Below are 57,671 nucleotides of genomic sequence, written 5' to 3'. Positions count from 1 at the left end.
ATCATCTATCATTTCAGCACCGAGGATATGGGAATGACCAAAGCACACAATTTGTGCATCTAGCTCTTTAGCCCGATAGGATAATGAAAGAATGGAATTTTTCACATTGAACAAATGACCATGGGTGATAAAAATCCTTACGTCATTATTCATGAAAATTTCTTCTTCTGGATAAGCCTTCTCATGATCACAGTTCCCACGTACTTTTATCATTCCCGCTAATGACTCATGCGCGAAAGGAAGCTCACTATCTCCACAATGAATCACAGTGTCTATTTCTGGATAAAAACCCTTTACTCTTTCAATGACTTGGCTGTCACCATGTGTATCACTCATAACAAGTATTTTCATGGATATCACCTCTTATTTTATAAGATTCGGTAATTGCTCCTTTAACTTGCGAATGGCATTGCCACGATGAGAAATTGCTCCTTTTTCTTCTGGAGAAAGCTCTGCCATCATACGGTTTAAGCTTGGTACGAAAAAGATAGGATCATAACCAAACCCGTTCGTTCCACGTTTTTCATGTGCAATGACACCTTCACATGTACCAAAGACCGTTGTTGTTGCAAATTCGGGACCTGCTATAGCAATGCAGCAGCAAAAACGTGCTGTACGTTTATCATCTTCGACCCCTTGTAAATTTTCTAATAGTTTTATCATGTTTGCTTCATCATCATGATCGCCAGCATAGCGAGCAGAATACACGCCTGGTTCACCATTTAAAGCATCTACTGCTAAACCACTATCATCAGCAATCACAATCGTACCAAGCTCTTTTGCTAAGGCTTCTGCTTTTAAGATTGCATTTTCTTCAAACGTTGTCCCTGTTTCTTCTATTTCCATTTCTGGTGCCACTTCAAACATTGTTACTACTTCATAACCAAGTGGTCCAAATAATGCTTCGAAATCCTTTGCTTTTCCTTTATTTTTAGTTGCGATTACTACTTGTTTCATATTATTGATTCCCTCCAACCTTGTTTGCTAGTTCACCAAGTGTTGTTTTTTGGAGCTCTACTAATTGCTGAATGCCCTTTTCACCTAACGCTAACAATTCATTCAGTTCTTCACGGGAAAAGGTTGCTTCTTCGCCAGTTCCCTGTAATTCAACAAATCGCCCTGCACCTGTCATCACAATGTTCATATCAACAGCAGCAGCTACATCTTCAACATAATTTAAATCTAAAATGGCACCCTGCTCTTCTACGATACCTACACTAGTTGCTGCTAAAAAGTCTGTTACTGGGAATTTCTCGAATGGCTTTTCCTCAGCAAATTTAGCAATAGCTTGTGTCATGGCAACAAATGCACCTGTAATGGATGCTGTACGAGTGCCTCCATCTGCTTGAATGACATCACAGTCAATCCATACTGTACGTTCTCCCAATGCTTCTAAATCCACTACAGCACGCAATGAACGCCCAATTAAGCGCTGAATTTCCATCGTACGTCCATTGACTTTCCCACGAGAAGATTCACGAGGTGTACGTTGAGCTGTTGCACGAGGGAGCATTGAATACTCAGCAGTAATCCATCCTTTTCCTTGCCCACGTAAAAAGCCAGGTACTTTGTCTTCAATTGTAGCTGTGCAAATTACTTTTGTGTTTCCCACTTGAATCAATACGGAGCCTTCTGGATGTAAAAGATACTCACTATCCATTTTTATCGGTCGTAGCCCGTCTGCATTTCTTCCATCGAATCTTGTCATATATTTCGTTCCTCCTAAAAGCTTTCGCGCACTCATCTTATCATAATTTGTTTCATCAAAAAAGTACTCGTCGGCTTATGTATGATGCTGAAAACGGCAAAAATCAGCCTAGCCAGTTGCTAAGCTGATTTTTTATTTTAATGTCATACGTTTTATGTCAAGAGTACCTTGCCCTAGCCAATTCTCAGCAATCGAACGGAAAATTGGAACAGAACCGGTTGCAAAAAATTTATGAGCAGGCACCGTATTTGCGTTTGCTAAAGTGCCGTTATACGCTAACATTTCTTGAACATCCTTTGCTGTTTCTTCCGCAGAAGAGAGTACATTAACATCTTCTCCGACAACAGCTTCAATTTGTTTTTGTAGGATAGGATAATGTGTACATCCTAAAATAACCGTATCGAATTGTTGATTTTTCAACGGCTTTAAGCCTTCCGCTATCAGTTGATTAGCAAAGTCACCTTTGTATTCGCCACTTTCTACAAGTGGTACGAATGTTGGACAAGCTAGTGGAATAATATGTGTTGACGTATTAAGTGACAATAAGGCTTCTTCATACGCCCCACTTTTTATTGTTCCTTCTGTTGCAAGCACAACGACTTCATGTCGCTTCGTTTTCTTTACAGCTGCACGTGCGCCAGCATTTATAACACCTAGTACCGGAAAAGGCATATTTCTTTGTAAACTTTCGAGTGCTACTGCAGTCGCTGTATTACAAGCAATAACAAGCATCTTAATATTCATTTTTTCAAGTGCTTTTGCCATTTGCCATGTAAAATTCCGTACTTCCTGACGACTTCTTGGACCATACGGACATCTTGCTGTATCGCCAATATAATAGATCGTTTCATTTGGCAATCGCTTCATAATTTCTTTTGCTACGGTTAAACCGCCTACTCCTGAGTCAATAACGCCTATCGGGGCATTCATACTTTCCGCCTCAATCCTGTTTCATGTGTACATGTAGTTTTTCTAAATAGCTTGATAATTGCGCGACTTCTTGTTCATTAAAACCAACAAGCATCTCTTGCAAATATTGCTGTCTTTTTTCAATAACTTCTTGAATAATACGTTCGCCTTTTTCGAGAAGATGAACGACAACGACACGGCGATCATTTTCATCACGCACACGCTTGACTAATTCATTTTTCTCCATACGGTCCACTAAATCGGTTGTCGTACTAAAAGCTAAATATAAACGGTTTGATAATTCGCCAATTGTAATATCACCAAGCTCTTCTAACCACTGTAATGCAACAAATTGTGGCGGCGTGATCGCATAATCGGAAACAATCTCTCTTCCCTTTTGCTTCACGATGGCCGCTATATAGCGTAATTCCTTTTCAACCGTTGCAACGGTTTCAGGTGAGTGCTTTGTTACTTCATCCGACATATAACTATTTCACTCCTAAAAATACGTTGAATAGTTCTATTTTGTCGTTTTTTTCACGAAATAGCAAGTGTCCATTAGTCTAATTTAAATTCTTCCAAGCGTAACAGCTCAATTAACGCCTGAGATCGATTCGTTACACCTAGCTTTTGAATTGTATTGGAAATGTGATTCCGCACTGTTTTTTCACTAATACCAAGCTGCTCTGCAATATCTCTCGTTGTTTTTTCAGCTAATAAAAGCGCAAATATTTCACGTTCTCGGTTTGTTAAAAGAGAACGATGATGAGAGCCATTCATTCAGTTACACCCTCCTCCCCCGCACGTATTGTAACTTATGTTAAGGGGCTTGAAGCGGTGACGGCTATTTGCATGATTATTACATGTTTTCTTTAAAAATTTCGGAAATTGTTTCGACACATACGTTCGTTTTCTGTTCATTGGGTCCATATCTCACCACAATTAAGCGTCGAGATGATTGCCAATGTAGTTTGGTTAGCGGTTTACTCGCAAACAGCTATCACGAAATTGAACAAGATGGCTACACTCCTTTTTACTGAGAAATAATTGCTAGACTAATTAAATGAGCTCTCTCCTCCTCTGAAATCGGCACACTTTTGCCTGTTCGAGGATCCATTTGCACAATTGTTCCGCGACCTGTAAAGCATATTTCATTCTTCTGATTTTTTGCTAGATAATGAATGTCCATTGAAGAATTCCCGACATTCGCTATCTTTGTGTAAATTCGTAGAACATCATCAAAGAAAACTTGTTTTACATAATCACATTGTAAATCAGCTACTATCGGTATAGCTTTTACACCTTCATCCACTGCTGAAGGCATTAAAATACCTAAATGACGAAAATAATCAATTCTTGCTTGCTCAAAATATGTAAAGCTAACGGTATTGTTCATATGCCCGTACATATCCGTTTCCGAAAAACGTACACGTACCTCACTATAAAAGGAAAAATCCTTTTGCCACTCTTGTAAATTTTCAATATATTTCGCCTTCATGTTACACATCCCCTTTTCATTGTTTGCCACTCCTATTTTAAGTCGAGTAATGCATTTGCACTTTTATTAATCATGGCAAATAGTAAATGAATCAATATTCATTATAAAAGAAATTGCTTTATTAGCATAGAAAAATTCACTATTTACCTATTTTTATTGCAAATATTGCTACCCATTACATCATTAGATTGGTTTCTATAAATATAAAAAACTCCCTCACACAAAAGTGTAAGGGAGTTTGAAAGCCCGCTTATCCGATATTAGTCTACGTAGTGATCAGAACCGAAGAAGTTACGGAACATTTGCACTGTAGTTGCACGGTTAAGTGAAGCGATAGATGTTGTTAAAGGAATACCTTTTGGACATGCAGCAACACAGTTTTGAGAGTTACCACAGTTTGCAAGGCCGCCATCACCCATAATAGCATTTAAACGTTCATCTTTAATCATTGCACCTGTTGGGTGAGTATTGAAAAGACGTACTTGTGATAATGGAGCTGGTCCGATGAATGAAGCTTTTTCAGACACGTTTGGACATGCTTCCATACATACACCACAAGTCATACATTTAGATAATTCATAAGCCCATTGACGTTTACCTTCTGGCATACGTGGACCTTCACCTAAATCATAAGTACCATCGATTGGTACCCATGCTTTAACTTTTTTAAGTGCATTGAACATACGTTCACGGTCAACTTGTAAGTCACGAATAACAGGGAATGTTTTCATTGGCTCAAGTTTAATTGGCTCTGTCAATTGGTCAACAAGTGTTGAACATGATTGACGTGGACGTCCATTGATTACCATTGAACATGCACCACAAACTTCTTCTAAACAGTTCATATCCCAAGTTACTGGCGTTGTGCTTTCACCATTTTCAGTAACAGGGTTTTTTTGAATTTCCATTAAAATTGAAATTACGTTCATACCATGACGGTAAGGTACTTGGAATTTTTGCCAGTAGCTATTGCCGCCTTGTGTATCTTGACGTAAGATTTCCACTTTAACCATTCTTCCAGTATTAGCTGCGATTTGCATAACTTTTAGTCTCCTTTCGCAGAGTAGTCACGTTTACGTGGTGGGATTAAAGAAACGTCGACTTCTTGGTACGTGATAATTGGGTTACCAGTAGTTGGGTCAAACTTCGCCATTGTTGTCTTTAAGAAGTTCTCATCATCACGGTTAGGGAAATCAGGTTTATAGTGTGCTCCACGTGATTCGTTACGTAATAATGCACCTTTTGTCATTACTTTCGCAAGAACTATCATATTCTTAAGTTGACGTGTGAAGTGTGCACCTTGGTTACTCCATTTTTGCGTATCGTTAATGTTGATATTATTCCAACGCTCAGTTAGCTCATCAAGTTTTTTCAGTGTTTCTTCAAGCTGATCATTGTAACGTACTACAGTCATTGTAGCAGTCATCATTTCACCAAGCTCTTTGTGAAGTAAGTAAGCGTTTTCTGTGCCATCCATTTTCATGATAGCTTCCCATTTAGCTTGTTCTTCTTTTACGCGAGCATCATAAAGGTCTTGTGGAAGATCTTCAGCATGCTTTTTAAGATGTTTTACATAATCTACTGCGTTTGGTCCTGCAACCATACCACCGTAGATAGCAGATAGTAATGAGTTTGCGCCAAGACGGTTTGCACCGTGTTGTGAGTAATCACATTCACCTGCTGCAAATAGACCAGGAATTTCAGTCATTTGGTTATAGTCAACCCATAATCCACCCATTGAATAGTGAACAGCTGGGAAGATTTTCATTGGTAATTTACGTGGGTCATCCCCTACAAATTTTTCGTAGATTTCGATGATACCACCAAGTTTAACGTCCAATTCATGTGGATCTTTATGAGAAAGATCTAGATATACCATGTTTTCGCCGTTGATACCAAGTTTTTGGTTTACACAAACGTCGAAAATTTCACGTGTTGCAATATCACGTGGTACTAAGTTACCATAAGCTGGGTATTTTTCTTCTAAGAAGTACCAAGGTTTACCGTCTTTATAAGTCCAAATACGACCACCTTCACCACGAGCAGATTCTGACATTAGACGGTTTTTGTCATCTCCAGGAATCGCTGTTGGGTGAATTTGAATGAACTCACCATTCGCATAAGAAGCACCTTGTTGGTATACGATAGAAGCAGCAGAACCTGTATTAATAACAGAGTTTGTTGTTTTACCGAAGATAATACCAGGGCCACCAGTCGCCATAATAACAGCGTCTGCACGGAATGATTTAATTTCTTCTGTGCGCATATCTTGCGCTACGATACCACGGCAAACGCCGTCTTCGTCGATAATAACACCAAGGAATTCCCAGTGCTCATATTTATTTACTAAACCAGCTACTTCGTGTGAACGAACTTGCTCGTCAAGTGCGTATAGTAATTGTTGTCCAGTTGTAGCACCAGAGAAAGCTGTACGGTGGTGTAGTGTACCACCAAAACGACGGAAGTCTAAAAGTCCTTCTGGTGTACGGTTGAACATAACACCCATACGGTCCATTAAGTGAATAATGCCAGGTGCTGCATCACACATACCTTTAACTGGTGGTTGGTTCGCTAAGAAGTCCCCACCATATACTGTATCATCAAAGTGGATCCATGGAGAATCCCCTTCACCTTTTGTATTTACCGCACCATTAATTCCGCCTTGCGCACAAACAGAGTGTGAGCGTTTTACAGGAACTAATGAGAATAAATCAACTTCAGTACCAACTTCAGCTGCTTTAATCGTTGCCATCAGACCGGCAAGACCACCGCCGACAACAATTATTTTGCTTTTCGCCATGATTATTTCTCACTCCTCTTAAAAAATTGCAATGATTGCATGTGTCTATCCTAGCTTCTATGGAATTAAACGAAAGCTAAAATAGCAGCCACACCAACTACACTTAGAATTACGAAAATAATGTTTGTTACGTAAGTAGCAATCTTTTGAGACTGAGGAGATTGTGTAATACCCCAGCTTACTAGGAATGCCCATAAACCGTTAGATAAGTGGAAAGTTGCTGATAAAATACCAACAATGTAGAATCCAAGCATGAATGGATTATTCACGATATTTGCCATCATGTCGTAATCAACGTGTGTGCCAAGTGCTTTTTGAATACGAGTTTGGAAAATATGCCATGCAATGAAAATCACTAGGAATACACCAGTGAAACGTTGTAAAGAGAACATCCAGTTACGGTACGTGCTGAAACGTCCTGTGTTTGGTGTAGCAGTGAATGCAATGTAAACACCATAGAATGCGTGGAACATTAATGGAATATAGATGACAATCCATTCAACTAGGATAAGGAATGGAATCTTTTCCATTACTGCGGTAGCATCGTTGTAACTTTCTGCCCCGCCTGTTGCTGTAAAGTTAATGAACAGGTGCATCGTTAAAAACAGACCTACTGGAATGATCCCAAGTAGAGAATGTAAGCGACGCCATAAAAACTCTCGATCTTTCGACAAGACTGTTACCCCCCTTAGTACTTAAAATAGCACAACAAAAGAAGTCATCATTTTGTAAATGATACTTCATTGACTGTGTATTTCATCATGGTACAATATTATGACATGTTTATTGTACTCTCAAGAGCTACGAGCGTCAAGGCAACTCGGAGTTTTTCATAGAGCTTATTAAAGAACTAATATAGTACATGATGCGTCGTTTTTTCTCGAAAAATCTATCATTACTTTATTACCGCCAAATTTTAAGAATATTCTAAGAAAGAAGGATAACAATGTTAAACACTCCATCTCCTACAATCTCATCATTTGGTTATGAGATCATTCGCGATCATATTCTATCTTCTATACTTGGTAAACATGAAGATGATGTCCTTTATTGGGCAGGTAAAGAGCTTGCACGTAAGTTTCCATGTAAAAGTCAAGACGAACTTATCGCATTTTTCGCAGATGCCTGTTGGGGTACATTAGCGTTATTAAAAGAATCAAAGGATGGTCGCATTTTCGAATTGACTAATGACCCAGAAATATTACAAATCAAACAACGTAGCTTTAGACTTGAGGCGGGATTTATAGCTGAACAAATTCAATTAGCTAAAGGCTATCTTACAGAATGCTATGAAGAAAAACGAGAAAAGCAACACCATGTCATGTTTACAGTCAAATGGGATGTTAAGGAACGTATTATGAATACCATCCCTACAGAGTAATGAAAAGGATTGCCTCCCTTATATGGGATGACAATCCTTTTTTCTTCCTATCATTTCGAACAATTACATAAAATGCTGTTTCTTCTATTATTATATATAAAGTGCTTGCTCTAAATTAAATTCATCATGTAATGCATTTGCTGCACGGATCATATCATCCTGTGGTACGACAACTGATACTTTTATTTCAGATGTACTAACCATTTTTACGGGAATGTTTTCATGGCGTAATCGATCAAACATACGGGCAGCAACACCAGGATTAGACGCCATACCTGAACCAACAATGGAAACTTTTGCTAACCCTATTTCGAAGTCAGCAAAGCTAAAGCCAAGTGATACTTTGCTATCTTCTAGAACCCGCAATGCTTCCGCAAATTCCTCTTTTAAAATGGAAAAAGATACAGTCGGCTTTAATCCATCAATAATCGCTTGAACAATAATATCTACATTGATCCGATTTTCTGCTAGGATGGTAAACATATCGGCTAATGAACCTTCGCTATAGGCATCATACCCAACTGTTAACCGAATAATATCTGCTTCAAAAGCTACACCGCGAACTACTAAATTTTTCTCCATTTCCACTTCCTCCTTCAATAAAGTACCTACCGACTCTACTGAACTAGAGCGGATGATAACTGGTAATTGAAACTTCTTCGCTAACTCTACTGCCCGTGGATGTATAACATGTGAACCTAAATTGGATAGTTCCAACATTTCATCGTAAGAAATTTCCTGTAGCTTTTGGGCATTTGTAACATAGCGTGGATCGGCTGTATAAACACCATCCACATTGCTATATATATCAACTCTCTCTGCCTCTAAACCTATGGCAAGAGCTACAGCTGTTGTTTCCGCTCCACCCTTTCCAAGAGTTGTTATATTATAATCGTCGTCAACACCCTGTTCTCCAGCAATGACTACAATTTGGCCTTGTTCAAAATGTTCTTCAATACGATGGACATCTATATTGTCTATACGTGCATGTCGATACATACGATCCGTATGAATACCTGCCTGCCATCCAGTTAATGACACTGCCTTATAGCCTGCTTCTTGTAATGCAATAGCAAATAAAGAGCTAGATAATTGAGTACATGTGGACATCACTGCAGCTAATTCTCGCTTTGACACATCGTCAGTGAAACGCTTCACCATCATCTTTACGTCTTTTGCAGTTTGTCCCATTGCCGCTACTACCACTACTACATCAAACCCTTTATCCTTCTCAGCAATAGCTTTTCGAGCCATTTCTTGGATGTGGCCCGTTGATTCTAATGTAGCTCCTCCAAACTTCATCACAATTCTAGCCATTTTTTTGTTCCCCTTTCCAGTCTGCGTATTTCACTTAACTTCGAAGTGTAAAAACAGTCTCTAGAAAACTAAAAAAGCAACTTCCACATAACGTGAAAGCTGCTTATAACATGTACAATAATCGTAACTTGCGCATGTGTGATAGCTCTCCGAAACGTTTAGAATCGACAGTCTTACATTTCTTAAATGCAAAACCAGTACAACAAAGGAAACAACAATGCTGTACTTCGGCAAGCTCCCCTTTCACACAATGTCTCTGGACTTGTTCATCCTCCATTGTGCTATTCTTGAATCTTGCACCTCTATCATCACCTTAAAAGTGAAGTATTAAATTTATTAGCCCTGGCGTCCACTAACTAGCCGTCCAAAGGGCTGTTTAACATTGAACAACAATGTTATTTACAACCTTAGCACATGTCTATTCCTTTGACAACGATTCTTGCTGAAAATAGGAGTAAATTTGGCTTGCTAACTTAGCAGGCATCCCAGCCTCCTGTAAAGCTAGTTCGCTCGCCTCTCGAATTTTTTTGACTGACCCAAAATGTTTAAGCAACTGTTGCTTACGTTTAGGTCCTATCCCTTCGATTTGATCAAGGACAGATTGAATAGCATGCTTCTCATGCTGTTGACGCAAGAACGTAATAGCAAAGCGATGGACTTCATCTTGAATTCGTTGTAACAAATAAAAACCATCACTTGTACGCTTTAAGGCGATCACTTCTGGCGGATCACCAAACAATAGCTGCGATGTATTATGCTTGTCATCCTTTGCTAAACCCGCAATTGGTATAACAAGCCCTAGTTCATCTTCTAATACTTCACGAGCTACTTCCATTTGCCCTTTTCCTCCATCAATGAGGACTAAATCTGGTAATGGTAAACCCTCTTTTAAAACCCTCGTATAACGACGACGGATGACCTCCTGCATAGCGCCATAATCATCATGCTTGGCTGCTGAACGCGTTTTGTACTTACGATATTCCTTTCTTGCAGGCTTTCCATCAATGAAAACAACCATAGCAGAGACGGCATCCGTGCCATGCATATGACTATTATCAAAAGCTTCGATTCGTAATGGCGTCGTTATACCCATTGCCTCACCAAGAACCTCACAAGCACCAATTGTACGTTCTTCTTGTCGTTCAATCAGCTGGAATTTAGCTGCCACAGCTATTTCAGCATTTTTGGTTGCTAAATCTACCAATTCCTTTTTCTGTCCTCGTTTTGGTGTGAGTACTTTGATCTCTAATAATTCCGTTAAAATGGCTGCATCAATGGCTTGTGGAATAAAAACTTCTTTTGGCTTTATATGCTCTGGTTTCTCATAGAAACGCCCAACAAATGTTAAAAATTCTTCTTCAGCATCTTGATAGATCGGGAAAATGGAGACATCACGTTCTATTAATTTACCTTGTCGGACAAAAAATACTTGTACACACATCCATCCTTTTTCAACAGCATAGCCAAATACATCACGGTTTGTTGTATCACTTGATACAATTTTTTGTTTTTGCATAACTGTATCAATGTGTGCAATTTGGTCTCGAAACTCCTTCGCACGTTCAAATTCCAAATTTTCAGCAGCTGCAAGCATTTTAGTTTCCAGCTCCTTTTTAACTGCCTCAACACCACCATTTAAAAACTTTGTCATATCCTCAATCATTTCTTGATAAGTTTGACCATCAATTTCCTTTACACAGGGAGCCAAGCATTGACCCATATGATAGTACAAACAAACTTTTGAAGGTAATTGTACACATTTGCGTAGCGGATATAATCGATCTAATAGCTTTTTCGTTTCACTTGCCGCATATGCATTAGGATAGGGGCCAAAATATTTAGCCTTATCCTTTTTAACCTTTCGTGTTGTAATAAGACGCGGATGTTTTTCGTTGGTAATTTTTAAATATGGATATGTCTTATCATCCGTTAGCATGACATTGTATTTTGGATCATGTAATTTAATGAGATTCAGCTCTAAAATAAGTGCTTCAATATTGGATGATGTCACGATATACTCAAAATCTTCTATTTCACTTACAAGTCTTTGTGTTTTCCCCTCATGTGTACCTGTAAAGTAAGAACGCACACGATTTTTCAGTACTTTCGCTTTACCGACATAAATAATTGTCCCCTGTCGATCTTTCATCAAATAGCAGCCAGGCTGATCGGGTAAAATATCCAGTTTACGCTTAATTAAATCGTTCATTACCTACCTGCCCCCCTAAGTAAAATTTCCTCTCTATATTATATAACGAAAAAAAGCCGAACACATCAATTGATGGCTCGGCTTTTATAAACTTCATTTATTACGCATGTTTTGAGATAAATGCTTCTAAAGCTTCTTTAGGTTGGAAGCCTACAGTTTTGTCAACTAATTCTCCATCTTTAAATAATAGTAAAGATGGGATAGACATAATTTGATACTCAGCTGCAGTACCTTGGTTATTGTCTACGTCAACTTTTACAATTTTAGCTGCACTACCAGCAGCGTCCATTTCTTCAAGAACTGGCCCAATCATTTTACAAGGTCCACACCAAGCAGCCCAAAAGTCTACTAGTACTAACCCTTCTTTAATATCGTTTTGGAACGTAGCATCCGTTGCATGTACAATTGCCATTTGAAATCCTCCTTAAGCTTACTATGATTGTAGTATAGCATGGATAAATTCACTTGAGCGAACAATCTGCCTACAATGTATTTTTTATGAAAAACGATGTCGAAAAACGTAAGATTGACTATTCATTTTCTTGATAACGGCCTTTCAATACATAGGATAATGTAATAAAGAGATAAATGCCTAACGTAATGCCTGTGATGATGATGGAAGTTGTGAAAATAATCCCAATTAAAATGGCACTTAACGCAATTATAGCGATCCATGTTGTATAAGGGAACCATTTCACTTCATAGGCACTTGTATTTTCCGCTTGTTTTTTTCGTGATTTCAAATGGGCAATCGCAATAATTAACCAAATGAATAACACCGTATAACCAAGAGATCCCATTAAGAAATCAAAGGTCTTGCTCCCAGCATATAGAGATAAGATTACACCTAAATACATGGCCACTGTACACATTAAAATAGCATATACTGGCACTTTACGTTTAGATAAATAGCCAAAGATTTTAGGTACACGCCCGTCTACAGCTTGGGTATACAGCACACGAGATGAACCATAGAGTCCTGAATTCATGGAGGAAATAATGGCAAGTAAAACGACAGCGTTCATAATATGATCTGCACCAGGAATGCCGATCATTTTAAATACCATTACAAATGGACTTTCAGGTACCCCGTTTACATTATTCCAAGGTATTAAGCTGACAATAATAAAGAAAGGTAGCAGATAGAACGTAACAATACGTACTAGTGTACTGCGAACAGCTTTTGGTACAACTTTTTCTGGATTCTTCGTTTCTGCTAATGTAATCCCAATGATTTCGGTTCCCCCATAAGAATAAATAACCACCAACATGGCAGCAATTAAACCCATTGAACCATTAGGGAAAAACCCTCCGTGCTCCGTTAAATTAGAAAAACCTACAGCTGTATGATGTCCAAACGAAACTAGTAATAAGATAAGTCCCGCTATAATGAACACAATAATAACCGTTATTTTAATTAAGGCTAGCCAGTATTCGGTTTCAGCAAATATTTTTACGGACAATAAATTAATAGCTGTCACTAAAACTGAAACTGACAAGGCAAGTATCCAGATGGGGTATTCTGGCAACCAATATTGAATAAAAATTGCCGCAACGACAGACTCCGCTGCGATATTTAAAACCCACATTTTCCAATAGATCCAATCGAGGAAATAAGCTGGGTATTTTCCTAACACCGATTGAACTAAATCTCTAAACGTTCTGGCTTCTTTATTTCGAACGGCCATTTCTGCGAGGCCTTGCATAACAAATAATAAAATGATGCCCCCTAATAAATACGCAATGAGCACTGACGGCCCTGCCATATCGATAGCAGCACTACTACCTTTGAATAACCCTGCCCCAATTGCCCCACCTAGAGCCATCATTGTGATGTGACGTGAGGTCATTGTTCTTGTTAATTGTTGACTGTTTTTTTCCACTTTCTTACCTCCTAAAAATCAAAAAAGCATATCGTCTCTTCTTTCATAAAAGAAGAGACGATATGCCATTTAGCAAACCGCGGTACCACTCTAATTGGTTCTTTATAGAACCCAGCTTAAAACCTTGTAACGAAGGTTAATCGTCAAACAAATAGAATAATCAGATAATTCTATCTATCTTACCACTCCTAGGCAAGTTCAAAGCCTTATTGGACTGCGTTGCACCATCCCGCAGCTCTCTTCACCGAATAATGAGCTTTTACTACTCCTAATCTTTGCGTTTCAAATCATTAATGTATCAACCACTATAATAGCTATCGTTAATTATGTCAATATTTTATTTTGCAATAATTTTCAAACACTAATTATTTCTTTCGCCCATTATAAAAAGCAGGAAGGATCTTCCCTCCCTGCTTAACACTTTATGCGTTCACTTTTAATGCTTTAAATTCTTCAATTAAAAGCGGAATAACTTCAAACAAATCACCAACGATACCGTAATCCGCTACTTTGAAAATATTTGCTTCTGGATCTTTATTGATGGCAACAATTACTTTAGAATTTGACATTCCTGCTAAATGTTGAATGGCACCAGAAATACCCGCCGCAATATAAAGGTCAGGTGTAACTACCTTCCCTGTTTGACCGATTTGAAGTGAATAGTCACAGTACTCAGCGTCACATGCACCACGTGATGCCCCAACTGCACCGCCTAGTAAATCTGCTAGCTCTTTTAATGGCTCGAAACCTTCTTCAGACTTCACACCACGACCACCTGCAACAACAACTTTCGCTTCTGAAAGATCTACACCTTCTGAAGATTTACGAACTACTTCTTTGATTATTGTGCGTAGGTTTGTAATATCTACAGTGATAGCAGAAACATCGCCTGTTTTTCCTTCGACTTTTTCTAATGGTGTAATATTATTTGGACGAATGGAAGCTAAAACAACGCCCTCTTTAACTTTCACTTTTTCAAAAGCCTTACCAGAGTAAATTGGTCGGATGAATAGAACATCATCACCGGCACCCTCAATAGAAGTGACATCGGATACTAGACCTGCTTGTAATTTACTAGCGATTTTTGGAGATAAATCTTTACCATTTGCTGTATGCCCGAAGACAATGCCAGCTGGTTTTTCTTGCTCAATAACAGCTAATAATGCCTGACTATAACCATCAGATGTATATTGCTTTAAATGTGGGTGTTCCACTGTTACCACACGGTCAGCACCATATTCAAATAATGGACCTGTTAAACCTGCTACAGTATCCCCTAAAAGTACTCCAACAACCTCGCCACCATCTGCGATTTGTTTTGCAGCTGCAATTGCTTCAAAAGAAACATTACGTAAGCTTCCTTCACGAACTTCACTTAACACTAATACTTTTTTTGACATAGAATATTCCCTCCGTTACCCTTTAAGATTCGATTAACATCATCAAATAATTAAACAACTTTTGCTTCTGTGTGAAGTAGATTTACCAGTTCTTTTACTTGTGCAGAAAGGTCACCTTCAAGAACGCGGCCAGCTGCCTTTTGAGCTGGTAAGAAGATGTCTACTGTTTCAATCTTCACTTCTACATCATCTTCATCGATATCTAAATCATCTAACTCAAGTTCTGCAAGCGGTTTCTTTTTCGCTTTCATAATACCTGGTAATGATGGATAACGTGGCTCATTTAAACCTTGCTGAGCTGTTACTAATAATGGTAAAGAAGTTTCAATGACTTCTGAATCTCCTTCGATATCACGAACAATTTTCGCAGATGTTCCGTCAATTTCTAGTTTTGTAATCGTCGTTACATAATTAATATCCAGTAAATCTGCAACGCGTGGACCAACTTGACCAGAGCCACCATCAATTGCAACATTTCCAGTTAAAATTAAATCCGCATCTTTATCTTTTAAGTATTCAGCTAAGAGATAAGCAGCAGCATTTTGGTCTAATTCATCTAAATCATCTTCGGTATTAATTAATACGGCTTCGTCAGCTCCCATAGCAAGCGCTGTACGTAATTGCTTCTCTGCATCCTCGCCACCAATTGTGACAACTGTTACTTTGCCACCAGCAGCATCACGCACTTGAATTGCCTCTTCAATGGCATATTCATCATAAGGGTTGATAATGAATTCCGCGCCATCCTCTTGGATTTTGCCACCCGACACAACGATTTTTTCTTCTGTATCAAACGTACGTTTAATTAATGCAAAAATATTCATATATCCATACCTCCTGGAACGTTTTTATAATTCTAAGTAAACTTATAAATATTATATATTTTCAGTTTCGATAACGCCGATAACATCTTTGTGCTATCGACATTTGGAAAATTATTTACCAGTAAACACAGGCTCACGCTTTTCAATGAATGCTTGAATTCCTTCTTTTGCATCCTCTGTCACGAATACTGTTCCAAAGGATTTCGCTTCTGCTTCAATGCCTTCATAGAACGATGCATGCTTTGCAAATTGCAATGTTTGAATAGCTGCCTTTAAAGCTATTGGGCTTTTCTTAGCAATATTCTTAGCAATCTTTAACGTTTCATCTAGTAGCGTTTCGTCTGAGAATGCACGGTTTGCTAAGCCCCATTGAACAGCTTCTGTACCTGAAATTGGCTCGCTTGTAAACATCATCTCCGCGGCCTTTGCTACCCCCACATAGCGTGGCAAGCGTTGAGTACCGCCAAATCCAGGAATAAGACCTAATTGTAATTCAGGTAAACCTAGCTTTGCAGATTCAGTGACGAATCGCATATGACAGCTCATTGCTAACTCAAGTCCGCCACCTAATGCTGCACCATGGATGGCCGCAATCACAGGCTTAGAGAATGATTCAACACGCTCAAATACTTGCTGTCCATTGCTAGCTAACTTCGTAAATTCTTCCCCAGATTCTACCCCAGTAAATTCTTTAATGTCTGCTCCCGCAGAGAAGAAACGGCCTTCACCATGAAGTACAAGGACTCTTACAGCATCATCGTGTTCTAAAGCATCTAGAACAGCGTTAACTTCTGCAATAATACCGCGAGATAAAGCGTTTGCTGGTGGACGTGCAATTGTAATCATTGCTACCCCATCTTCTACTTTCCAACTTAGAAATTCCATTTCTCCACATCCTTTTAAGCTTTAATGCCGTTCAGGATTAATGCCTGAACCTTTGGAACCTGTTCCATTAAATCATATCGATAGTCATTCATAACCCACGACGTAATAGTTTCATCAATTGTTCCAAAAACCATTTGTCGTGCCAAGCGTACATCCATCGTTTGATTGAACTCACCTGAAAGCATACCTTCGATTAAAATCTGATCGAGTAAGTGTAAATACTCACGTAGTACCGAATTAATTTTTAATCGTAAGTCTTTGTTAGATTGGCGTAGCTCTAATTGTGTGACGGTTGCTAGGTATCGATCTGTCGCTAGAACATTAAAATGATTTTCAATCATTCGTGAAAGTTTGTCTTTTGACGTACTTCCATTTTCTATTATATCTTGTAATGACTCTACAAAAACAGCCATTTTTTCATTAAAGACAGAAATTAATATATCTTCTTTATTTTTAAAATATAAATAGATTGTTCCATCGGCCACCCCTGCCTGTTTGGCGATTTTCGATACTTGCGCTTGGTGATACCCATTTTCCGCAATAACGATGACAGCTGCATCAATAATTTGCTTATATTTCGGCTTATCTCGTTTCACTTTTATATCACCACCTAAAAAACATGCGCACGTCTACATGATCCATATGACGTGTGAACCTAAAAAAATATGAAAATATGAATGGTCATTCATTCATATTTTCATATTATATTTTACAGCATTGCTTGTCAATACTTTCACACGTATTTATTTCGCTTCTTTATTCGCTAATTTTGTTTTTTCTTCTTCTACCAAAGTGCGACGCAAAATTTTCCCTACGGCTGTTTTTGGAAGCTCATCTCTAAATTCATAATAACGCGGAACCTTAAATGCCGCTAGATGTTGACGGCAATATTTATTTAATTCGTCCTCTGAAATCGAATATCCTTCTTTTAATACAATATAAGCTTTAACTGTTTCTCCTCGATATGGGTCAGGTATGCCAGCGACTACACATTCTTGAATTTCTTCGCGTTCGTACAACACTTCTTCCACTTCACGCGGGTAAATATTAAAGCCACCTGCTATAATCATATCTTTTTTACGGTCTACTACATAGAAAAAGCCCTGTTCATCCATATATCCAAGATCACCTGTTAAAAACCAGCCATCTACAAATGTTGCTGCAGTATCCTCTGGGCGGTTCCAGTAACCCTTCATCACTTGTGGTCCTTTAACAGCGATTTCACCTACTTCACCAACTGGTAGCACCTCTGTATCGCCTGTACGTAAGATGACAGCGTCTGTATTTGGCCAAGGTAAACCAATTGAACCAATTACTCGCTTCCCCCAAATTGGTGTAGCATGTGTTACAGGTGACGTTTCTGTTAAACCATAGCCCTCTACCAGTTTGCCACCAGTTACAGCTTCAAACTTCTCTTGCACCTCAATAGGTAATGAAGCAGAACCACTTAAGCATGCTTTAATAGACGATAAATCATAATTTGCAATGTCTGGATGATTGAGTAAACCAATGTATAAGGTTGGGGCACCAGGGAACAGCGTTGGTTTTTGTTTATCGATTGTTTTTAATGCTGTTTCTGCATCAAATTTTGGTAGGAGCACCATTTTATTTTGAGTAAATACCGATAACAGCATAACAGTCGTCATCCCATAGACGTGGAAGAATGGTAGAATGCCCATAATGGTTTCTTCCCCATGCACACATTTATACATCCATGCATCACACATTGTCGTATTGGCAATTAAATTTTTGTGTGTTAGCATGACTCCTTTTGGAAAACCTGTTGTTCCACCTGTATATTGAAGCAGTGCTAGATCTTCTTCAAAATTAAATGAAATATTCTCAATCACCTTAATTGGTGCAGAGCGCATTATTTCTGAAAACAAGTGATTTTGCCCACTATGCTCAACCTTGACACTAAATCCATACTGCCTTTTTTGAATAAAAGGATAAACTAAATTTTTTGGAAACGGTAAATAATCTTTAATAGCTGTCACAATAACATTTTCGAGAGCCGTCTCCTTCATAATTTTCATCACGCGTGGATATAAAATATCCATGACTAAAATAACCTTTGCCCCAGAATCAGCCATTTGATATTGAAGCTCACGTTCAGTATAAAGTGGATTTGTTTGAACGACAACAGCACCTGCATACATGGCACCATAGTAAGCGATTACACTTTGTGGCGAATTAGGAAGCATAATAGCCACTCGATCACCTTTTTCCACACCAAGTGCTTGTAAATAGTTTGCAAATCTTAAAGCAGACTCATATAGCTCAGTGTACGTCAAATCCTTCCCCATAAAATGAATCGCAATTTTAGATGGATTCTTTTTATAGGCACGTGTCAAAAACTCTTGCACTGGAATTTCCTCAAACGTTAAAGACGATGGTACTTCTTCAGGATAATTTGCTAGCCATGGTTTTGCTGTCATACGTCCTCTCCCCTTTGTCCCAAACTTTGTCAATTCTTATATTTATTATAATGAAAAAGAAATACAGTTTCAAACAGAAAATAGAAAATAAATGCATTTTCGATTAATTATTATGCAATTTACAACATTAATATGACTGATATTTATTGGTATTTGTACGGATACACCTTATGAATACTCATTCATTCTTCATTATTTCTGCTAAAAAGCTACTCGCATATTCCTATATTATAAAAATAATCTTTTTCAATGTTCCGTTAGATGATTGAGAGAAAATTAATAGTTTTTAGTAGAAATTTATGTAGATTCATTCACAAAAAAACGCACCCTCCTAAGAGAATGCGTTGTTCTTTATACAGTCATCATATAGTAGACGCCCACTGCCAAAAATGCGATACAGACAATGATTAGTACCTTCGCTAATTTTTCCATGTCATGACACTCCTATGCAATACTTGCCCCAATAACAAACGATAGACCGACAGAAATGGTAAAGGAAATAAAACCTACTGAGCGATTATCATTGGCAATCTCTTGATCAACATTAAAACGAGGTGTCATAAATTCAAATAAGAAATACGCTACAATCAATAGTGTAAAGCCAAAAAGACCCCAGCCAATCATTTCACTCAATGTGCTATGGCGTGCAATGGAAAAGCGAAAGATATTGCAAATGCCAAGTATTTTACCACCAGTTGCAAGTGCCACAGCGACATTACCCTTTTTAATTTCTTCCCAATTCTTATATTTCGTAACGACTTCGAACAATGCCATCGAGACGACTAAACATAATACTACAACACTAAAATATCCTGCCGTTTCGATAATTGGATATCGCCAAAAGCCAGAATTCAGCATTTTTCTCCGTCCCCTTTTTAGCTTATTTCAATTCTACAACTGTGACGCCTAAGCCCCCCTCGCCGGCTTCACCAAAACGGAAGGATTTCACGCGTTTATGCTTTTTCAAATAGCTTTGAATACCTTGACGTAAAGCTCCTGTACCAACTCCATGAATAATAGAGACTCGACCATAATTAGCAAGCAACGCATCATCAATATACTTTTCCGTTCTCAAAATCGCGTCCTCATAGCGTTCACCACGTAAATCCAATTCTAATTTAACATGGCTATTTCGATTTTTCACACCAGCTGTTCGTAAAACAGGCTCTTTTTCAGGTTTAATATACTCCAAATCACTATCCGAGATTTTCATTTTTAAAATCCCCATTTGGACAACCCATTCGGTATCCGACACTTTTTCTAACAATGTACCTCGTTGTCCATAGCTTAACACCTTTACCTCGTCCCCGACAACTAAGTTTTGTGCACGGGCTTTAACTTGTGCAGCCTTTTTCAGCACTTTATTGTTATCAAGCGGTGTTGCTTCCTCCAAGCGTTTGCGGGCTTCAATCAATTCATGTTCCTTGACAACTTGGTCAGCATTTTTGCGCATTTCTCTCAGCTCAGCAATAATTGATTCTGCCTCTTTTTTCGCTTCATCAACAATTTTACGAGCTTTTTCCTTCGCTTTCTTATCTAGCGCCTCTTTACGCTCCTCATAGGCTTGTAATTTATCTTGAAGCTCTTTACGTAAAGTTTCAGATTCTACCAGCAATGCATGGGAACGCTCTGCATCATCTTCTGATTGGCGACGTGTTTCTTCTAATGAGGCAATCATCGATTCAACCTCATGTCGATCTGTCCCTGTAAAGCTCTTAGCTCGATCTATTATTGATTCTGGAAGACCAAGGCGACTGGATATTTCAAATGCATTAGAACGTCCAGGTACACCAATAAGTAGTCGATAGGTTGGGCTCAATGTTTCAATATCAAACTCTACACTAGCATTGGCAACACCTGGTCGATTATAGCCATATGCTTTTAGCTCTGGATAGTGGGTTGTTGCCATCACACGAGCTCCTCGTCCATGCACTTCATCTAAAATAGAGATAGCTAATGCTGCACCTTCCTGGGGATCAGTACCTGCTCCTAGCTCATCAAAAAGAACAAGTGATTCATGATCAAATTTCTTTAAAATATCTACAATATTGACCATATGAGAAGAGAACGTGGAAAGTGATTGCTCAATCGATTGCTCATCACCTATATCAGCAAACAGTTGCTTAAATACTGCAAGCTCCGACCCATCCAATGCTGGCACTGGTAATCCAGCCTGCGCCATTAATGTGCATAAGCCCACCGTTTTTAACGTCACCGTTTTACCGCCCGTATTAGGACCTGTAATAACAATGGCTGTAATCTCTTTGCCAAATTCGATATCATTTGGTACAGCCACATCGATTGGTAAAAGTGGATGGCGTGCACGCACTAATCGAATATAGCCATCCTGATTCATTTTAGGCATTGTACATTTATTGGCTTGTCCATATTTACCTTTTGCTAAAATGACATCGATATCACCTAAAACTTTCACTAGGTTAAATAAATCTGATGCTACTTCTTGTACCATTGCACTTAATGCTAGTAATATTCGCTCAATCTCTACCTGTTCCTTCATTTTTAAACGATGTATTTCATTATTCGCTTGTACGACAGAGTCAGGTTCAATAAATAATGTTTGACCGGAAGAAGATTGATCATGCACAATACCACCATAATGATGACGATATTCTTGTTTCACCGGAATAACAAAGCGATCATTACGAATGGTAACAAGTGTATCAGAAAGCATTTTCGCTGCATTACTTCCACGGATTAAACTTTCCAGCTTTGAACGGACTTTTCCTTCTTCAGCACGTAAAGATTGACGAATGGAGCGCAATGTTTGACTAGCTGAATCTACAACAGCCCCATTGTCATCAATACAATTGTTGATTTCATGCTGCAATCCTGTTAAGACAGGCATGGCTTCCTTCTTAGCGATGAAATGTGGAATCTCAATCACTTCATCAGCCTCTATATCTTCAATAAAATTACGTAAAATTCGACTTGCTCGAATCGTACTGGATATTTCCATTAGTTCTATTGCTGCAAGCATGCCTCCTATTTGTGCACGTCTTGCAGATGGGCGAACATCAAAAATCCCTCCCATTGGTACATTGCCCTTAACTCGTAAAATAGATAAACCTTCATCCATTTCTTCTAGTAATTGTACTACTTTATCAAAATCAGTTTGCGGCACAAGCTCTTCAATCGCAGATTTACCAATTGAAGAAGTACAGTATGAAGCCACTTGCTGACGTACTTTATCGTATTCTAGTGTTTTCAATGCGCGTTCTGCAATCACTGAGAACACCTCCTCAGTTTATTTATTTCGTCGTATGAACGCTTCAAACTGGTCACGCGTCCATGTATTCACAATCATATCTTTCGGTAGCCATGCTCTATTGGCATAGCGAACACCAATATCCATAAAACGTAAATGCGCAATATCATGGGCATCTGTATTAATGGCTATAGGAACACCTGCTGCTAAAGCCATTTCTAAATGTTCTACACATAAATCCAGACGGTACGGATTTGCATTTAACTCTAAAATTTTACCATATTCTTTCGCCCAAGCAATTAACTGTTTCATATCAGGATTATAACCATCACGATCTGCAATAATTCGACCAGTTGGGTGGGCAATCATATGGACATACGGATTTTGCATCGCTGTCAATAAACGTGCCATGATTTTATCCTGAGATTGAGTAAAACTAGAATGAATAGAGGCAATAACAAAATCCAGTTCTTTTAACACTTCATCATCGAAATCAAGGGATCCATCTGGCAATATATCCATCTCTGTCCCCTTAAACAAGTGAAAATCAGGATGGCACTCATTAAATGCCTCAATTTCGATACGTTGCTTCTCTAAGCGCTCTGGTGTTAAACCATTTGCTACTCTTAGAAATTGAGAATGATCTGTAATGACGCTATATTGATAGCCCCGTGCTCGTAGTGCCTCTCCCATTTCTGCCACAGAGTATGCACCATCAGACCATGTCGTATGCATGTGCAAGTCTGCTTGAATATCCTCTAGTCGAACTAATTGAGGAATCGTGTTGGGTTGATCAAATTCACCTTTTCCTGTACGAAGGCTCGGTGGAATCCAAGGTAGATCAAAATGGGCAAAAAATGCCTCTTCATCTTGAAACGTCAAGATAGTACCATCTTGCTGTTCAACCCCATATTCACTAATTTTTTCACCACGTGCTTTTGCAAGTTGGCGCATTCGCACATTATGATCCTTTGAACCTGTAAAATGATGCAGGGCAGTTGCATATTCATGATCCTTTACTAACCGGAAATCAACACTAACTGGCTCATCTAAATCTAAAATTACTGAAATTTTAGTATCGCCCGCTGCTACGACTTCCTGAATGGCCAATCCATTTAATAAATTGTCACGTACAGCCTCAACCGCTTCTGTCACAACAATAAAATCAATATCTTTACTTGTTTCTAGTGCTCGACGGAAGCTTCCAGCAACTGAAAAACGTTCCACTTCCTTCATACTACCTAGAAGCGCCTCAATTTGTAAAACCACAGGCTCAAGCTGCCATATTGGTAAGCGTTCAGAACGATTAGCAAAGTTGGCAAGTTCCTTTAAAATTTTCTCCTCGGTTTTTACAGCAAAGCCCGCTAATTCACGAACTTTTCCTTCTTCACACGCCTTTTTTAAGCTCTCTGCTGAATCAATACCAAGTTCTTGATGTAGTTTCGCAATCTTTTTGCCCCCTAAGCCAGGCAATTTTAACAATGGCAGTAACCCTTTTGGGACAATTTCTTCTAACTCTTTTAATAAACTTGATTCACCTGTTGCCATCAAGTCCTCAATAACAGCAGCCGTCCCCTTACCAATACCTTTAAGTTTTGTTACATCGTCCATTTCACTTAACGAACGCTCGTCCCCTTCAAGTGCTGCAGCTGCTTTTCGAAAGGCAGATACCTTGAATGGATTCTCTCCTTGTAATTCCATATATAAAGCAATTTTTTCGAGTGTACGAATAATTGTTTTTTTATTCATTGGTAATTCCTCCTATCGTAAAAACACTTCTCTCAAATCAGAGAGAAGTGCATAGTTTACTATTGCATATAAATATACCACCAGTTTTGGAACATCTTTGTAATAATCGGAGTATGCTCCAACATAAGACCACTTAACAATGATTTCGACATTAAATTTTGAATAACCTCAATCGGTAATAAGGCGCACACGTATAGCAAAATAAACATAATTAAATAGTTTTCAATCATGCCAAGTAACGCACCAAGCCAACGATTGACTGTATTGAGCACAGGTAAGTACGCAATAAAATCAAATATCGATGCCACAATTTGCAACGTAATTTTCACTGCAAAGAAAATAACAGCAAAGGCGATTACACGATAAAAGGTACGGTCTAAATCTAGGCTATCAATGACGACACTAAGGCTACCTGTATCAGTAACGCCTGGATATGGAACCCAAAATACAAATTTTTGTGCTAATGGCTTATAATAAATATACGCAACAATCAGTGCTACTACGAAACTGACAATGTGCATCATTTGTACAATGAAACCTCTTTTTGCACCGACGCCAATTCCAGCTAACAGTACCACTAATATGATTAAATCTAACATTCTCTTCAACCCTTTAATTTTTTCAATTCTTCTTCTAACTGCTCCATTCGTTCTTTTAATAGTAAATAATCATGTACTGTATTTACTGCTGTCAGAACAGCAAGTTTTGTGCTATCAAGTGAGGGATTATGTACGTTCATTTCGCGCATACGGTCATCAACAATCGAAGCAACAAGTCGCATATGGCCAATGGATTCAGAGCCGACCATTTTATACGTATGACCATATATTTCCACAGAAATTTTATTCTTTTCTTGTTTTTCCATAGTCGCACCCTCCTATAAATTGAATGCTCACGCGATTTTTTCGGTTTGCGAGCACCATCACACAAAAAAGCTATTTATTATCATACCATGAAAGGTATAAAATTGTGAACAATGAGGACAGAAAGGAACGATTAAATGTCAAATATTGTGCTATCCATTTCAACAAATATTCAAAAAGAGGTAATGGCTTACTATGCAACCTATTTTATTGAACGAAAAGCTCCAGGCGTTATTTTTGCTGCAAAACTACCAGATGCCACTATTACTATGTATAAATCTGGAAAATTAATGTTTCAAGGAGGAGGTGCTGAACGTGAAGCGGCTCGTTGGGGAACAGTTGAAAAAACAACTACTCAACATTCCTCGTCTATTGGGGCAAAGGGGGATATTCTACCAGACAAATTCGCGACAATGTCTGTCTTAGGCTCTGATGAAACAGGCACAGGTGATTATTTTGGTCCCATCACCGTAGCGGCCGTTTATGTACCTACATCCAAAATCGAACTTATCAACGAGCTTGGCGTAAAAGATTCAAAAATGCTAACGGATGATTATATGCGAAAAATCGCACCCGATTTACGTGCAGCCTGTGTCCATAGCGTTCTTGTATTACGAAACGAAAAATATAACAGTCTACAAGCAAAAGGCTATTCACAAGGGAAAATGAAAGCTATGATGCACAACAAGGCTCTACAAAATACACTCACAAAGATGGCACCCGAAAAACCAGAATTTATTTTAATTGACCAGTTTGCTGAACGCGGAGTTTATTACAATTACCTAAAAAATGAACGTGAACTGGTACAAGAAAATGTCCTCTTTTCTACAAAAGCGGAGCAACTACATGTAGCTGTAGCCACAGCATCTATTCTAGCCCGCGCTGCATTTTTAAAGGAAATGGATCGCTTGAGTGAAATAGCCGGTCTCCCATTAATGAAAGGAGCCTCCAGCAAAGTAGATGTGCAAGCAGCACGAATCTGGCGTAATCAAGGCGAGGATTTCCTACGCTCCATCACAAAATGGCATTTTGCCAATACAGAAAAAGCACGGAAAATGGTGTAACGGAAACATTTAATGCCTACAACTGTGGAATACTTTTAGAAATGCTTTGCGGGGAATTATAGGGTTATGTAAATGTTGATTTCTATTCCGGGAAAATGCTTTTCGTCATTTTAAACATGCTACTGGCTTAGGGTATTTTTTTTAGGGTTTCCTACCTGATTGGAGGGCTTTGGGACCCTCTTTGAGAGATTTTTTACATGGTTGGAGCGCTTTTGGCTCCTTTTTGAGCGGCTATTTTCTTGGTTGGAGCGCTTTGACCTCCTTTTTGAGCGGTTTCTACCTGGTTCGAGCGCTTTAGTCACTCCTTTGAGCGGTTTTTTACCTGATTGGAGCGCTTTGGCCACCTTTTCGAGCGGCTTTCTGCCTGATTGGAGCGCTTTGGGACCCTCTTTGAGCGTTTTTTTACAAACTGGAGCGCTTTTGGCCCCTTTTTGAGCGGCTATTTTCCTGGTTGGAGCACTTTAGTCACCTCTTTGAGCGGTTTTTTACCTGATTGGAGCGCTTTGGCCTCCTTTTCGAGCGGCTTTCTGCCTGATTGGAGCGCTTTGGGACCCTCTTTGAGCGGTTTTTTACAAACTGGAGCGCTTTTGGCTCCTTTTTGAGCATTTTTGCCTGGTTCGAGCGCTTCCAACCCCTTGGAGCGACCTGATTGGAGCGCTTTAGGCTCTTCCTTGATCAATCTTCTACCATAAAGGAGCATTTTCGTCCCCTTAAAGAACCCCCTCAAGCACTAATTAAAGGAATTAATCATAGAAGAATTTGATATTCCCTTCGTTTCGATGCACTTTCTTTCCGATAGCAACTAGTCATTAACATCCTTTTTATTGTATGACGATTGTTTAATCGTAAAAAATGCTGTGCTTGACTGTTAGTAATGCCTTTATTTATTAGCATCCCATAATCTTGTAGAGCACATTTATGGGCTTTTTTATTGCTATATAGGCAACTTGAGCAAATCCATTTCATCTTTAACCATTGCATCTGTCCAATCTGACATTCTGGACAGATCACCCCTGTTTGAATGGCGTCTATCTCTATGCCATAGTAACGACAAAGCGGGAACAATTCATATGGCTTATGGTGCTGCACAAGTAATGCACTAATAGACTGAGAATCTATGGTTTTTGTCTTCAAAGAACGCTGTTGTAAATAACCTGTTACCTCCCTAGCCATCAACACTGGAAATAAACTATCCTCATATTCGATACGAGCATTGTTAAAAGGAAAAACAATGATACCATGGACAGGTACTTCAATTTGATTTTGATTGAAAAATTCTTTTAAATTGTACATATATTCCTCAAGCTGTACTTCAGGATGGTGAAATACACGCCGTTCTCCTGTCTCAAGAGTACGAATCATTTGACGGGGACGATTTTTTAATTCCACTTCTCCTTTAATATTTTTACTTTCAATAATGATTACCTCATATTTGGTTATCACTACAATATCTAGTTGCATCGGAAACGGCCGTTGAAGAGAAATATTATGTAAAACGTGAATACCCCTTACAAAAGTTAATTTCTCCAGTTGTTTCATAATAAATTTTTCTCCATGCTCCCCTGCCTCAGCCTGTAGTAACTCTCTTGTTATTTGATCATATAGGGGATGCTTTGATGTAAGTCTTCGAGCTAAAGCCCGTAGACCTAATGTCATTTTTGCTTCTTCATATGGTTTGATAAACATAACATCACGCCCTTTTTTACACGACTATAGCAAGGAAAAATGGTCACGCCTAGACAATTTGATAAACTATTTATTTGATCAACTCTGGGGCTCCAAATTTGATTTTTTATGAATTTATGTGAATATCCAACTGTTTCTATAGTATGTTTTTAAAACTCGATCATCTTTTACTTACTTTCAATCATGTTGTACCATCTTGCTTCTCGCCTTGGAGCGGTTTCATCCTCTTTTGGATCACCTTCACTTCAATTTGGAGCGGTTGCTTCTCCTTTTGGATCACTTTCTCTTCGAATTGGAGCGGTTTCATCCTCTTTTGGATCACCTTCACTTCAATTCGGAGCGGTTGCTTCCCCTTTTGGATCACTTTCTCCTCGCCTTGGAGCGGTTTCATCCTCTTTTGGATCACTTTCACTTCAATTTGGAGCGGTTGCTTCTCCTTTTGGATCACTTTTTCCTCGAATTGGAGCGGTTTCACTCTCTTTTGGATCACCTTCTCTACAATATGGAGCGGTTGCTTCCCCTTTTGGATCACTTTCTCCTCGCCTTGGAGCGGTTTCATCCTCTTTTGGATCACCTTCACTTCAATTTGGAGCGGTTGCTTCTCCTTTTGGATCACTTTTTCCTCGAATTGGAGCGGTTTCACTCTCTTTTGGATCACCTTCTCTACAATATGGAGCGGTTGCTTCTCCTTTTGGATCACTTTCTCCTCGAATTGGAGCGGTTTCATCCTCTTTTGGATCACCTTCACTTCAATTTGGAGCGGTTGCTTCTCCTTTTGGATCACTTTCACTTGCCTTGGAGCGGTTTCATCCTCTTTTGGATCACCTTCTCTACAATTCGGAGCGGCTGCTTCTCCTTTTGGATCACTTTCACTTGCCTTGGAGCGGTTTCATCCTCTTTTGGATCACCTTCACTTCAATTTGGAGCGGTTGCTTCTCCTTTTGGATCACTTTCTCCTCGAATTGGAGCGGTTTCATCACCTTTTGGATCACCTTCACTACAATATGGAGCGGTTGCTTCTCCTTTTGGATCACCTTCCATCCCTTGAGCGAATCATTGCCTTCGACAGTATTAATGTAAATCGAGACTTTTACAATGACGTGTTTAAACCATTCTTCAAACAAAAAAGACTGCCTCGAAAGACAGTCTTTTGATAATAATTTTAGCGTACTTCTGTGCCTGGAATCGTCGCAATAGCTTTTAACACTTTGTTATGTGCAGCTACTACTTCTTCGTCTGTTAAAGTATGTTCTGGATCGAAGTATGTGAGTGAGAAGGCAACAGATTTTTTACCTGGCTCCATTTTCTCTCCTTCGTAAACGTCAAATACGCGGATGTCTTTTAGTAATTTCACGCCTGCTGCATCAATAGCATTGATTACTTCACCTGCTGTTGTGTCACGGTCCATAATAAGAGCGATATCACGTGACATAGCTGGGAAACGAGGCACTGGTGTGTAAGCAAGTGGTGCTTCTTGTGTCGTTGCATGTAATAGAGCAACTAAGTTCATTTCCATGACATATGTGTCTTTTACACCCCATGCTTTTTGTTCTGCTGGGTGAAGTCCTCCAATAATGCCCACTTGTTCGCCATCTAATAAAATGCTAGCTGTACGTCCTGGGTGTAATCCATCTACTTGTGCCTTCACAAATGAAATGCGATTTTCTAAGCCTAGTTTTCCGATTACGCCCTCTACAATACCTTTCAGTACAAAGAAATCTACCGCTTTTTTCTCGCCTTGCCAAGCATGGTCTAACCATTTACCAGTTAGTACGGCTGCCACATGCTCTTCCTCATACGGTTGCCCCTCATTTGATTGACCAAGGAACACTGAACCAATTTCATATAAGGCCACACCTTCAGCTTGACGCGCTACATTGTACGCAGCCGCTTCAATTAAGTGCGGAATAAGACTTTGACGTAAGGTAGAACGCTCCTCACTCATTGGCATTAGTAAACGAGTTACTGGCTCGGCTTTCAAGGCAAAGCGTTGTGATAATGCATCAGATGTTAATGAATATGTTACAGCTTGATAAAGCCCTGCACCCTCCATGAAATGACGCACAACACGACGATTTGCTTGGTAAGATGTTAGATTGCCCACTTGTGTTGCACCCTCTGGTAACGTCATAGGGATTTCATCATACCCATAAAGACGGGCAATCTCTTCTACGATATCTTCTTCAATTTTAATGTCTTGGCGACGTGTTGGAGCATCAATAATTAATAAACCATTTGCTGCCTCTACACCAAATTTTAGACGCTCTAAAATTGAAAGCATATCTTCTAAAGAGATCTTCATTCCTAAACGCTCATTAATAAAATCTGGGGAAACAACAACTCGTGCTGGTGCTTTTTCTAATTCATCTACTACACATGTACCCTCTAATACTTCACCACCTGCTAATTCAGCTAGTAAAGCGGCAGCACGTTCAGCAGCAGGTAAAACACGGTTCGGGTCTACCCCTTTTTCAAAACGTGCAGATGCATCTGAACGTAGGCCAAGGTGACGAGACGTTTGGCGCACTGTTAAACCATCGAAATAAGCTGATTCAATGACTACAGTCGTTGTAGAATCCGTTACCTCTGAATTGGCACCACCCATTACACCCGCAATTGCGACAGGCTCTTTACCGTTCGTAATGACTAAATCTGAAGCTTTTAATGTGCGTTCTTGATCATCTAATGTTGTAATTTTTTCACCTTCTGTTGCTTTACGAACGACGATTTCGCCAGTTGCAAGGCTATCATAGTCAAAAGCATGCAGAGGTTGACCATATTCCATTAGTACATAGTTCGTTACATCTACGACATTATTGTGTGGGCGTACACCCGCAGCCATTAAGCGATTTTGTAGCCACATTGGTGATTCACCGATTTTTACGTTTTTCACTACTTTTGCTATATACATTGGGTTCGCTTGTAAATCTTCCACACGAAGCTTCAGGAAATCCTGTGCTTTTTCACTAGCTACTTGATACGCAATTTCTGGATATTTAATTTCCTCTGAAAGAATTGCGCCTACCTCATAAGCTACACCTAGCATAGAAAGAGCGTCTGAGCGATTCGGTGTTAGGCCTAACTCTAGTACTGTATCACGTAAGCCTAAAATTGCCAGTGCATCTGAACCTACTTCTGCATCCGCTGGCAGTACGTAGATCCCTTCTGAATAAGCCTTAGGGACAAGCTTCCCTTCGATCCCAAGCTCTTGTAATGAACAAATCATACCATTTGATTCATGGCCGCGAAGTTTAGCTTTTTTAATTTTAATGCCACCTGGTAAATGTGCACCCGGGCGAGCAACAATTACTTTTTGACCAGCATCTACATTCGGAGCCCCGCAAATAATTTGTTGTGGCTCTTCTTCTCCTACATCTACTTGGCAAATATTTAATTTATCTGCTTCTGGATGTTTTTCTTTTGATACAACATAACCTACCACAATTTTATCCATAGCATTAGCTCGATCGATTACTGCGTCTACTTCGATACCAGAGCGTGTAATTTTTTCAGCTAATAGCTCAGGTGCCAAGTCCTGTGTACTAACATAATCTTTTAACCATTCTAATGATACTAACATGTTTTATCCCCCTTACGCTTCTGTTCGCTCGAATTGTGATAAGAAACGAGTGTCGCTTGTATAGAAATGACGAATATCATCGACACCATATTTCAACATCGCAATACGTTCGGCACCAATACCAAATGCAAAACCAGAAACTTTTTTCGGATCATAGCCAGCCATTTCTAAGACATTTGGATGAACCATACCTGCACCTAGAATCTCGATCCAGCCTGTGCTTTTACATACGTTACAACCTGCTCCACCACATTTGAAACAAGAAATATCCATTTCTACTGAAGGCTCAGTGAATGGGAAGAAGCTCGGACGAAGTCGAATTTCTCGGTCTGCACCGAACATTTTTTTCGCTAATGTATCGAGTGTTCCTTTTAGATCACTCATACGAATATTTTCGCCAATGACTAAACCTTCAATTTGCATAAATTGATGGGAGTGTGTTGCATCATCATTATCCCGACGAAACACTTTACCAGGACAAATGATACGAATAGCTTCTCCTTTTTTAGCTTCCATTGTACGAGCTTGTACTGGGGAAGTATGTGTACGAAGTAATATTTCCTCGGAAATATAGAACGAATCTTGCATATCACGAGCAGGATGTCCTTTTGGTAAATTCAGTGCCTCAAAGTTATAGTAGTCCTTTTCTACTTCTGGACCCTCAGCAATTTCATAACCCATTCCGATAAATAAATCTTCAATTTCTTCAACGACACGTGTCAAAGGATGACGATTGCCAACTTTGATTTCACGACCAGGTAAAGTAACATCAATCGACTCACTTGCCAATTTTTCAGCAATAGCCGCTTCTTCAAGTACAGCAACTTTTGACTCCAATACTGCTGTCACATTTTCACGAACATTGTTCACTAAAGCGCCCATTTTTGGTCGCTCTTCAGCTGATAATTTCCCCATCCCTTTTAATAAATCAGTGATCGGTCCTTTTTTTCCTAGATATGCAACACGCACTTCATTCAATTCTTTTAAATTTGCAGCTGTTTCAATTTTTGCAAGTGCTTCTTGCTCTAATTGTTTTAATTGCTCTTCCATGATAAAACCTCCTTAGAAAATACATGCCTGTTTTTTGACATAAAAAAACTCGCCCCTAAAAAGGGACGAGGACATATTCGCGGTACCACCCTAGTTATTGCAAGGTCAACTATCCTTACAATCACTTCATTGACATAACGACTTGATAAAGCCGGCATACCTTTACAGCATCAAGCTGGTCCCGGTTGCTGCTCGCGGGCTGAATTCAAAACTGCATTGGTACGGCGTTGGCTCTCAATCTCTGGCCTTACGCTCCCTGTCGTCCATTCACAATCTTTACTACTTCCCGGTCAAAGCATTTACTATTTAAACTTAATTTTAGCTTAGATTATACATGAATAAACTGTAGCAAATCAAGAGACAACCGCCTGAATCTCGCAATTATCTTTAAATTACTTTACAAAGCCATATAAAACGATTCCCGTTGCTACTGCCACATTTAAAGATTCAGCCTGTCCAAAAATAGGAATAATCATATTTTGATCAGTCTTCGCCAGCAGTTGTGGCTGAATGCCGCTTCCTTCATTCCCCATAATAATCGCAAATGAACCCGTATGCTTGATATCACTATATGGTACTGCATCCTCATCCAAAGCAGTTCCAAATACAGGTACACTTTGCTCCTGTAGCAAATCGATCCATTCAGCCAATTCTCCACGTACTACCGGGATATGGAAATGAGAGCCTTGTGCGGCACGTAGTGTTTTAGGATTGTAAATATCGGCACAACCCTTTCCTAAAACAACAGCATCTAATCCTGCCGCATCTGCTGTACGGAGCATTGTACCGATATTACCAGGATCTTGGACAGCATCTATTAATAAGACTTTGCGCCAAGTTGCCATCACTTCATCCTCTAATACCGGCTGTTTGCACACAGCAAAAACACCTTGTGATGTTTCAGTTTCAGCAAATTCCTTCGCTACCACTGTCGTTACCTCTACAATAGCGACATCATCAATCGGCCATAACATCGGTAAATCAATACCTTCACGTACAATAATTTGCAATACTTGCTCTTTATTTTTTAATGCTTCTTCAACAAGATGAAAGCCCTCTACTATGAATTCACCTGATCGTTCACGTTCTTTTCTAGTTGTCGCTAGCTTCTTCCAATATTTCACTAACGCATTTTGCGTAGATTCGATTCTTTTCATCGCTACTTCTTACCGCCTTTTTCCTATATAGTGACCATTATTATACCTTAGAAAATGGCTAATTTCATAGCCATGTGAAAAAACTGTTATTTTTCCAATCATCAAAAGACGCGCTTAGGCAACTGATAAGAAATAAACATGCTATACTTATACATATTTGAAAGTATTTGTTTAATTAAGGACAGGAGAATGTAAATGAAACAAACAATCCATGTAGTCGGTGCAATTATCGAAAATGAGCAACAAGAAATTTTCTGTGCTTTAAGAAATCCAACGATGGTACTTGCAAACTATTGGGAGTTCCCTGGTGGGAAAATAGAACAAGGCGAAACTCCTAAACAAGCACTTTATCGCGAAATCCTTGAGGAATTTAACTGTATGATTCGAGTAGGTGAACAGGTAGCCGAAACCTTTCATGAATACGATCAATTTTTCGTTCACTTACAAACTTATAAAGCTTCTATCATACAAGGCGTACCAGAAATACTTGAACATGCTGAAGCAAGATGGGTAGCTCGTAATCAGTTGCTTGACCTGCCATTTGCACCAGCAGATCTTCCATCTATCGAAAAATTATTAGCTGAAAAGTAAAACTCATTCCTTTATTTCATGAAAATGAGTGACTTGATTGGTCCATAATGTTTTGACCATATAATGCTTCGTTTGCTTTTTTCAATGTCATTTCTGTGATTCTTCATTTCAATGCCTAAACCAAAGATAATACACTCTGTTCAATATAGCTGATAAAATCATAACCAATTCTTCACCACCGTAGCGAGCGACGATATCTTCTACAAAAGCTTGGTCTATTAACAGCTGCGCCAATTAAGAGTTATAACATCACATGGTTTGATCACAGACAAATCCATGTACAAAAATAATGGATTGATCCTCTTGACCGATTTTTTTCACCTTATTACGAACAACTATTTCTATTCTAATGACTAATCATGCAATCAAAAAGAGCAGCAATGCCTCTGCACCCTGCTCTACTAAATGTCTATAACCATTTTCTAATAGGTGGAATACTCTGTGGAAATTGAAATACATTTAACGGATCATATTTTGTTTTCACTTCTCGAAGCCTTCTAAAATTACGACCATAATAGGCTGTTGGCCAGTCCGGAATCAATAGATCTGGAAAATTAACATAATCACCAGCTGTATAAGGTGATAAAGCTCGCCGTAAGTTTTCTACCCATTTGATATTTGGTTCTTCTTCATTTGGATTTTCCCAGGAAGTATTATATTCTTGAGCAATTAATGCATCTCGATAGTAATATGCCGTGCGATTTGGTGCAATTTCACTGATTGCACCTCCTAAAGCTTGTTGCCAAATCGTTGTATTTAGATTGGGAGCATTGACTAAATAATCTTTCATTGTTTGAATCGCCTTATATGGAAAGAGTCTTTTAATAAATGATCCTGACCGTTTTCGAAGTGCTGGGAGATTGCCACTTGGTACATCAAAAAATTCTACTGCTTGGATATAAGGCACTTCCTTTATCCATATGCTTGTTGGCGAACCTGTTTTTCTTAGGGGGCGAAGTAATTTCTTTAATTCAGCTGCCGTTCCAATAAACTCCCCTTGTGCGACAATTTCTCCAATTTCCCTTGTCTTTAACTCAATTTGAGAGGTTAGACGTTTATCGGTATAGGGAGCCCATTTCTGCCATGCATCAAAAGCTACTTCAAAATCATCCCATCCCCAGGTAATAGAGAAGAGTGATACATCATGGATAGCATGTAACTTAAATGTCAATGCGGTTACAATGCCAAAGTTTCCACCCCCGCCACCACAACTTGCCCAAAAGAGCTCATTATTTTTTTGCTTATTTGCTTTGATTACCCGAACCCCCTCCTGTCCATCAGCGACCACCAATTCTATTTCTATGAGACTATCACAAGTTAAACCAAATGGACGTGATAGCATCCCAATTCCCCCGCCAAGGGATAAGCCGACCACCCCCACACTGCTTTCTGTGCCACCAGGAATGGTTACACCGTGTTCCCATAATGCACGATATACCTTACCCATATTGGCTCCAGCATCGATTTTAGCTGTCATTTCTGACCGATCAATTGAAATAGAATTCATGTCGCTTACGTCAATGACAAGACCTTTATTTAATAATGAAAAATTTTCATAGCTATGCCGTCCACTTCTAATTCGAAAAGGCTCATTGTTTTCTCTAGCCCACTTCAGTGCATTGACCACGTCTTTCGTTTCTTGACAAAACACAATGACACTCGGATATTTAGGGTTATTTAGATTATTGTTCGTCCTCGCTTTTTCATAATCAGAATCTTCAGGAGTAACGATTCTACCCGTGAGCTTTACCTTTTTCAACATCAAACCCCTTTCTCACAATGATACTTATCCTATGCAACTAATTTAGAAAGAATTTGCTTTTATACTAGACTCAACCTAACATTCTCTTTTTCATAATTGAAACATATGATGCACTAATATCATCGTGTTGGAGGTGTTCTATGCTTATTCATGTAGTGAGTGCTGGTGAAACACTGTGGCAAATTGCTAATCGTTATACTGTACCTGTTCAAACGCTCAGTCAATTAAATGCATTGACTACACCCGATCAATTAGCTATCGGACAATCACTGGTTATTCCTTCTCCTTATATAATTTATACCGTTCGAAGTGGAGATACGTTATGGTCAATCGCACATCAATTTAGCGTTCCTGTACAATCCATCGTGACAGCAAATCATCTAACAAATCCTGATAGGATAACACCTGGAACAAAATTATTGATTCCACCAATTATTCATAGCGTGCAGCCAGGAGAAACATTATGGCAAATAGCTCAGCGATACGGAACAACGATTCAAGCCATTGCGGCGGAAAATAATATTACTAATCCTAATATGCTTTACATTGGTACTCATTTAATTATTCCAAGGAAGTTACCACTGATTGAAGTCAACGCTTATTCCTACCAACCTTCAGAAGAAGCAATTGACTCCATTAATGCAATTGGTCATTTACTAACTTATTTTAGTCCCTTTGCTTATATGATGAAGGAAGATGGTACTTTACAACCAATAAATGATGAAAAAATGATTATGGCTGCAAAAGCTAACAACATCATCCCTATGTTAACGCTCACTAATTTTACTTCTACAGAAGAGGGCTCAAATTTAGCACATGTCGTCTTATCCAATGCAGATCTGCAAAAAAAGGTGATGAATAATGTTTTACAAGTGATGCAAAATAAAGGTTATAAAGTCTTGAATATTGACTTTGAAAATGTTTTGCCAGCAGATCGTGAAAATTATAATGCATTCATTCAACTAGCAGCTGATACACTTCATCCAAAGGGTTATCTTGTGTCCACGGCTCTCGCACCCAAAACGAGTGCTACACAGGCTGGAACGTTATATGAAGCTCAGGATTACGAGGCACACGGTAGAATAGCAGATTTCGTAGTATTAATGACATATGAATGGGGATACCGCTTTGGCCCTCCTCAAGCCATTTCTCCTATTAATGAAATGCGAAGAGTGGTGGAATATGCTTTAACGGAAATGCCTGCTGATAAAATTTTATTGGGCTTTGAACTGTATGCAAGAGACTGGCTTTTACCACATGTCAAAGGGCAAGAAGCCGAAACATTCAGTCCACAGGAAGCATTGGATAGGGCCATCAAGTATGGGGCAACGATTCAATTTGATCCGATAGCACAATCTCCTTTTTATCGATATGTTGATGAGCAAGGAAGAAATCATGAGGTATGGTTTGAAGATGCAAGGAGTGCACAGGCTAAATTTGACATGGTTAAACAATATAATCTTCGTGGTATCAGTTATTGGGCATTAGGATTCCCATTCCCTCAAAATTGGGCTTTGTTGGATAATAATTTTTCCATCAAAAAATCTTAGTTCTACTTATTGTTCTCATAAAACAAAAATTGATGCGACTTTTCCACATGTGAATTAGCGTTTTACTCATTTTTATTACGGGATAAAAAATTCAGTTCAAAGCCATATTAAAAGATATCAACATGAAAGGAGCAACTCACATGGGAAGAGATAATAAACAAGGTCAAAGTAATAATAAAGGTTCATTACCTCAAACACCAAAAAACCAAAAGATAGCACCAAACAAGGTTAGTGAGGAATTTTCTCAAGAGTTCATGGAGCTGATTAACTCAGTTGCGCAAAATAAAAATAAGAAGAAAAAATAAGGGGGGCTTCCGTTGGATTATCAGCGTGCACAAGAAATTGTCGCCTCACCGCTAGAATATGAAGTGAGCTATAATGGCGTTTCCATCTGGATCGATAAACTCCATGACGATGAGAGAACAGCGACAGTTCACCTCCGCCGTTCATTAGAAGAGCGATCAGAAGTGGATATATCAGAATTAAAGGAAGAATATCTTGTTCACTAAAGATCAAAAACCTGCTTATTATTGGAAATAAGCAGGTCCTTTTTTATTTTAAATCATATAGTCCTCATTATATTGTAGCGGTGTTAAAACGTTTTCCACATGACGGTGTAGCTCGCTAAAGGTTTCTGAAATTTGCTGTGGAGAGATTGGCTTACTAAATAAGTAGCCTTGGATATAATCACAGCCACCTTCTATTAGAAAAGATAGTTGCTCCACTTCTTCAATGCCCTCCGCAACAACCTTCAAGCGTAAATGTTTAGCCATTGAAATAATCATGGATACAAGCGCTTCATCATTCGGATTATTTGGAACATTTCTTACAAAGGTGCGGTCGATTTTTAGACAATCAATTGGAAAATCCTTCAAATACGATAAGGATGAATAGCCTGTTCCAAAATCATCGACGGCAATTTGAATGCCAAGTGCCTTTAACTCATGTAAAAGCTGTGTCATTTGATCGATATTCATCGTCATACTTTCAGTAATTTCTAATTGAAGAAATTTAGGTTCTAAATTTGTACGTTGCAATATATGTTCTACCATTTCTACTAAATCTTGCTGGAACAATTGTCCAAGGGATAAATTCACTGCTACTTTCATCTGTGGTAGCCCTTGTCTCTCCCATGTTTTCGCTTGCATACAAGCAGTTTCTAAAATCCATTTACCTAATGGAATAATTAGGCCACATTCCTCAGCAATCGGAATAAATACATCAGGTGGAATAAAGCCACGAGTTGGATGACGCCAGCGAACTAATGCTTCAACAGATTCAACGGTCCCGGTTTTTAAATTAACCTGTGGTTGATAATCTAAATAAAATTCCTGATTTTCTAATGCATTATGTAAGTCCTGCTCTAACAGAATTCGATCTGCGATGCCCTTTGACATATACGGTTTATAAAAAAGAAACCTTTGAGGTATTTGTTTAGCCTCACGCATTGCTAGCTGTGCATGCATCAGTAGCTCTTCGCTAGTCCATTGATCCTCATAAAGAGCAATCCCCATATTTAGATTGCCATTTAACGAAAATAATTGTACCTGCAATGGATCTTTCATGGCACTTTTGAGATTTAAGCAAAATTGTAATAATTCTTCAATTGTTTTTACATGGTTAATATAAATAACAAATTGTCCCTCTTGTAATTTAGTAGCAAAATAATGGGGAGGTACAATTGTTTGTATACGCTTGGCGACAAGCTTCATCATTTTATTAGAATTGCTTATCCCTATCGATGAACGAATAGCTGCAAAACGGTCAATTTCTATGGCTATGATTGCTTTTTGCGTTTTATTATTATCGTGTAATTTGTCTTTTAATGTTTTTAGTAATAAATGTTCATTTGGCAACAGTGTAATATCATCATGATAAGCTTGAAACCGAAGTTCTTGTTGGGATTGTTCAAGATCCTTTTTTATTTTTAACAGTTGTTGAAACGGCTTTTCAACAGATGTATAAAAAATGGCTTTTAAGAAAAAGTAAAAAGCCAAAAATAGATAGATCAATGCAGAGAAATCCCAAATAGCATTTTGATCTTGACTAATTATAAAAAAGGCATCGCTAATTATTAAGGAGATAGCTGCACTAATCAGCAACATGGATTGCTTCGGTATTTTTTTTATGTACCTACTAATAATAACAATAGTTAAAATTTGAAAAATAATGGCCAATAAGTGTACGATATTATCGATAAGATCCAGCAACTGACCTGTCATGATGTCGGCCGTCATATACACCAGAAAAATACTTCCTATTACGAAAAGCAATGAACTTGCATATGAAAACTTTCGATAGTTGAGGGTCATTTGTTTTCGAGGATGTAAAATAAGAAATAAAAACCCAAATGAAAGGAACAAACGCAAGATTATATGTAATGATTGATTTTGACTAGAAAACAAGCCTGCTAATTCTAGTAATGAAACGACAAAAAACATATTACCTATGTATAAAGTTTGATTTGATAATAAATGTGAAAATACTAAATAGGATTGGATGGCAATCGCCATTGTAAATGCAATAATTAATACTCGTATCACTAATTCTAAATTACTGTAGATGTCTCCTTGAAAAACATCGTATAGCTGATGACTGAAGCTTAATAATGGTATGACAAGTATTAGTGGCAATACTATAAACCAAACCTCTTTTTTCTCTACCCGATTAAACCATTTCTCCAATACAAACCCTCCATACCACTCTATAAACATTCACTAGGAAAATTTATCTATCTATATTGAATAATAAATTTAGACTTGTATATTTCTTTGACTTCTTACAAATCATAACACTTTTATCGGAATTTGTATGCACTTTAACAAAGTATGCTAATATTCATTTTATTTCAATATTAGCATACTTTTGATATTTTAGTGCTTTACTCTACTTGAAAAATTGGTTCTCTTAGCCTTTGAATGACTCTCATTCGTCTTTTTTTACTGACAGCGTTAGATAAACCTAGGATGTCAGCAATCTCTCGATCATTATAACCAGCTACATAATAAAGAAGGATTATATGTCTTTCTCCCTGCTCTAATTGGGTAAAAATACATTCAAGGTAGTCGGAACTTTTTTGACTCTCCCCTCTCTCGCGTTCACTAAGCATATAATGGAGTGTTTCATCCTCAACAACTGTTATTCGCTCTAAATAATTTTTTTCCTTAGATAATTCATTTAAAATCTCTCCTTTTATCGAAGAATATATATAAGCTGAAAATTGTCCTTTTGCTGGTTGTGCTTTTAGCCATGCTTTCCATACAGCAATAGAAGCAATTTGACGATAATAATCAAAATCCTTATAAATTTGAAGCTTAGTTATTATCGATGTAATCATTGGTTGCACAGCTTCTAATACTTCTTCGAACGTCTGAGTAGACGACAGTTTTTTGCTCTCAATGGTCATTTTCTTCTTTCCAATCGACTATGCACAGTCCTAATTCCTAGGTAATCCTATCTTAGTGCTGCTGATGATAGAAGGCGAATGGTCTTTTTCATCATTTCATAACTTAGAATGGCTCAAATTCTTTACATATTTATACATAATTACAGTATGTTATTGTAAAAATCTTATATTTTCTGTGGGATTTCATACATATTTAAACGAAGGTTGGACAAATTACTACTAAGGAGGCGAAATAGATGAATTTTCAAATAAGAGATGCCATTACAGCGAATGTCCATGGTCAATCTGCAGCTGAATTTAAAGATATTGTCGAAGATGCAATTAGCCGTGGAGAAGAGCATTTACTCCCAGGACTTGGGGTGTTTTTTGAAAAATGGTGGAAACAATCAAGTACATCTGAACAAGATGCATTCGTTCAAAAACTAGAAAAAGCATTTGCTAACTGATTTTTTATGAAGAGTGCATTCCAATTCCAATAAATGCATGATAAAGTTTTAGTTATCAGAAAATTTGGAGGGATTGGAATGACTATTGCTGTAGAATTAATTGTCAATCAACTCAAACAGGTCTTAGTAGAAGATCAAGTGTCAACCAACGAAACGGTACGACAGCTACATGGGAAGGATGAATCTCATCATGCGATGAGCCTACCTGATATCGTTGTTTTTCCCCGCTCCACAGCAGATGTCAGTGCCATCCTAAAAATTGCGCATGCACAATTTGTTCCTGTTGTACCATTCGGTGTTGGCTCTAGCTTGGAAGGCAATGCCATTCCCATTTCACATGGTATTTCTATTGATTTCTCTGAAATGAATGCTATTTTAGAAGTTCGACCAGATGACCTTCTTGTAAAAGTACAGCCTGGTGTCACACGCTCCCAATTAAATAAGGAGTTAAAAAAACATGGTCTTCAATTCACAGTAGATCCAGGTGCAGATGCCACACTGGGTGGTATGGCAGCAACTAATGCTAGTGGCACTACTGCTGTGCGCTACGGTGTCATGCGTGACCAAGTTCGTGATTTAGAAGTTGTACTTGCAGATGGCTCTGTTATCCATACTGGCAATTTGGCGGCAAAGTCCTCTTCTGGTTATCATCTAAACGGTTTATTTGTCGGCTCAGAAGGGACACTTGGCTGCTTTACTGAGTTAACTTTGAAAGTCTATGGTATACCGGAATTTGTAACTGCAGGGCGTGCGGTTTTTGACACAGTAGGAGATGCTGTCAGTGCCGTCACTGCTTTATTGCAGGCAGGCATTGCAATTGGTCGAGTGGAATTGGTCGATGAAGCCTCAATTAAACAAGCCAACATCTATAACGATACTTCCTTCAACGAAAAACCAACTTTATTTTTAGAATTTCACGGTAATGAAGCAGGTATGCATGCAGATATAGCATTTACCACTGAAATTTTTGAGGACTTTCATTGTCTATCCGTTGAATTTGAACAAGATACTGCGTCACGTAATAAACTTTGGGAAGCCCGTCATTCGTTAGCGTATGCGTATATTCATGCATACCCTGGCAAGAAGCTTATGTCAACGGATGTCTGTGTACCGATCTCTATGCTTGCAGAAACCATTTTATATGCACGTGAACAGCTTGATCACGTTGGACTTGCTGGTGGGATTGTAGGCCATGTAGGTGATGGTAATTTCCATGCTCTCTTAATGTTAAACCCGAATGACAAAGAGGAGCAGGCAAAAGCAAACCGCTTCAATGAGCAGATCGTTCAATATGCTTTACTTCGAGGCGGTACATGCACAGGTGAACATGGCGTTGGCATTGGCAAAATGAAATATCAAGCCACTGAGCATGGTACCTCTCTAGCAGTCATGAAGAGTATAAAAGCAGCACTCGATCCACACAACATTATGAATCCTGGAAAGATTTTCAACCTATAACTAGCAATAACCCGCTGATTGTCGAATCATCAGCGGGTTGATTGTTTATTCATAACGAAACGTCAATCTGATCCATGTTCACAAATAAAAAAGTAACCTAGCGTCTCCCAGGTTACTTTACTATGTAGCGATGTAGCCATCCATCTTGACAACAAACATCGCGCGTGGTGTACATCCCTCTGTCTGCCTACCACAGTATGTTATTCACTTGGACACCCTCTGTTGCCCAAATGAACCCTCTTTATCGTACTTCTCAAACTCACAAGAAGTATATGTCCAAATTCTAAGCTAAAATCGACGCTAGCACTGCTTTTTGTGCATGTAATCTATTTTCAGCTTGTTCAAAAATATAAGAATTAGGCCCGTCAATAACAGATGTCGCAACCTCTTCTTCACGATGTGCTGGTAAACAATGCAAGAACATATAATTCGATTTTGCATAGGCAACTAGTTCATCATTAATTTGATAGCCTGCAAAATCTTGTAATCGTTTTGCCGCCTCTTCCTCTTGACCCATTGATGTCCAAACATCCGCATAGACCACATCGGCATTTAATACAGCTTCTACAGGGTCATTTGTGATCATAATTGTACTGCCATTAGCCGCTGCAATTGCCTGTGCTTTGGCGATTACTTCTGCATCACATTCATAACCAACTGGTGTTGCCACTGCGACGTTCATCCCTACATGTGCTGAAGCAACAACAAGTGAGTGCGCTACATTGTTGCCATCTCCCACATAGGCAATTTTAAGCCCTTTTAAAATTCCTTTATTCTCTGCAATCGTTTCTAAATCCGCTAATGCTTGACAAGGGTGATAAATATCCGTTAATCCATTGATAACTGGAATGGCAGCATGCTCCGCCAACTCTTTGACCATTGCGTGAGAGTTTGCACGAATCATAATACCATCTAAATAACCTGATAATACATGGGCTGTATCATAAATTGATTCCCCACGACCAATCTGTAAATCGCGAGCATGCATAAACATACTTTTTCCACCTAATTGATTCATGCCAACTTCAAATGAAATACGTGTACGAGTTGAATGTTTTTCAAAAATCATGCCAAGTGTTTTACCTTCTAATAATCTTGGGCATTTCCCTTCTTTTGTAATCATTTTAAGCTGTGTCGCTAATTCAATAAGTTCTTGAACCTCTTGACTAGTATAGTCTAGCAAAGTTAGTAAATCCTTTCCTTTTAAACTAGACACTAACTTTAACTGGACTTCTTCGAGTAATTTCATAGCATTCGCTCCTTATATCGTTGCTGTTGAAATTAGTATAACATGCATAAATATAAAATCAACTGAATTTTTATAATTTATTTCAGTAATTATTCATTCATCTTCAAATGTGACAAAAATTCGTACTTTTGAATAATTATGCATACAACATAAAAAAGATAGCTAGTTTAAACTAGCTACCCTTCATCTGCTTATTAGTCAAATGTAATTTTATTCACTGCTTCACGGTCTAATTTTTTAATGACTTCTACCATTAATTTAACAGCATTATCATAATCATCACGATGTAGGATACCTGCATGTGAATGGATGTAGCGTGTCGCAATACCGATGGATAGTGCTGGTACACCATTTGCTGTTACATGGATGGAGCCAGCATCTGTACCACCGCCAGCCATCGCTTCAAATTGATATGGAATATTGTGCTCATCTGCTACATCTAATACAAACTCACGTAAGCCACGGTGTGAAACCATTGATGCATCATACACAACGATTTGTGGGCCAGCACCCATTTTACTAGTTGATTCTTTTGCTGTAACTCCTGGAGTATCTCCCGCTACACCTACATCAACTGCAAAGCCAATATCTGGTTGAATTTTATGTGTTGCCGTTTTAGCACCACGAAGCCCAACTTCTTCTTGCACATTTCCTACAGAATAAAGAATATTTGGGTGCTTTTCATTTTGTAACGCTTTCATTACATCAATAGCAATAGCACAACCGATACGATTATCCCAAGCTTTTGCTAATAGATACTTGTCATTCTTCATGACGTTAAATTCAAAGTATGGTGTTACCATATCGCCAGGACGTACGCCCCATTCAAGTACTTCATCCTTAGAAGCAGCACCTACATCAATAAACATATCTTTAATGTCTACCACTTTATTACGCACATCTGCAGGTAAAATATGTGGTGGCTTTGAACCAATAACCCCAATCACTTCGTCACCTTTACGTGTAGTAATTGTTACACGCTGTGCAAGCATAACCTGGCTCCACCAGCCGCCTACTGTTTGGAATTTAATAAAGCCTTTGTCATCGATTTGCGTAACCATGAAACCTACTTCATCTAAATGTCCTGCTACGACAATTTTTGGACCGTTTTCATCGCCCACTTTTTTAGCAATTACACTACCTAAGTTATCTGTTTCTACAGTGTCTGCATATGGTGCAATGTATTTTTTCATGACCTCACGAGGTGCACGTTCATTACCTGCAATACCATTCGCATCTGTTAAATCTTTAAACATTTGTAATGTTGGATCTAGTTGTGTCATCCTTTGGCCTCCTACTTCTTGTATCTTCTTTATTATACTTCGTTTACCGAAATATTCCTAGCTTAATCGTCTGAAAATTGGTGTATTTCTTAATTTTAATAGCCTGAGCGCTGACGATTATAATTTTCTTGATTTTTTTCAATATAAGCACCAACAACATCCTCAAATGTAAATCCAAGATTATACGCTAGTAATCCATAGCATTGCCAAATGGTTAAATAGTGATCCTGAGTAGGTTGTTGAATAAATGTTAAAATAGCACTTTGTGTCTGTAAAAAAGTTTCCGTTAAATTTCTTTGCTCTTCAATTACTGGCCACTTTTCAATGGATGTATAGCCCTTTAATAAGCCAAGGGATAAGATAAAATGGATAGAATCAACATATTCCTCTAAAATGACTTCACGTGCTGATGGTCCTTTAGTACTCCAAAATTTAAAGCAGCGCGTTTCATTGGCAAGCTCAGCAAGCTCTACCATTAATGCCAAGCCCTTTTCTTGAAATACATCTTGTTGAATATTTTGTGTTTGCTCGATAAAATCATCAAGCTCTTTTTGCATAGTAAACAATTGTTGTAAATTCATTTTTTTCTCCTAAATTTCTAAAAAATATTTAAGTAAAAGTGAAACTATTTGACCTCTCTAATCGTATAGGAAAGAATAACCTTTCTTCAAGGGGGAAATTTAAACATGTTGCCGTTACTAATTCGACTTGCTGTAATAGCGCTTATTATCTATGTATTTTATAAAGCGATTCGTTATATAACCGATCCTAAACGCAAACTTGATGAAGCCTATGAAAAAGGCCAATATTATTTTTATGATGACGTTAAAAATGTCCGCAAAAATTTCTTTATTTCTTATAAGGGTGCTCTTTTTGAAGGTGAAAAATACCTGGGTACGACAGAAGATGCCTTCGAGGTTGTCACTATCTTCGTTGGTGCTCGAGATGCCGCAACGTTGCAAGGCTTCACCAAGAGCGACTTTGAATATTTACAGCAAGAAATTTTATTGAACTATCCAAGTGCTAAAATTAATTGGAAGCAGCCCATTGAACAGCTTATGCGGAACACATCCTCTTCATGAGGATGTGTTTTTCTTATTTTCGTTTAAACCCACAATTGTACAACAATAAATAGTTGAATGGCTGCTAGTAGTGGAAACCCAAATGCAAAACTATTGTGGCGTGTTTTGTGGCGGAATAAATACATACCAAGTACACCACCAACTGCCCCTCCTACAATAGCTAATGTAAACAAAGTGCGCTCTGCAATTCGCCATTCATGCTTTTTCGCACGAGATTTGTCCATACCCATTAAAATGAGCAGCACAATTGATAGTATACCCATATAAGCTAATAATGCTTGTCCCATTCTCTACTCCTTATCAAAAAACGTTATACTACTAATCTAACATAAAAAAGACTGATGGAAAAATCCATCAGTCTTTTTGGCACCTGTCGCTACGCTTTCGGTGCAGAAATAATAATTGACATTGTCAACTATTATTTAGCTACTGCTTTTTTTGCAGCGTCTGCTAATTGAGTGAATGCTGCAGCATCAGTTACAGCAAGGTCAGCTAACATTTTACGGTTAACTTCGATACCTGCAACTTTTAAACCGTGCATTAAACGGCTGTAAGAAAGACCATTCATGCGAGCAGCTGCGTTGATACGAGTGATCCATAATTTACGGAAATCACGTTTTTTCTGACGACGGTCACGGTATGCATATTGACCTGACTTCATTACTGCTTGGTTAGCAACTTTGTATAATGTATGTTTTGAACCATAGTAACCTTTAGCTAATTTTAATACTTTTTTACGACGTTTGCGCGTCACTGTTCCGCCTTTTACGCGTGGCATATGAATTACCTCCTGCTTTTCATTAAAAAATGAATGTTAGTATTTTTTTGTAGTCAATTATTTCATGTAAACAAGTAAAGATTTGATGCGTTTGAAGTCACCAGATGAAACGATGTTTGCTTTACGTAGGTGACGTTTTTGTTTCGTAGATTTGTTTGCGAATAAGTGACTTCCATAAGCACGGTCGTATTTTAATTTACCTGAACCCGTTTTTTTGAAACGTTTCGCAGCTCCACGGTGAGTTTTCATTTTTGGCATGTCGAATTCCTCCTAAACTGTTCGTCTAATATTATTTCTCGTTCTTTGGTTGAAGAACTAAGAACATGCTTCGGCCTTCCATCTTCGGTTTTTGTTCTACCGTTGATACTTCAGCACAAGCTTCAGCAAAACGATCTAACACACGTTGACCAATCTCTTTGTGTGTAATCGCACGACCTTTGAAACGTAGGCTACATTTTACTTTATCGCCTTTTTCAAGGAATTTAATCGCATTACGTAACTTCGTTTGGAAATCATGCTCATCGATAGTTGGGCTCAGACGAACCTCTTTCATTACGATGACCTTTTGATTTTTACGAATTTCACGGTCTTTCTTTTGCTGTTCAAACTTAAATTTACCATAGTCCATGATACGAGCGACTGGCGGCTTGGCTTGAGGGGCCACAAGGACAAGATCCAAGTTTACACGAGCGGCGATTTCTAGCGCTTCATTACGTGTCTTTACACCAAGCTGGTCACCATTGTGATCGATTAATCGAAGTTCACGTGCGCGAATGCCTTCGTTTACATACATGTCTTTGCTAATAGTAATCCACCTCCAAGTAGTTGTCGCGAATACATGGTTTGGGCAAAGCCTTGCCCGGTTGAACGGTACATCCTCTTGTCATGTCCATAAAAAAAGGACGGACATTTTTGAAGATGTCCGCCCGCTATATGTGCATGCGCAAGTTTACGCAAAACAATTCAACGTGTCATACCTGTTCACAGCCTTTAAAGCGTTGTATCAGGTGAGAAGCGGGCAGCCTCTACTTCAACCACAAACTTTGTATTCATTAACCTTAATTATATTAGCATGTATATGATAAGTTGTCAAATGTTTAATTTCTTATCTCTACCATATTGACCTAGAATGAAATATATTATACAAAAGTAAGATTTATTTTATACAGAAACCCTCACTTATGCAAGCGAGGGTTTCTTGTAAATGCTTATTTAGTAATTTCAGCTTTAATCGTTGCTAGGAAATCTTCAAAGCTAATTGTTTCAGAATCTTTTGAGCCATAACGACGTACATTCACGCCATTTGCCTCAACCTCTTTATCCCCAATGACAAGCATATACGGAATTTTCTTCATTTGCGCTTCACGGATTTTATAGCCTAATTTCTCTTCACGGTCATCCATTTCTACACGTAAACCAGCTGCAGTTAATTGTTCTTCAATTTGTTTTGCATAGTCGAAGTGAGCTTCATTTGATACTGGAATGACTTCCACTTGTACTGGTGCTAACCATGTTGGGAATGCGCCTTTGTACTCTTCAATTAAGAAGGCAACAAAACGTTCCATTGTTGATACTACACCACGGTGAATAACGACTGGACGATGTGGTTTACCATCTTCTCCAACATAAGTTAGGTCAAATCGTTCAGGTAATAAGAAGTCTAATTGAACTGTTGATAAAGTTTCTTCTTTACCAATCGCTGTTTTTACTTGTACGTCAAGTTTTGGTCCATAGAAAGCAGCCTCACCTTCAGCTTCGAAGTAATCTAAGCCAAGCTCATCCATCGCTTCTTTTAACATGCTTTGTGCCTTTTCCCACATTGCATCATCATCAAAGTATTTTTCAGTATCCGCTGGGTCGCGATACGATAGACGGAATGAGTAATCATTTAAATCAAAATCTTTATAAACTTCTAAAATTAATTGTACAACTTTTTGGAACTCCGCCTTAATTTGGTCTGGACGAACAAAAATATGAGCATCGTTTAAAGTCATCCCACGTACACGTTGTAGGCCTGAAACTGCTCCTGACATTTCATAACGGTGCATTGTACCAAGCTCTGCAATACGTAATGGTAGGTTACGATAAGAATGCATGCTGTTTTTGTAAACCATCATATGGTGAGGACAGTTCATCGGACGCATAATTAATGTCTCGTTATCCATTTCCATTGGTGGGAAAATAGAATCTTGATAATGATCCCAGTGACCAGAAGTTTGATAAAGCTCTTTCGAACCTAATACTGGTGTATAAACATGCTTATACCCAAGTGATAATTCTTTATCCACGATATAGCGCTCAATAACACGACGAATTGTTGCACCATTTGGTAACCAAAGTGGTAAACCTTGCCCTACCTTTTGAGAAGTTGTGAACAGGTCTAATTCTTTCCCGATTTTACGGTGATCACGTTCTTTTGCTTCCTCTAACATTTGTAGGTGATGTTTTAATTCTTCTTTTTTGAAGAACGCTGTACCATAAATACGTTGAAGCATTTTATTATCAGAGTTTCCTCTCCAATAAGCACCCGCTAAAGATAAAAGCTTGAATTCACGAAGCTTACCTGTTGATGGTACGTGAATACCACGGCAAAGGTCGAAAAATTCTCCTTGATAATAAATAGACACTTGCTCATCAGCAGGAATAGCTTCTAGTAATTCTAATTTATATTCATCGCCAATTTCTTCATAGATTGCTTGAGCTTCCGCACGACTTACATTTTTGCGTTCTACTTCTAGGTTTTCAGCAATAATTTTTTTCATTTCTTTTTCAATTGCAGGTAGATCTTCAGCAGTAATTGGTGTTGGTGAGTCAATATCATAGTAGAAACCACCTTCAATAACTGGACCAATACCAAGCTTTACATCTGGGAATAGACGTTTGATAGCTTGCGCTGTTAAGTGAGCTGTTGAATGTCTTAAAATCTCAAGAGCTTCCTCATCATCCTGTGTAATGATTGCAATTGTTGCATCCTCTTCAATTGGTGTTTTTAAATCCACTAACACACCGTTAATTTTACCCGCATAAGCCTTTTTACGTAAGCCTGGGCTAATTGATAATGCTACGTCATCAGTTGATGTGCCTTTTGCAAATTCCTTTACAGCGCCATCTGGAAAAGTTAATTTAATCATTTCTGACATATTCTTTGCACTCCTTTAGTTGTGTTAAATTCATAATGATTGATGAGTGAATCAGGCAATCGTTCGAGTATTTCAGCTTAGCTAGAAATTAGGGCACCCTATTTGAGCAGGTCTCAAGTCTTTTGGAGCGGATTTCTCCTCTCTTGGAGCGGTGTGAACTACTTTTGGAGCGGTTCTCCCCCTTCTTGGAGCGGTTGCGACTCCTTTGCGAGCTGTGTGACCACTTTTTTGAGCGGTTCTCTCCTCTCTTGGAGCAGTTGCGACTCCTTTGCGAGCGGTTTCCCCTCTCTCGGACGAGGTCACCATCCTTGCGAGCGGAGTCTTCAACTTTTCGAACAGCTTCCTTCTCATTCTAGGGCATTCTTCATATGTGCTAGAAAACAAAAAAGCTCCGTCCCTACGAAAGGGACGAAGCGTATGCTCGTGGTTCCACCCTTCTTCCTTCCGACTTATCTAAAGTCAGACGAAGCTCAAGGCTAGCTAACGGGCTAGGGACCGGCGAAAGATTATCCCTTTCGCTGCTCAGTAGGTAGTAAATAATGTGCCGACACTAGGAAGTTTACAGCCGATGACTTCCCTCTCTATAAGCTGATACACAAAATTCATGTCCTCATCAATGCATGTTGATATTAAGTATATGAGTCAGTATACGCTCGATTGTCGAAAAATGCAACTACCAATGTTACATACGACGATTTTTACCTCGCATTTCAATCGGTATAGTCAAGGCTTTAATACGCTCCATAATTCGTCCTGCTTTTACAACTTCAATATCACCCTTTTGTGACTGTGCTAAATGGTGCTCCAATTCATCATAATTAAAATTAGACGTGATAAACGTTGGTAATTGCTCTGCCATACGATAGTGGAAAATGGTTCCTAAAATTTCATCTCGCGTCCACGCCGTCATAGTTTCTGCACCTAAATCATCCAACATTAGGACTGGAGCTTTTTTAATATAATCTATTTTCTCGTTTAATGTATTATCGCCTATAGCATTTTTCATTTCTCGTAAAAACTCTGGGACAAACACAACAACAGAGCGAATTTTAATCGATGCTAGCTCATTAGCTAAAGCACCAAGCACAAAAGATTTCCCAACACCAAATTTACCAAATAAGTAAAACCCTTTGGAGGGTAGTTGACCTGACTCTTTTGTCATTTTTACAAATTGAGCCGCTTTTTGTGCAATCGCGACGCGAGATTCATCATCAATACTTAGATCTTGAATGGTCGCTTGGAGCACATCTTTTGGCATGTGCATGCTTGCAATCATATTCGCAACATCTCGGCGTTCTTCTTCTCGTACCTTTTGCTCACAACGAACATAGTCCATTTCAATAGAATTCCTGACGATTCTTAATGTCGGGAGGAAGCCTTTTAAATAGTTGGTACAGTGTTCGGTATTATCGCAACCACAGCATTCTGTAGATTGACTAATAAATTCATGAAGCTTTGGTAAATTTCGTTCAATATTCTCGTAGTTTAATTCATCTGCATGTTGAGCTAGAAATTCCTGTACTTGTGGATGTTCTAAAATTTCACGTCGCATAGCTTCATAGCGTTCTTGAAACGACGGTACATTTATTGCTCGTTTTAATGGTCCATTTATAGGTTCGATTGTTGCTCACCTTCTTTGCTATTCACTTTTTCCTAGCATTTCCAATATTTTCTGACGTTCTTTTTCAAAGTCTATCGTGCTAGAAGCATCTTCCTCTTGTTTTTCATTACGTTTATAAAACCATTCGGGGACTTTTTCTTCACGTTGATTTCTTGAACGTCCTTTGACCTGTTGACTCGTTTTATTTGCAGTTTGTGGCTTGTTTTTCCAAGCAGTATATTTATCATGCTCTTGGCGTGCAAGCTCCATTGCTTCCTTTGCCGTTTGGACATTTTTACGTACCCAGTGATCAGCAATCGTTTCCACATATTTTTTAGGTAGTTTCATATCTGTCGTTAGCATAACGTATTCTAATAATGCATTGACTACCCCAATTGGCATGCCGTGCTGAACGATTAAATTTTCTGCAAGTTGAACAGACGTTTGTAATGGTTCTTTACCATTATTAATATCACGTAATACTTGAACAGGAGCTGTTGTCTCTAAATAATGTTGGAGCTCCTGATCCTTCGTTTTTTGCCCCACTTCTGCTACTGGTAGAGGTTCGTTTACTCTTGCTAGTTTTGGCGGCTCCTTTGAAACTGTTAATTTATAAAAATCGGCAGCAGCCTTGCGTAAACGTTCTTGGGAAATTCCTAAATCATCGTCCAAAGCAAGAATGACCACTTTTTGCATATCAAGGGCTGTTAAATGATATAAAAATGCCAGTTTCGCTATCGCTTCACGTACTTCTAATGTCAACAAATTGGAAGGTACCAATTGCTCTGACAAACCTGCTTGCAACAAATCAAAATCAAATTGCTCCAAATAAAAAGGATATACTTTTTGCTGTTTATCCTTTTGACTCGTATCCACTTGTAAATCGGATGGGATATTAGAATGAACAGGCTTAAAGACATCAATAAAGGCGCGAGACACATCCTTAAATTCTTTGTCCTTTACAGGTGACATAAAGCGCTGACGTAAGTTTCGATAGGCCTGCTCGCCGATTTTACTAAACAGAAACATCGACAACAACGGATCTTTCATAAAACTATCTGCATCAAGTGGGCGCTGTAGCTCATATAAAAAACTACGCTCACCCGCATTTTCTTTTTTCCATGTGCGTAGCAAACCGATTGCCTCCAGTGCAATACGGGCCTCAAACACTTTACCAATGGGCAATCCGAGCACATTCATTAAATAATAATGGGTCATTTGCTGTTTTGGCATTTGTTCAGCTTCAGCCCATAACGTTAAATAAAGGCTAATTGGCTCCGAGCCGGTTAATGGTTGATAAAACAATGTAACTAATTGACGCTCCTGTGTAGAAAATGCATGAGGTAGACGAATGTCGAAAGGATCGCCAGGCTGCAATTCCTTATATAAATGAATCAACGTCATTCATCCTCTCTGTTTTCTATGATTTTTTCTCCGTTTGACGTTGAATAATATCTTTAATTTCCTCAATAAAAACATTAATATCCTTAAACTGACGGTAAACCGAGGCAAATCGCACATAGGCTACCTCATCAATTTTAGCTAAGCGATCCATTACCATTTCACCGACGTCTTCTGAGCGTACTTCTGAATTGCCTATACGACGAAGATCTTTTTCAATAGATAGGACAAGTTCCTCCAGTACATCAAGCGCTACTGGGCGTTTCTCACAAGCACGAATAAGTCCACGAAGTACCTTCTCACGGCTAAACTCCTCTCGTGAACCTTCCTTTTTAACTACGACTAATGGTGTCTCTTCAATTTTTTCAAACGTTGTAAAACGGAAGCCACACGACTCACATTCACGACGTCTACGAATTTCTTTATTATCATCTACTGGCCTCGAATCCACAACACGCGTTCCGTTAAATTGGCAAGATGGACATCTCATATAATTACTCTCCTGATTTACAACAATTTAATATTTCTATTATAACAAATTTCCTACATGTAAGAAAAGTGCATTCATGTTTGTGAGCACATGATAAACCTAAAGCACCTAAAGTACAAGAAAATTATTCAAATTTAAGAGGTCTAGAAGGATTGCCATTGTAGCACAAATAACATAACACTTAACCATTTTCGGTATTCCTCTACATAAAAAAAGCACATTGAAATCACTTAGATTTCAATGTGCTCACGATGAAATTTTTATGCGTTTACTGTTTCTAAAGCATTCGCTACTTTTTTCACAAGATCTACTACACGTGCAGAGTAGCCCCATTCATTGTCATACCATGCAAGTACTTTTACTTTACGGCTGCCTAATACCATTGTAGAAAGTCCATCAACCGTTGATGAGTAAGTAGTTGTGTTGTAATCAGAAGATACTAATGGTTCAACAGAGAAGTTCAAAATGCCCTTCATCGAACCTTCTGTTGCAGCTTTTACGAATGCAGCATTGACAGCATCAACTGTGACATCCGTATTTAAATCTACTACAAGATCTACTAAAGACACGTTTGGTGTAGGAACACGCAATGCCATACCATGAATCTTACCTTCTAATTCAGGTAAAACTAATTTTAATGCTTTTGCAGCACCTGTAGATGTTGGAATAATGGATTGTGCGCATCCACGTGCACGACGTAGGTCTTTATGTGGATTGTCTAGGTTCTTTTGGTCATTTGTATAAGCATGAACTGTTGTCATTAAGCCATTCTCAATTCCAAATGTGTCATTCAATACTTTCGCTACTGGAGCTAAGCAGTTCGTTGTACAAGAAGCATTTGAAATAACATCATGTTTAGCAATATCAAGTTTGTCATCATTTACACCTAAAACAATTGTTACGTCCTCGTTTTTACCAGGTGCTGTTAAGATAACCTTTTTAGCGCCCGCTTCTAAGTGCATTGCTGCTTTTTCACGTTCATTAAATTTACCAGTAGCTTCAATAACGATATCTACACCCATTTTTGCCCAAGGTAATTTTAATGGATCACGTTCGCTAATAATTTGAACACGTTTACCGTTTACAACTAAAGCATCGCCTGCTGGTTCTACCGTACCTTCAAATGTTCCGTGATTTGTGTCATACTTAATCAAATGTGCTAACGTTTCAGCTGGGTAGCTCGCGTTAATTGCAACGATATTTAAATCCTGTTGTACGATCGCTTGGCGGAAAACCATACGTCCGATACGTCCGAAACCATTAATAGCAATTGATACTGTCATTTATAATATCCTCCTGTGAGTACATACTCAGATTAATTAATTATATACTTTATGGTGATTAGTATAACACAATTTTAAAAAAGATGAACATTATATATTCACAATATAAAAGTTCTTATTTTCTGAAAAATTAATCCTTATTATGTCGTTTCCCCATTAAAAAATGCGCAGCAAACATATTTTGCTACGCATCTTAAAGAAACCATTAAATAACATTCCAATAACTGAGGATTTTCCTTAATTGTTCCTCTGTATTTTCTATATTCTCATTATTATAAATAACCGCATCTGCGCCTTTTTCTTTGACAGACATTGGTAGCTGTGAATGCATACGTGCTAAAGCATCTTCTTTTGATAAATTATTACGTTCCATTAAGCGTCGAAGCTGAACTTCTTCACTGACCGATACGACAATGATACGCTCCACAAAATGCTGAAGCTTACTCTCAAATAACAATGGTATATCCATCACAACATGCTGATACCCTGCCTCTAAATAAGCATCACGTTGACGTAGCATTTCTTTTCGGATGGCTGGATGCATAATATCATTTAGAATTTTGCGTTTGGCAGGCTCATGGAAAATAATATCCCCCAGCCTTGTTCGATTTAAATTGCCATCCTCAAGCAAAATAGCTTGTCCGAAGCTTTCAGCAATTAAAGCTAATGTCTCTGTTCCTGGTTCTACGACATCTCGTGCTACAATATCTGCATCAACAATCGGTAACCCTAGTTCGGTCATCATTTTTGCTACTGTACTTTTGCCGCTTGCAATACTTCCTGTTAGTCCGATAATCATCGTTAAATCCCCTTTAATGTTGACAATTTGGGCAATAAACAGAGGTACGTCCACCAATTGTCATTTGACTCGTTGCTGTTTCACATACTGGACATATCTTTTTCCCATACATTTTCAGCCGATTCTGCATACTCCCGGCTTCCCCATTAATGTTTCGATAATCAGAAATAGTTGAACCACCCGCTTCAATACTTTGGCGTAGGACAGCAACAATTTCCTCAAATAAAGCTCTTTTACGTTTGTCACTAATGCGATTCATTTTCCGTGCAGGATGAACTTTCTGGGCAAACAATGCTTCAGTAGCATAAATATTGCCACAGCCCGAGATGACTTGCCCATCCATAATAACCTCTTTCACAGCTTTATTTTCATATTTTGGTAATTTAGATTGTGCTATAAAAAATTCACAAGCATGCTCATCGAATGGCTCTGGTGCCATCTTTGTTAGCGGCACATGATCTTCAATCTTTGCCAAAAATCGAAGTTCACCGAAGCGACGAATATCCGAATAAATTAAGTATCCCCCATCTGCCATTTTAAATGTTGCATGGATATGCTTTTGGAATTTTTCCTCATTGATTTCTTCTGGTTCATTCACAACAAACCATGCACCTGTCATGCCTAAATGACTGACAAGCACATATGGCACATCATCCTTCATCAAATGAAAGAATATATATTTCGCTCGTCGTTCAATTTTAGTTATTGTCATGTGCGACAAAGACAATTCAAATGCATCCGGCTCTGCTTGTTTAACGATGCATTGCTTACCCTCACTAAAAGAGAAACGTACCCTTTCAGATAGCTGTACTTGTTGAATTGTCCGTCCTTCAATTTTTGGCTTCAATGCCTGGACGACACCTTCCACCTCTGGTAATTCAGGCATTTGAATCCCTCCTTATTTTGCTTCGTACCATGTAGAGCCATGGTTGAAGTCTACTTTGAGCGGTACGGAAAGCCCAATGGCATTTTCCATTACCTCTGGTACAATTTTTTCTAGCAAAGCAATCTCCTCTTTTGGAGCTTCAAAAATTAATTCATCATGCACTTGTAGAAGTAGTTTTGCCTGCATCTTTTCTTTTTTCAAGCGAGCATCCATATCAATCATTGCTTTTTTAATAATATCAGCGGCACTACCTTGGATCGGTGTATTCATTGCCGTTCTCTCCGCAAAGCTTCTTAAATTAAAATTCGAGCTTGTAATGTCTGGTAAATAGCGACGTCTATTTAAAATGGTTGTGACATACCCATTAAATTTTGCATCTTGTACAATATCATCCATATATTGTTTAACCCCTGGGAAACTTGCGAAATATTTTTCAATAAATATCGCGGCTTCCTTACGCGTTATATCCAAGTTTTGTGATAGTCCATAATCACTGATGCCATAAACAATCCCAAAGTTAACAGCCTTCGCAGCACGCCTCATATTACTATCCACTTCATCCTCTGCTACATGGAATACATCCATAGCAGTTCGCGTATGAACATCCATGCCTTCGCGGAAAGCCTCTACAAGGTTTTTATCTTCTGACATATGTGCCAGCACGCGCAATTCAATTTGCGAATAATCGGCAGAAAATAAAATCCAATCCTCTTTTGAAGGGACAAATGCTTGACGGATTTTGCGTCCTTCTTCCAAACGGATAGGTATATTTTGTAAATTAGGATCTGTAGAACTTAGACGTCCTGTCGCAGTTAAAGCTTGCTGGAAGCGTGTATGCAC

At 38.6% G+C, this 57,671-nt stretch carries 58 protein-coding genes, 1 pseudogene, 1 riboswitch and 1 other annotated feature (2 of these 61 running past the window's edge); of the genes and pseudogenes, 9 read left to right on the top strand and 50 right to left on the bottom strand.

The features are described from left to right. From ABC382_RS22100 to ABC382_RS22055, 10 genes are all read right to left on the bottom strand, one after another. Positions 1 to 351 carry the 5' portion of a metallophosphoesterase gene (locus tag ABC382_RS22100; RefSeq protein ID WP_412927090.1) on the bottom strand. The gene continues 153 nt to the left of window position 1, outside the view, so only the first 351 of its 504 coding nucleotides appear in the window; its start codon is at positions 349 to 351; the stop codon falls past the left edge of the window. Between the two features lie 12 nt (positions 352 to 363). Beyond that, positions 364 to 957: an XTP/dITP diphosphatase gene (locus ABC382_RS22095; protein ID WP_274794010.1), complete on the bottom strand. Its 594-nt coding sequence runs from the start codon at positions 955 to 957 to the stop codon at positions 364 to 366. Between the two features lies 1 nt (position 958). Continuing rightward, positions 959 to 1,708 (bottom strand): ribonuclease PH, encoded by a 750-nt coding sequence (gene rph, locus ABC382_RS22090; RefSeq protein ID WP_274794011.1) that lies wholly within the window; start codon positions 1,706 to 1,708, stop codon positions 959 to 961. A 132-nt stretch (positions 1,709 to 1,840) separates the two neighbouring features. Then, positions 1,841 to 2,638: a glutamate racemase gene (racE, locus tag ABC382_RS22085; RefSeq protein WP_274794012.1), complete on the bottom strand. Its 798-nt coding sequence runs from the start codon at positions 2,636 to 2,638 to the stop codon at positions 1,841 to 1,843. Between the two features lie 10 nt (positions 2,639 to 2,648). Beyond that, the gene (locus ABC382_RS22080) at positions 2,649 to 3,101 is read right to left on the bottom strand and encodes a MarR family winged helix-turn-helix transcriptional regulator (protein ID WP_016991542.1); all 453 of its coding nucleotides are present in this window, start codon (positions 3,099 to 3,101) and stop codon (positions 2,649 to 2,651) included. A gap of 74 nt (positions 3,102 to 3,175) precedes the next feature. After that, the gene (locus ABC382_RS22075; protein ID WP_004226437.1) at positions 3,176 to 3,397 is read right to left on the bottom strand and encodes a helix-turn-helix domain-containing protein; all 222 of its coding nucleotides are present in this window, start codon (positions 3,395 to 3,397) and stop codon (positions 3,176 to 3,178) included. A gap of 253 nt (positions 3,398 to 3,650) precedes the next feature. Further along, entirely contained in the window at positions 3,651 to 4,115 is a 465-nt protein-coding gene (locus ABC382_RS22070; protein ID WP_312507435.1) for an acyl-CoA thioesterase, read from the bottom strand. 260 nt (positions 4,116 to 4,375) lie between these two features. Further along, positions 4,376 to 5,155 carry a succinate dehydrogenase iron-sulfur subunit gene (gene sdhB, locus ABC382_RS22065; protein ID WP_016991544.1) on the bottom strand — a complete coding sequence of 260 codons (780 nt, stop codon included), beginning with the start codon at positions 5,153 to 5,155 and terminating at the stop codon, positions 4,376 to 4,378. A gap of 5 nt (positions 5,156 to 5,160) precedes the next feature. Beyond that, the gene (gene sdhA / locus ABC382_RS22060) at positions 5,161 to 6,915 is read right to left on the bottom strand and encodes a succinate dehydrogenase flavoprotein subunit (protein WP_274794014.1); all 1,755 of its coding nucleotides are present in this window, start codon (positions 6,913 to 6,915) and stop codon (positions 5,161 to 5,163) included. A gap of 65 nt (positions 6,916 to 6,980) precedes the next feature. Then, on the bottom strand, positions 6,981 to 7,589 hold the full coding sequence (locus ABC382_RS22055) for a succinate dehydrogenase cytochrome b558 subunit (RefSeq protein ID WP_274794015.1): 609 nt from the start codon (positions 7,587 to 7,589) through the stop codon (positions 6,981 to 6,983). 272 nt (positions 7,590 to 7,861) lie between these two features. Between ABC382_RS22055 and ABC382_RS22050 the strand changes: the two genes are divergently transcribed. Next, positions 7,862 to 8,296, top strand: coding sequence for a YslB family protein (locus ABC382_RS22050; protein WP_274794016.1), 435 nt, complete (start codon positions 7,862 to 7,864; stop codon positions 8,294 to 8,296). Between the two features lie 90 nt (positions 8,297 to 8,386). On the opposite strand, the gene ABC382_RS22045 is transcribed toward ABC382_RS22050, so the two are convergent. From ABC382_RS22045 to zapA, 14 genes are all read right to left on the bottom strand, one after another. Then, positions 8,387 to 9,613: an aspartate kinase gene (locus ABC382_RS22045; RefSeq protein ID WP_412927086.1), complete on the bottom strand. Its 1,227-nt coding sequence runs from the start codon at positions 9,611 to 9,613 to the stop codon at positions 8,387 to 8,389. Positions 9,614 to 9,747: 134 nt separating this feature from the next. Continuing rightward, positions 9,748 to 9,926: riboswitch (Lysine riboswitch) on the bottom strand. 105 nt (positions 9,927 to 10,031) lie between these two features. After that, positions 10,032 to 11,822 carry an excinuclease ABC subunit UvrC gene (uvrC, locus tag ABC382_RS22040; protein ID WP_312507433.1) on the bottom strand — a complete coding sequence of 597 codons (1,791 nt, stop codon included), beginning with the start codon at positions 11,820 to 11,822 and terminating at the stop codon, positions 10,032 to 10,034. A gap of 100 nt (positions 11,823 to 11,922) precedes the next feature. Then, positions 11,923 to 12,234, bottom strand: a complete 312-nt coding sequence (gene trxA, locus ABC382_RS22035; protein WP_322611826.1) for a thioredoxin — start codon at positions 12,232 to 12,234, stop codon at positions 11,923 to 11,925. Positions 12,235 to 12,352: 118 nt separating this feature from the next. After that, positions 12,353 to 13,672 carry an amino acid permease gene (locus ABC382_RS22030; protein WP_396631780.1) on the bottom strand — a complete coding sequence of 440 codons (1,320 nt, stop codon included), beginning with the start codon at positions 13,670 to 13,672 and terminating at the stop codon, positions 12,353 to 12,355. An 83-nt stretch (positions 13,673 to 13,755) separates the two neighbouring features. Further along, positions 13,756 to 13,990: a binding site (T-box leader), on the bottom strand. 137 nt (positions 13,991 to 14,127) lie between these two features. Beyond that, a complete protein-coding gene (locus ABC382_RS22025; RefSeq protein ID WP_322611825.1) occupies positions 14,128 to 15,105 on the bottom strand; it encodes an electron transfer flavoprotein subunit alpha/FixB family protein in 978 nt (325 codons plus the stop codon). A gap of 50 nt (positions 15,106 to 15,155) precedes the next feature. Continuing rightward, positions 15,156 to 15,929: an electron transfer flavoprotein subunit beta/FixA family protein gene (locus ABC382_RS22020; protein ID WP_274794022.1), complete on the bottom strand. Its 774-nt coding sequence runs from the start codon at positions 15,927 to 15,929 to the stop codon at positions 15,156 to 15,158. 111 nt (positions 15,930 to 16,040) lie between these two features. Further along, the gene (locus tag ABC382_RS22015) at positions 16,041 to 16,814 is read right to left on the bottom strand and encodes an enoyl-CoA hydratase (RefSeq protein WP_274794023.1); all 774 of its coding nucleotides are present in this window, start codon (positions 16,812 to 16,814) and stop codon (positions 16,041 to 16,043) included. A 14-nt stretch (positions 16,815 to 16,828) separates the two neighbouring features. Beyond that, complete coding sequence (gene fadR / locus ABC382_RS22010) at positions 16,829 to 17,410, bottom strand: fatty acid metabolism transcriptional regulator FadR (RefSeq protein WP_274794024.1); 582 nt, start codon at positions 17,408 to 17,410, stop codon at positions 16,829 to 16,831. A 147-nt stretch (positions 17,411 to 17,557) separates the two neighbouring features. Further along, entirely contained in the window at positions 17,558 to 19,252 is a 1,695-nt protein-coding gene (locus ABC382_RS22005) for an AMP-binding protein (protein WP_274794025.1), read from the bottom strand. Between the two features lie 444 nt (positions 19,253 to 19,696). Beyond that, positions 19,697 to 20,110, bottom strand: a complete 414-nt coding sequence (locus ABC382_RS22000) for a DUF350 domain-containing protein (protein WP_008179180.1) — start codon at positions 20,108 to 20,110, stop codon at positions 19,697 to 19,699. A 22-nt stretch (positions 20,111 to 20,132) separates the two neighbouring features. After that, positions 20,133 to 22,499 (bottom strand): endonuclease MutS2, encoded by a 2,367-nt coding sequence (locus ABC382_RS21995; protein ID WP_312507432.1) that lies wholly within the window; start codon positions 22,497 to 22,499, stop codon positions 20,133 to 20,135. A gap of 18 nt (positions 22,500 to 22,517) precedes the next feature. Beyond that, positions 22,518 to 24,227 carry a DNA polymerase/3'-5' exonuclease PolX gene (gene polX, locus ABC382_RS21990; RefSeq protein WP_274794027.1) on the bottom strand — a complete coding sequence of 570 codons (1,710 nt, stop codon included), beginning with the start codon at positions 24,225 to 24,227 and terminating at the stop codon, positions 22,518 to 22,520. 59 nt (positions 24,228 to 24,286) lie between these two features. Continuing rightward, positions 24,287 to 24,826: a CvpA family protein gene (locus tag ABC382_RS21985; protein WP_274794029.1), complete on the bottom strand. Its 540-nt coding sequence runs from the start codon at positions 24,824 to 24,826 to the stop codon at positions 24,287 to 24,289. 5 nt (positions 24,827 to 24,831) lie between these two features. Then, positions 24,832 to 25,092 (bottom strand): cell division protein ZapA, encoded by a 261-nt coding sequence (gene zapA / locus ABC382_RS21980; protein ID WP_016991554.1) that lies wholly within the window; start codon positions 25,090 to 25,092, stop codon positions 24,832 to 24,834. Between the two features lie 135 nt (positions 25,093 to 25,227). Here zapA and rnhC point away from each other — a divergent pair, with 135 nt between their 5' ends. Beyond that, a complete protein-coding gene (gene rnhC, locus ABC382_RS21975; protein WP_274794030.1) occupies positions 25,228 to 26,154 on the top strand; it encodes a ribonuclease HIII in 927 nt (308 codons plus the stop codon). A 439-nt stretch (positions 26,155 to 26,593) separates the two neighbouring features. Here rnhC and ABC382_RS21970 read toward each other — a convergent pair whose 3' ends face one another. From ABC382_RS21970 to ABC382_RS21940, 7 genes are all read right to left on the bottom strand, one after another. Further along, positions 26,594 to 26,854 carry a hypothetical protein gene (locus ABC382_RS21970; protein WP_322611824.1) on the bottom strand — a complete coding sequence of 87 codons (261 nt, stop codon included), beginning with the start codon at positions 26,852 to 26,854 and terminating at the stop codon, positions 26,594 to 26,596. 47 nt (positions 26,855 to 26,901) lie between these two features. Further along, the gene (locus ABC382_RS21965) at positions 26,902 to 27,840 is read right to left on the bottom strand and encodes a nuclease-related domain-containing protein (protein WP_322611823.1); all 939 of its coding nucleotides are present in this window, start codon (positions 27,838 to 27,840) and stop codon (positions 26,902 to 26,904) included. Positions 27,841 to 28,021: 181 nt separating this feature from the next. Continuing rightward, positions 28,022 to 28,624 carry a hypothetical protein gene (locus ABC382_RS21960; protein ID WP_322611822.1) on the bottom strand — a complete coding sequence of 201 codons (603 nt, stop codon included), beginning with the start codon at positions 28,622 to 28,624 and terminating at the stop codon, positions 28,022 to 28,024. A gap of 85 nt (positions 28,625 to 28,709) precedes the next feature. Further along, positions 28,710 to 28,964, bottom strand: coding sequence for a hypothetical protein (locus ABC382_RS21955; RefSeq protein ID WP_322611821.1), 255 nt, complete (start codon positions 28,962 to 28,964; stop codon positions 28,710 to 28,712). A 38-nt stretch (positions 28,965 to 29,002) separates the two neighbouring features. Then, positions 29,003 to 31,420, bottom strand: a complete 2,418-nt coding sequence (gene pheT, locus ABC382_RS21950; RefSeq protein ID WP_322611820.1) for a phenylalanine--tRNA ligase subunit beta — start codon at positions 31,418 to 31,420, stop codon at positions 29,003 to 29,005. A gap of 12 nt (positions 31,421 to 31,432) precedes the next feature. Then, complete coding sequence (gene pheS, locus ABC382_RS21945) at positions 31,433 to 32,470, bottom strand: phenylalanine--tRNA ligase subunit alpha (RefSeq protein ID WP_274794035.1); 1,038 nt, start codon at positions 32,468 to 32,470, stop codon at positions 31,433 to 31,435. A gap of 392 nt (positions 32,471 to 32,862) precedes the next feature. Beyond that, complete coding sequence (locus ABC382_RS21940) at positions 32,863 to 33,627, bottom strand: TrmH family RNA methyltransferase (protein ID WP_341386678.1); 765 nt, start codon at positions 33,625 to 33,627, stop codon at positions 32,863 to 32,865. 195 nt (positions 33,628 to 33,822) lie between these two features. Here ABC382_RS21940 and ABC382_RS21935 point away from each other — a divergent pair, with 195 nt between their 5' ends. Further along, a complete protein-coding gene (locus ABC382_RS21935; protein WP_322611818.1) occupies positions 33,823 to 34,218 on the top strand; it encodes a (deoxy)nucleoside triphosphate pyrophosphohydrolase in 396 nt (131 codons plus the stop codon). Positions 34,219 to 34,480: 262 nt separating this feature from the next. Here ABC382_RS21935 and ABC382_RS24790 read toward each other — a convergent pair. Further along, positions 34,481 to 34,537 (bottom strand): annotated as a pseudogene (locus ABC382_RS24790) (hypothetical protein); the annotation flags it as partial. A gap of 90 nt (positions 34,538 to 34,627) precedes the next feature. Further along, positions 34,628 to 35,977 (bottom strand): FAD-binding oxidoreductase, encoded by a 1,350-nt coding sequence (locus ABC382_RS21930; protein WP_322611817.1) that lies wholly within the window; start codon positions 35,975 to 35,977, stop codon positions 34,628 to 34,630. 143 nt (positions 35,978 to 36,120) lie between these two features. Between ABC382_RS21930 and ABC382_RS21925 the strand changes: the two genes are divergently transcribed. From ABC382_RS21925 to ABC382_RS21915, 3 genes are all read left to right on the top strand, one after another. After that, positions 36,121 to 37,530 (top strand): glycoside hydrolase family 18 protein, encoded by a 1,410-nt coding sequence (locus ABC382_RS21925; RefSeq protein WP_312507426.1) that lies wholly within the window; start codon positions 36,121 to 36,123, stop codon positions 37,528 to 37,530. Positions 37,531 to 37,670: 140 nt separating this feature from the next. Beyond that, positions 37,671 to 37,835 carry a YfhD family protein gene (locus tag ABC382_RS21920; RefSeq protein ID WP_274794040.1) on the top strand — a complete coding sequence of 55 codons (165 nt, stop codon included), beginning with the start codon at positions 37,671 to 37,673 and terminating at the stop codon, positions 37,833 to 37,835. A 12-nt stretch (positions 37,836 to 37,847) separates the two neighbouring features. Then, on the top strand, positions 37,848 to 38,039 hold the full coding sequence (locus tag ABC382_RS21915) for an H-type small acid-soluble spore protein (RefSeq protein WP_274794041.1): 192 nt from the start codon (positions 37,848 to 37,850) through the stop codon (positions 38,037 to 38,039). 48 nt (positions 38,040 to 38,087) lie between these two features. On the opposite strand, the gene ABC382_RS21910 is transcribed toward ABC382_RS21915, so the two are convergent. After that, complete coding sequence (locus tag ABC382_RS21910) at positions 38,088 to 40,214, bottom strand: putative bifunctional diguanylate cyclase/phosphodiesterase (RefSeq protein WP_322611816.1); 2,127 nt, start codon at positions 40,212 to 40,214, stop codon at positions 38,088 to 38,090. A gap of 197 nt (positions 40,215 to 40,411) precedes the next feature. Next, a complete protein-coding gene (locus tag ABC382_RS21905; protein ID WP_322606045.1) occupies positions 40,412 to 40,936 on the bottom strand; it encodes a sigma-70 family RNA polymerase sigma factor in 525 nt (174 codons plus the stop codon). Positions 40,937 to 41,172: 236 nt separating this feature from the next. Between ABC382_RS21905 and sspI the strand changes: the two genes are divergently transcribed. After that, positions 41,173 to 41,382: a small acid-soluble spore protein SspI gene (gene sspI / locus ABC382_RS21900; protein WP_274794045.1), complete on the top strand. Its 210-nt coding sequence runs from the start codon at positions 41,173 to 41,175 to the stop codon at positions 41,380 to 41,382. A 78-nt stretch (positions 41,383 to 41,460) separates the two neighbouring features. Beyond that, positions 41,461 to 42,840, top strand: a complete 1,380-nt coding sequence (locus ABC382_RS21895) for an FAD-binding oxidoreductase (RefSeq protein WP_322611815.1) — start codon at positions 41,461 to 41,463, stop codon at positions 42,838 to 42,840. A 283-nt stretch (positions 42,841 to 43,123) separates the two neighbouring features. Here the strand turns inward: ABC382_RS21895 and argF are convergent, their stop codons facing one another. The 3 genes from argF to ABC382_RS21880 form a co-directional block, all read right to left on the bottom strand. After that, complete coding sequence (gene argF, locus ABC382_RS21890) at positions 43,124 to 44,089, bottom strand: ornithine carbamoyltransferase (protein ID WP_274794047.1); 966 nt, start codon at positions 44,087 to 44,089, stop codon at positions 43,124 to 43,126. A 194-nt stretch (positions 44,090 to 44,283) separates the two neighbouring features. Next, entirely contained in the window at positions 44,284 to 45,372 is a 1,089-nt protein-coding gene (locus ABC382_RS21885) for a M42 family metallopeptidase (protein ID WP_274794048.1), read from the bottom strand. Between the two features lie 95 nt (positions 45,373 to 45,467). Then, positions 45,468 to 45,953: a dUTP diphosphatase gene (locus ABC382_RS21880; RefSeq protein WP_274794049.1), complete on the bottom strand. Its 486-nt coding sequence runs from the start codon at positions 45,951 to 45,953 to the stop codon at positions 45,468 to 45,470. Between the two features lie 105 nt (positions 45,954 to 46,058). On the opposite strand from ABC382_RS21880, the gene ABC382_RS21875 reads away from it, so the two are divergent. Continuing rightward, positions 46,059 to 46,454 carry a sigma-w pathway protein ysdB gene (locus ABC382_RS21875; RefSeq protein WP_274794050.1) on the top strand — a complete coding sequence of 132 codons (396 nt, stop codon included), beginning with the start codon at positions 46,059 to 46,061 and terminating at the stop codon, positions 46,452 to 46,454. A gap of 23 nt (positions 46,455 to 46,477) precedes the next feature. Here the strand turns inward: ABC382_RS21875 and ABC382_RS21870 are convergent, their stop codons facing one another. From ABC382_RS21870 to polA, 12 genes are all read right to left on the bottom strand, one after another. Further along, positions 46,478 to 46,741 carry a DUF1294 domain-containing protein gene (locus ABC382_RS21870; RefSeq protein ID WP_274794051.1) on the bottom strand — a complete coding sequence of 88 codons (264 nt, stop codon included), beginning with the start codon at positions 46,739 to 46,741 and terminating at the stop codon, positions 46,478 to 46,480. Positions 46,742 to 46,872: 131 nt separating this feature from the next. Beyond that, on the bottom strand, positions 46,873 to 47,232 hold the full coding sequence (gene rplT, locus ABC382_RS21865) for a 50S ribosomal protein L20 (protein ID WP_004226314.1): 360 nt from the start codon (positions 47,230 to 47,232) through the stop codon (positions 46,873 to 46,875). A gap of 57 nt (positions 47,233 to 47,289) precedes the next feature. Then, complete coding sequence (rpmI, locus tag ABC382_RS21860) at positions 47,290 to 47,490, bottom strand: 50S ribosomal protein L35 (RefSeq protein ID WP_004226312.1); 201 nt, start codon at positions 47,488 to 47,490, stop codon at positions 47,290 to 47,292. 31 nt (positions 47,491 to 47,521) lie between these two features. Then, on the bottom strand, positions 47,522 to 48,025 hold the full coding sequence (infC, locus tag ABC382_RS21855) for a translation initiation factor IF-3 (protein WP_016994853.1): 504 nt from the start codon (positions 48,023 to 48,025) through the stop codon (positions 47,522 to 47,524). A 415-nt stretch (positions 48,026 to 48,440) separates the two neighbouring features. Beyond that, positions 48,441 to 50,372 carry a threonine--tRNA ligase gene (gene thrS, locus ABC382_RS21850; RefSeq protein ID WP_274794052.1) on the bottom strand — a complete coding sequence of 644 codons (1,932 nt, stop codon included), beginning with the start codon at positions 50,370 to 50,372 and terminating at the stop codon, positions 48,441 to 48,443. Between the two features lie 682 nt (positions 50,373 to 51,054). Beyond that, entirely contained in the window at positions 51,055 to 51,984 is a 930-nt protein-coding gene (gene dnaI, locus ABC382_RS21845) for a primosomal protein DnaI (RefSeq protein ID WP_274797364.1), read from the bottom strand. Between the two features lie 27 nt (positions 51,985 to 52,011). Continuing rightward, positions 52,012 to 53,376: a replication initiation and membrane attachment family protein gene (locus ABC382_RS21840; protein WP_274794053.1), complete on the bottom strand. Its 1,365-nt coding sequence runs from the start codon at positions 53,374 to 53,376 to the stop codon at positions 52,012 to 52,014. 16 nt (positions 53,377 to 53,392) lie between these two features. Continuing rightward, the gene (gene nrdR / locus ABC382_RS21835) at positions 53,393 to 53,863 is read right to left on the bottom strand and encodes a transcriptional regulator NrdR (protein ID WP_004226277.1); all 471 of its coding nucleotides are present in this window, start codon (positions 53,861 to 53,863) and stop codon (positions 53,393 to 53,395) included. 260 nt (positions 53,864 to 54,123) lie between these two features. Further along, a complete protein-coding gene (locus ABC382_RS21830; protein WP_322611814.1) occupies positions 54,124 to 55,146 on the bottom strand; it encodes a glyceraldehyde-3-phosphate dehydrogenase in 1,023 nt (340 codons plus the stop codon). Between the two features lie 205 nt (positions 55,147 to 55,351). Then, positions 55,352 to 55,945, bottom strand: a complete 594-nt coding sequence (coaE, locus tag ABC382_RS21825) for a dephospho-CoA kinase (RefSeq protein ID WP_274794055.1) — start codon at positions 55,943 to 55,945, stop codon at positions 55,352 to 55,354. A 13-nt stretch (positions 55,946 to 55,958) separates the two neighbouring features. Then, positions 55,959 to 56,831 carry a bifunctional DNA-formamidopyrimidine glycosylase/DNA-(apurinic or apyrimidinic site) lyase gene (gene mutM, locus ABC382_RS21820; RefSeq protein WP_312506595.1) on the bottom strand — a complete coding sequence of 291 codons (873 nt, stop codon included), beginning with the start codon at positions 56,829 to 56,831 and terminating at the stop codon, positions 55,959 to 55,961. 12 nt (positions 56,832 to 56,843) lie between these two features. Further along, on the bottom strand, positions 56,844 to 57,671 hold the 3' end of the coding sequence (gene polA / locus ABC382_RS21815; protein ID WP_322606040.1) for a DNA polymerase I. It continues 1,800 nt past the right edge of the window; only the last 828 of its 2,628 coding nucleotides appear in the window; its start codon lies beyond the right edge, outside the window; the stop codon is at positions 56,844 to 56,846.

The organism is Lysinibacillus phoenicis (assembly GCF_047238325.1).
GTDB classification, from domain to species: Bacteria; Bacillota; Bacilli; order Bacillales_A; family Planococcaceae; genus Lysinibacillus; species Lysinibacillus irui.
The sequence above is the reverse complement of the archived record's forward strand: the minus strand, read 5'-3'. Positions and strand labels throughout refer to the sequence as shown.

Bases quoted from the DNA above. Each gene is read 5' to 3' on its own strand.
- ABC382_RS22095 (WP_274794010.1), bottom strand. From the start codon at position 957: ATGAAACAAGTAGTAATCGCAACTAAAAATAAAGGAAAAGCAAAGGAT.
- rph (WP_274794011.1), bottom strand. From the start codon at position 1,708: ATGACAAGATTCGATGGAAGAAATGCAGACGGGCTACGACCGATAAAA.
- racE (WP_274794012.1), bottom strand. From the start codon at position 2,638: ATGAATGCCCCGATAGGCGTTATTGACTCAGGAGTAGGCGGTTTAACC.
- ABC382_RS22080 (WP_016991542.1), bottom strand. From the start codon at position 3,101: ATGTCGGATGAAGTAACAAAGCACTCACCTGAAACCGTTGCAACGGTT.
- ABC382_RS22075 (WP_004226437.1), bottom strand. From the start codon at position 3,397: ATGAATGGCTCTCATCATCGTTCTCTTTTAACAAACCGAGAACGTGAA.
- ABC382_RS22070 (WP_312507435.1), bottom strand. From the start codon at position 4,115: ATGAAGGCGAAATATATTGAAAATTTACAAGAGTGGCAAAAGGATTTT.
- sdhB (WP_016991544.1), bottom strand. From the start codon at position 5,155: ATGCAAATCGCAGCTAATACTGGAAGAATGGTTAAAGTGGAAATCTTA.
- sdhA (WP_274794014.1), bottom strand. From the start codon at position 6,915: ATGGCGAAAAGCAAAATAATTGTTGTCGGCGGTGGTCTTGCCGGTCTG.
- ABC382_RS22050 (WP_274794016.1), top strand. From the start codon at position 7,862: ATGTTAAACACTCCATCTCCTACAATCTCATCATTTGGTTATGAGATC.
- ABC382_RS22045 (WP_412927086.1), bottom strand. From the start codon at position 9,613: ATGGCTAGAATTGTGATGAAGTTTGGAGGAGCTACATTAGAATCAACG.
- uvrC (WP_312507433.1), bottom strand. From the start codon at position 11,822: ATGAACGATTTAATTAAGCGTAAACTGGATATTTTACCCGATCAGCCT.
- trxA (WP_322611826.1), bottom strand. From the start codon at position 12,234: ATGGCAATTGTACATGCAACGGATGCTACGTTCCAAAACGATATTAAA.
- ABC382_RS22030 (WP_396631780.1), bottom strand. From the start codon at position 13,672: ATGACCTCACGTCACATCACAATGATGGCTCTAGGTGGGGCAATTGGG.
- ABC382_RS22025 (WP_322611825.1), bottom strand. From the start codon at position 15,105: ATGTCAAAAAAAGTATTAGTGTTAAGTGAAGTTCGTGAAGGAAGCTTA.
- ABC382_RS22020 (WP_274794022.1), bottom strand. From the start codon at position 15,929: ATGAATATTTTTGCATTAATTAAACGTACGTTTGATACAGAAGAAAAA.
- ABC382_RS22015 (WP_274794023.1), bottom strand. From the start codon at position 16,814: ATGGAATTTCTAAGTTGGAAAGTAGAAGATGGGGTAGCAATGATTACA.
- ABC382_RS22005 (WP_274794025.1), bottom strand. From the start codon at position 19,252: ATGACAGCAAAACCATGGCTAGCAAATTATCCTGAAGAAGTACCATCG.
- ABC382_RS22000 (WP_008179180.1), bottom strand. From the start codon at position 20,110: ATGCTGAATTCTGGCTTTTGGCGATATCCAATTATCGAAACGGCAGGA.
- polX (WP_274794027.1), bottom strand. From the start codon at position 24,227: ATGAATAAAAAAACAATTATTCGTACACTCGAAAAAATTGCTTTATAT.
- ABC382_RS21985 (WP_274794029.1), bottom strand. From the start codon at position 24,826: ATGTTAGATTTAATCATATTAGTGGTACTGTTAGCTGGAATTGGCGTC.
- zapA (WP_016991554.1), bottom strand. From the start codon at position 25,092: ATGGAAAAACAAGAAAAGAATAAAATTTCTGTGGAAATATATGGTCAT.
- rnhC (WP_274794030.1), top strand. From the start codon at position 25,228: ATGTCAAATATTGTGCTATCCATTTCAACAAATATTCAAAAAGAGGTA.
- ABC382_RS21970 (WP_322611824.1), bottom strand. From the start codon at position 26,854: ATGCTCCTTTATGGTAGAAGATTGATCAAGGAAGAGCCTAAAGCGCTC.
- ABC382_RS21965 (WP_322611823.1), bottom strand. From the start codon at position 27,840: ATGTTTATCAAACCATATGAAGAAGCAAAAATGACATTAGGTCTACGG.
- pheT (WP_322611820.1), bottom strand. From the start codon at position 31,420: ATGTTAGTATCATTAGAATGGTTAAAAGATTATGTTAGTACACAGGAC.
- pheS (WP_274794035.1), bottom strand. From the start codon at position 32,470: ATGGAAGAGCAATTAAAACAATTAGAGCAAGAAGCACTTGCAAAAATT.
- ABC382_RS21940 (WP_341386678.1), bottom strand. From the start codon at position 33,627: ATGAAAAGAATCGAATCTACGCAAAATGCGTTAGTGAAATATTGGAAG.
- ABC382_RS21935 (WP_322611818.1), top strand. From the start codon at position 33,823: ATGAAACAAACAATCCATGTAGTCGGTGCAATTATCGAAAATGAGCAA.
- ABC382_RS21925 (WP_312507426.1), top strand. From the start codon at position 36,121: ATGCTTATTCATGTAGTGAGTGCTGGTGAAACACTGTGGCAAATTGCT.
- ABC382_RS21920 (WP_274794040.1), top strand. From the start codon at position 37,671: ATGGGAAGAGATAATAAACAAGGTCAAAGTAATAATAAAGGTTCATTA.
- ABC382_RS21905 (WP_322606045.1), bottom strand. From the start codon at position 40,936: ATGACCATTGAGAGCAAAAAACTGTCGTCTACTCAGACGTTCGAAGAA.
- sspI (WP_274794045.1), top strand. From the start codon at position 41,173: ATGAATTTTCAAATAAGAGATGCCATTACAGCGAATGTCCATGGTCAA.
- ABC382_RS21895 (WP_322611815.1), top strand. From the start codon at position 41,461: ATGACTATTGCTGTAGAATTAATTGTCAATCAACTCAAACAGGTCTTA.
- argF (WP_274794047.1), bottom strand. From the start codon at position 44,089: ATGAAATTACTCGAAGAAGTCCAGTTAAAGTTAGTGTCTAGTTTAAAA.
- ABC382_RS21885 (WP_274794048.1), bottom strand. From the start codon at position 45,372: ATGACACAACTAGATCCAACATTACAAATGTTTAAAGATTTAACAGAT.
- ABC382_RS21880 (WP_274794049.1), bottom strand. From the start codon at position 45,953: ATGAATTTACAACAATTGTTTACTATGCAAAAAGAGCTTGATGATTTT.
- ABC382_RS21875 (WP_274794050.1), top strand. From the start codon at position 46,059: ATGTTGCCGTTACTAATTCGACTTGCTGTAATAGCGCTTATTATCTAT.
- ABC382_RS21870 (WP_274794051.1), bottom strand. From the start codon at position 46,741: ATGGGACAAGCATTATTAGCTTATATGGGTATACTATCAATTGTGCTG.
- rplT (WP_004226314.1), bottom strand. From the start codon at position 47,232: ATGCCACGCGTAAAAGGCGGAACAGTGACGCGCAAACGTCGTAAAAAA.
- rpmI (WP_004226312.1), bottom strand. From the start codon at position 47,490: ATGCCAAAAATGAAAACTCACCGTGGAGCTGCGAAACGTTTCAAAAAA.
- infC (WP_016994853.1), bottom strand. From the start codon at position 48,025: ATGTATGTAAACGAAGGCATTCGCGCACGTGAACTTCGATTAATCGAT.
- thrS (WP_274794052.1), bottom strand. From the start codon at position 50,372: ATGTCAGAAATGATTAAATTAACTTTTCCAGATGGCGCTGTAAAGGAA.
- ABC382_RS21840 (WP_274794053.1), bottom strand. From the start codon at position 53,376: ATGACGTTGATTCATTTATATAAGGAATTGCAGCCTGGCGATCCTTTC.
- nrdR (WP_004226277.1), bottom strand. From the start codon at position 53,863: ATGAGATGTCCATCTTGCCAATTTAACGGAACGCGTGTTGTGGATTCG.
- ABC382_RS21830 (WP_322611814.1), bottom strand. From the start codon at position 55,146: ATGACAGTATCAATTGCTATTAATGGTTTCGGACGTATCGGACGTATG.
- coaE (WP_274794055.1), bottom strand. From the start codon at position 55,945: ATGATTATCGGACTAACAGGAAGTATTGCAAGCGGCAAAAGTACAGTA.
- mutM (WP_312506595.1), bottom strand. From the start codon at position 56,831: ATGCCTGAATTACCAGAGGTGGAAGGTGTCGTCCAGGCATTGAAGCCA.